57 protein-coding genes, 1 pseudogene and 2 riboswitches (2 of these 60 only partly in view) are annotated in these 54,370 nt (G+C 65.1%); of the genes and pseudogenes, 24 read left to right on the forward strand and 34 right to left on the reverse strand.

Translation table 11 applies throughout. The annotated features are described in order from the left end of the window. From P8T11_RS09475 to P8T11_RS09495, 5 genes are all read left to right on the forward strand, one after another. Positions 1-742, forward strand: the 3' portion of a protein-coding gene (locus P8T11_RS09475; RefSeq protein WP_268082177.1) for an amidohydrolase family protein. 95 nt of this gene lie to the left of the window's left edge; the window shows 742 of its 837 coding nt (coding positions 96-837); its start codon lies beyond the left edge, outside the window; it ends in the stop codon at positions 740-742. After that, positions 739-1,728, forward strand: a complete 990-nt coding sequence (locus P8T11_RS09480) for a tripartite tricarboxylate transporter substrate binding protein (protein ID WP_268082176.1) — start codon at positions 739-741, stop codon at positions 1,726-1,728. Before P8T11_RS09475 ends, P8T11_RS09480 begins: the two co-directional genes overlap by 4 nt. A 185-nt stretch (positions 1,729-1,913) precedes the next feature. Next, the gene (locus P8T11_RS09485) at positions 1,914-2,294 is read left to right on the forward strand and encodes an RNA-binding S4 domain-containing protein (RefSeq protein WP_268082175.1); all 381 of its coding nucleotides are present in this window, start codon (positions 1,914-1,916) and stop codon (positions 2,292-2,294) included. 5 nt (positions 2,295-2,299) lie between these two features. Next, positions 2,300-2,662 (forward strand): translation initiation factor Sui1, encoded by a 363-nt coding sequence (locus P8T11_RS09490; protein WP_268082174.1) that lies wholly within the window; start codon positions 2,300-2,302, stop codon positions 2,660-2,662. 16 nt (positions 2,663-2,678) lie between these two features. Continuing rightward, positions 2,679-3,032: a DOPA 4,5-dioxygenase family protein gene (locus P8T11_RS09495; RefSeq protein ID WP_268082173.1), complete on the forward strand. Its 354-nt coding sequence runs from the start codon at positions 2,679-2,681 to the stop codon at positions 3,030-3,032. 4 nt (positions 3,033-3,036) lie between these two features. Here the strand turns inward: P8T11_RS09495 and ppk2 are convergent, their stop codons facing one another. Further along, positions 3,037-4,338, reverse strand: coding sequence for a polyphosphate kinase 2 (gene ppk2 / locus P8T11_RS09500; protein WP_268082172.1), 1,302 nt, complete (start codon positions 4,336-4,338; stop codon positions 3,037-3,039). Between the two features lie 187 nt (positions 4,339-4,525). Here ppk2 and P8T11_RS09505 point away from each other — a divergent pair, with 187 nt between their 5' ends. Continuing rightward, positions 4,526-4,972 carry a hypothetical protein gene (locus P8T11_RS09505; protein ID WP_268082171.1) on the forward strand — a complete coding sequence of 149 codons (447 nt, stop codon included), beginning with the start codon at positions 4,526-4,528 and terminating at the stop codon, positions 4,970-4,972. 121 nt (positions 4,973-5,093) lie between these two features. Then, on the forward strand, positions 5,094-5,909 hold the full coding sequence (locus P8T11_RS09510) for a hypothetical protein (RefSeq protein ID WP_268082170.1): 816 nt from the start codon (positions 5,094-5,096) through the stop codon (positions 5,907-5,909). A 31-nt stretch (positions 5,910-5,940) separates the two neighbouring features. Here P8T11_RS09510 and P8T11_RS09515 read toward each other — a convergent pair whose 3' ends face one another. The 9 genes from P8T11_RS09515 to P8T11_RS09555 form a co-directional block, all read right to left on the reverse strand. Beyond that, positions 5,941-6,366, reverse strand: coding sequence for a CopD family protein (locus P8T11_RS09515; protein WP_268082169.1), 426 nt, complete (start codon positions 6,364-6,366; stop codon positions 5,941-5,943). Next, complete coding sequence (locus tag P8T11_RS09520) at positions 6,363-7,226, reverse strand: DUF2242 domain-containing protein (RefSeq protein ID WP_268082168.1); 864 nt, start codon at positions 7,224-7,226, stop codon at positions 6,363-6,365. The genes P8T11_RS09515 and P8T11_RS09520 overlap by 4 nt, the downstream gene beginning before the upstream one ends. Before the next feature lie 104 nt (positions 7,227-7,330). Next, positions 7,331-8,308 carry an ABC transporter ATP-binding protein gene (locus tag P8T11_RS09525; RefSeq protein WP_268082167.1) on the reverse strand — a complete coding sequence of 326 codons (978 nt, stop codon included), beginning with the start codon at positions 8,306-8,308 and terminating at the stop codon, positions 7,331-7,333. Beyond that, the gene (locus tag P8T11_RS09530) at positions 8,305-9,360 is read right to left on the reverse strand and encodes an ABC transporter ATP-binding protein (protein WP_268082166.1); all 1,056 of its coding nucleotides are present in this window, start codon (positions 9,358-9,360) and stop codon (positions 8,305-8,307) included. Before P8T11_RS09530 ends, P8T11_RS09525 begins: the two co-directional genes overlap by 4 nt. Next, on the reverse strand, positions 9,357-10,253 hold the full coding sequence (locus tag P8T11_RS09535; protein WP_268082165.1) for an ABC transporter permease: 897 nt from the start codon (positions 10,251-10,253) through the stop codon (positions 9,357-9,359). The genes P8T11_RS09530 and P8T11_RS09535 overlap by 4 nt, the downstream gene beginning before the upstream one ends. Before the next feature lies 1 nt (position 10,254). Continuing rightward, the gene (locus P8T11_RS09540; RefSeq protein ID WP_268082164.1) at positions 10,255-11,208 is read right to left on the reverse strand and encodes an ABC transporter permease; all 954 of its coding nucleotides are present in this window, start codon (positions 11,206-11,208) and stop codon (positions 10,255-10,257) included. A gap of 58 nt (positions 11,209-11,266) precedes the next feature. After that, entirely contained in the window at positions 11,267-12,934 is a 1,668-nt protein-coding gene (locus tag P8T11_RS09545; protein WP_268082163.1) for an ABC transporter substrate-binding protein, read from the reverse strand. A 375-nt stretch (positions 12,935-13,309) separates the two neighbouring features. Then, positions 13,310-14,599: a Zn-dependent hydrolase gene (locus P8T11_RS09550; RefSeq protein ID WP_268082162.1), complete on the reverse strand. Its 1,290-nt coding sequence runs from the start codon at positions 14,597-14,599 to the stop codon at positions 13,310-13,312. Positions 14,600-14,700: 101 nt separating this feature from the next. After that, positions 14,701-16,056 carry a spinster family MFS transporter gene (locus P8T11_RS09555; protein ID WP_268082161.1) on the reverse strand — a complete coding sequence of 452 codons (1,356 nt, stop codon included), beginning with the start codon at positions 16,054-16,056 and terminating at the stop codon, positions 14,701-14,703. A 105-nt stretch (positions 16,057-16,161) separates the two neighbouring features. On the opposite strand from P8T11_RS09555, the gene P8T11_RS09560 reads away from it, so the two are divergent. From P8T11_RS09560 to P8T11_RS09570, 3 genes are all read left to right on the forward strand, one after another. Continuing rightward, positions 16,162-17,196 carry an AraC family transcriptional regulator gene (locus P8T11_RS09560; RefSeq protein ID WP_268082160.1) on the forward strand — a complete coding sequence of 345 codons (1,035 nt, stop codon included), beginning with the start codon at positions 16,162-16,164 and terminating at the stop codon, positions 17,194-17,196. 484 nt (positions 17,197-17,680) lie between these two features. Continuing rightward, complete coding sequence (locus tag P8T11_RS09565) at positions 17,681-18,778, forward strand: NAD/NADP-dependent octopine/nopaline dehydrogenase family protein (protein ID WP_268082159.1); 1,098 nt, start codon at positions 17,681-17,683, stop codon at positions 18,776-18,778. A gap of 2 nt (positions 18,779-18,780) precedes the next feature. Beyond that, the gene (locus tag P8T11_RS09570; RefSeq protein ID WP_268082158.1) at positions 18,781-19,761 is read left to right on the forward strand and encodes a 3-hydroxybutyryl-CoA dehydrogenase; all 981 of its coding nucleotides are present in this window, start codon (positions 18,781-18,783) and stop codon (positions 19,759-19,761) included. Between the two features lie 29 nt (positions 19,762-19,790). Here P8T11_RS09570 and ampC read toward each other — a convergent pair whose 3' ends face one another. Beyond that, positions 19,791-21,038, reverse strand: a complete 1,248-nt coding sequence (gene ampC, locus P8T11_RS09575; protein ID WP_431521706.1) for a class C beta-lactamase — start codon at positions 21,036-21,038, stop codon at positions 19,791-19,793. 161 nt (positions 21,039-21,199) lie between these two features. Continuing rightward, a riboswitch (glycine riboswitch) is annotated at positions 21,200-21,290 on the forward strand. Next, a riboswitch (glycine riboswitch) is annotated at positions 21,291-21,391 on the forward strand. A 39-nt stretch (positions 21,392-21,430) separates the two neighbouring features. Between ampC and P8T11_RS09580 the strand changes: the two genes are divergently transcribed. Beyond that, a complete protein-coding gene (locus tag P8T11_RS09580) occupies positions 21,431-22,678 on the forward strand; it encodes a D-amino acid dehydrogenase (protein WP_268082156.1) in 1,248 nt (415 codons plus the stop codon). Here the strand turns inward: P8T11_RS09580 and P8T11_RS09585 are convergent. The 4 genes from P8T11_RS09585 to P8T11_RS09600 all read right to left on the reverse strand — a co-directional run bounded on the left by P8T11_RS09585 (position 22,635) and on the right by P8T11_RS09600 (position 27,127). After that, complete coding sequence (locus P8T11_RS09585; RefSeq protein ID WP_268082155.1) at positions 22,635-23,189, reverse strand: M23 family metallopeptidase; 555 nt, start codon at positions 23,187-23,189, stop codon at positions 22,635-22,637. The genes P8T11_RS09580 and P8T11_RS09585 overlap by 44 nt on opposite strands. A 41-nt stretch (positions 23,190-23,230) precedes the next feature. Next, a complete protein-coding gene (locus tag P8T11_RS09590; RefSeq protein WP_268082154.1) occupies positions 23,231-24,490 on the reverse strand; it encodes a lactonase family protein in 1,260 nt (419 codons plus the stop codon). Between the two features lie 31 nt (positions 24,491-24,521). Continuing rightward, a complete protein-coding gene (locus P8T11_RS09595; protein ID WP_268082153.1) occupies positions 24,522-26,060 on the reverse strand; it encodes an FAD-dependent oxidoreductase in 1,539 nt (512 codons plus the stop codon). A gap of 92 nt (positions 26,061-26,152) precedes the next feature. After that, the gene (locus tag P8T11_RS09600; RefSeq protein WP_268082152.1) at positions 26,153-27,127 is read right to left on the reverse strand and encodes a GlxA family transcriptional regulator; all 975 of its coding nucleotides are present in this window, start codon (positions 27,125-27,127) and stop codon (positions 26,153-26,155) included. Between the two features lie 168 nt (positions 27,128-27,295). Here P8T11_RS09600 and P8T11_RS09605 point away from each other — a divergent pair, with 168 nt between their 5' ends. Further along, positions 27,296-27,655, forward strand: a complete 360-nt coding sequence (locus tag P8T11_RS09605) for a DUF1428 domain-containing protein (RefSeq protein WP_268082151.1) — start codon at positions 27,296-27,298, stop codon at positions 27,653-27,655. Between the two features lie 126 nt (positions 27,656-27,781). Continuing rightward, positions 27,782-28,279, forward strand: a complete 498-nt coding sequence (locus P8T11_RS09610; RefSeq protein ID WP_268082150.1) for a VOC family protein — start codon at positions 27,782-27,784, stop codon at positions 28,277-28,279. Positions 28,280-28,367: 88 nt separating this feature from the next. Here the strand turns inward: P8T11_RS09610 and P8T11_RS09615 are convergent, their stop codons facing one another. Together P8T11_RS09615 and P8T11_RS09620 are read right to left on the reverse strand one after the other, a co-directional pair. Beyond that, on the reverse strand, positions 28,368-28,880 hold the full coding sequence (locus P8T11_RS09615; RefSeq protein ID WP_268082149.1) for a DUF1993 domain-containing protein: 513 nt from the start codon (positions 28,878-28,880) through the stop codon (positions 28,368-28,370). Positions 28,881-29,025: 145 nt separating this feature from the next. Beyond that, on the reverse strand, positions 29,026-30,117 hold the full coding sequence (locus P8T11_RS09620) for an extracellular catalytic domain type 1 short-chain-length polyhydroxyalkanoate depolymerase (RefSeq protein ID WP_268082148.1): 1,092 nt from the start codon (positions 30,115-30,117) through the stop codon (positions 29,026-29,028). 374 nt (positions 30,118-30,491) lie between these two features. Here P8T11_RS09620 and trhA point away from each other — a divergent pair, with 374 nt between their 5' ends. Next, positions 30,492-31,136, forward strand: a complete 645-nt coding sequence (gene trhA, locus P8T11_RS09625; RefSeq protein WP_268082147.1) for a PAQR family membrane homeostasis protein TrhA — start codon at positions 30,492-30,494, stop codon at positions 31,134-31,136. A 27-nt stretch (positions 31,137-31,163) separates the two neighbouring features. Here the strand turns inward: trhA and P8T11_RS09630 are convergent, their stop codons facing one another. Next, a complete protein-coding gene (locus tag P8T11_RS09630) occupies positions 31,164-31,931 on the reverse strand; it encodes an AraC family transcriptional regulator (RefSeq protein WP_268082146.1) in 768 nt (255 codons plus the stop codon). A 106-nt stretch (positions 31,932-32,037) separates the two neighbouring features. Here P8T11_RS09630 and P8T11_RS09635 point away from each other — a divergent pair, with 106 nt between their 5' ends. The 3 genes from P8T11_RS09635 (at position 32,038) to P8T11_RS09645 (ending at position 34,653) form a co-directional block, all read left to right on the forward strand. Then, a complete protein-coding gene (locus P8T11_RS09635; RefSeq protein WP_268082145.1) occupies positions 32,038-32,877 on the forward strand; it encodes a sulfite exporter TauE/SafE family protein in 840 nt (279 codons plus the stop codon). Between the two features lie 481 nt (positions 32,878-33,358). Beyond that, complete coding sequence (locus P8T11_RS09640) at positions 33,359-33,751, forward strand: DUF4168 domain-containing protein (protein ID WP_268082144.1); 393 nt, start codon at positions 33,359-33,361, stop codon at positions 33,749-33,751. Positions 33,752-33,954: 203 nt separating this feature from the next. Next, a complete protein-coding gene (locus P8T11_RS09645; RefSeq protein WP_268082143.1) occupies positions 33,955-34,653 on the forward strand; it encodes a glutathione S-transferase family protein in 699 nt (232 codons plus the stop codon). Positions 34,654-34,733: 80 nt separating this feature from the next. On the opposite strand, the gene P8T11_RS09650 is transcribed toward P8T11_RS09645, so the two are convergent. The 6 genes from P8T11_RS09650 to P8T11_RS09675 form a co-directional block, all read right to left on the reverse strand. Further along, complete coding sequence (locus tag P8T11_RS09650; protein WP_050445042.1) at positions 34,734-35,495, reverse strand: ABC transporter permease; 762 nt, start codon at positions 35,493-35,495, stop codon at positions 34,734-34,736. Next, the gene (locus tag P8T11_RS09655) at positions 35,492-36,415 is read right to left on the reverse strand and encodes an ABC transporter ATP-binding protein (protein ID WP_268082142.1); all 924 of its coding nucleotides are present in this window, start codon (positions 36,413-36,415) and stop codon (positions 35,492-35,494) included. The genes P8T11_RS09650 and P8T11_RS09655 overlap by 4 nt, the downstream gene beginning before the upstream one ends. A 95-nt stretch (positions 36,416-36,510) precedes the next feature. Further along, positions 36,511-37,467, reverse strand: a complete 957-nt coding sequence (locus tag P8T11_RS09660; protein ID WP_268082399.1) for a dihydrodipicolinate synthase family protein — start codon at positions 37,465-37,467, stop codon at positions 36,511-36,513. A gap of 27 nt (positions 37,468-37,494) precedes the next feature. Next, complete coding sequence (locus P8T11_RS09665; RefSeq protein WP_268082141.1) at positions 37,495-38,667, reverse strand: L-rhamnonate dehydratase; 1,173 nt, start codon at positions 38,665-38,667, stop codon at positions 37,495-37,497. Between the two features lie 13 nt (positions 38,668-38,680). Then, complete coding sequence (locus tag P8T11_RS09670; RefSeq protein WP_268082140.1) at positions 38,681-39,706, reverse strand: 4-hydroxythreonine-4-phosphate dehydrogenase PdxA; 1,026 nt, start codon at positions 39,704-39,706, stop codon at positions 38,681-38,683. Positions 39,707-39,712: 6 nt separating this feature from the next. Beyond that, positions 39,713-40,705, reverse strand: coding sequence for a Bug family tripartite tricarboxylate transporter substrate binding protein (locus P8T11_RS09675; protein ID WP_268082139.1), 993 nt, complete (start codon positions 40,703-40,705; stop codon positions 39,713-39,715). Between the two features lie 121 nt (positions 40,706-40,826). On the opposite strand from P8T11_RS09675, the gene P8T11_RS09680 reads away from it, so the two are divergent. Further along, positions 40,827-41,762 (forward strand): LysR family transcriptional regulator, encoded by a 936-nt coding sequence (locus tag P8T11_RS09680; protein ID WP_268082138.1) that lies wholly within the window; start codon positions 40,827-40,829, stop codon positions 41,760-41,762. Between the two features lie 101 nt (positions 41,763-41,863). After that, positions 41,864-42,205, forward strand: a complete 342-nt coding sequence (locus P8T11_RS09685) for a zinc ribbon domain-containing protein YjdM (RefSeq protein WP_268082137.1) — start codon at positions 41,864-41,866, stop codon at positions 42,203-42,205. Between the two features lie 63 nt (positions 42,206-42,268). Here P8T11_RS09685 and P8T11_RS09690 read toward each other — a convergent pair whose 3' ends face one another. From P8T11_RS09690 to P8T11_RS09735, 10 genes and pseudogenes are all read right to left on the reverse strand, one after another. Further along, complete coding sequence (locus tag P8T11_RS09690; protein ID WP_100856481.1) at positions 42,269-42,505, reverse strand: hypothetical protein; 237 nt, start codon at positions 42,503-42,505, stop codon at positions 42,269-42,271. A 15-nt stretch (positions 42,506-42,520) separates the two neighbouring features. Then, entirely contained in the window at positions 42,521-42,757 is a 237-nt protein-coding gene (locus P8T11_RS09695; RefSeq protein WP_268082136.1) for a FixH family protein, read from the reverse strand. A gap of 18 nt (positions 42,758-42,775) precedes the next feature. Next, on the reverse strand, positions 42,776-44,266 hold the full coding sequence (gene ccoG / locus P8T11_RS09700; protein ID WP_268082135.1) for a cytochrome c oxidase accessory protein CcoG: 1,491 nt from the start codon (positions 44,264-44,266) through the stop codon (positions 42,776-42,778). Between the two features lie 216 nt (positions 44,267-44,482). Continuing rightward, positions 44,483-45,409: pseudogene (gene ccoP, locus P8T11_RS09705) on the reverse strand (cytochrome-c oxidase, cbb3-type subunit III); the annotation flags it as partial. Continuing rightward, positions 45,406-45,582 carry a cbb3-type cytochrome oxidase subunit 3 gene (locus P8T11_RS09710; RefSeq protein WP_268082133.1) on the reverse strand — a complete coding sequence of 59 codons (177 nt, stop codon included), beginning with the start codon at positions 45,580-45,582 and terminating at the stop codon, positions 45,406-45,408. The gene P8T11_RS09710 and the pseudogene ccoP, both read right to left, overlap by 4 nt. Before the next feature lie 2 nt (positions 45,583-45,584). Further along, on the reverse strand, positions 45,585-46,346 hold the full coding sequence (ccoO, locus tag P8T11_RS09715; protein WP_268082132.1) for a cytochrome-c oxidase, cbb3-type subunit II: 762 nt from the start codon (positions 46,344-46,346) through the stop codon (positions 45,585-45,587). Between the two features lie 10 nt (positions 46,347-46,356). Then, a complete protein-coding gene (ccoN, locus tag P8T11_RS09720) occupies positions 46,357-47,853 on the reverse strand; it encodes a cytochrome-c oxidase, cbb3-type subunit I (RefSeq protein WP_268082131.1) in 1,497 nt (498 codons plus the stop codon). A gap of 137 nt (positions 47,854-47,990) precedes the next feature. After that, positions 47,991-48,164, reverse strand: a complete 174-nt coding sequence (ccoS, locus tag P8T11_RS09725) for a cbb3-type cytochrome oxidase assembly protein CcoS (RefSeq protein WP_268082130.1) — start codon at positions 48,162-48,164, stop codon at positions 47,991-47,993. Then, positions 48,161-49,150, reverse strand: coding sequence for a hypothetical protein (locus P8T11_RS09730; RefSeq protein ID WP_268082129.1), 990 nt, complete (start codon positions 49,148-49,150; stop codon positions 48,161-48,163). The genes ccoS and P8T11_RS09730 overlap by 4 nt, the downstream gene beginning before the upstream one ends. A gap of 100 nt (positions 49,151-49,250) precedes the next feature. Further along, complete coding sequence (locus P8T11_RS09735) at positions 49,251-50,519, reverse strand: adenosylmethionine--8-amino-7-oxononanoate transaminase (RefSeq protein WP_268082128.1); 1,269 nt, start codon at positions 50,517-50,519, stop codon at positions 49,251-49,253. A gap of 147 nt (positions 50,520-50,666) precedes the next feature. Here P8T11_RS09735 and P8T11_RS09740 point away from each other — a divergent pair, with 147 nt between their 5' ends. The 5 genes in view from P8T11_RS09740 to P8T11_RS09760 are tightly spaced (at most 53 nt apart) and all read left to right on the forward strand, a layout consistent with a single transcriptional unit that may run on beyond the window. Then, a complete protein-coding gene (locus P8T11_RS09740) occupies positions 50,667-51,854 on the forward strand; it encodes an aminotransferase class I/II-fold pyridoxal phosphate-dependent enzyme (protein WP_268082127.1) in 1,188 nt (395 codons plus the stop codon). Further along, a complete protein-coding gene (locus P8T11_RS09745) occupies positions 51,851-52,516 on the forward strand; it encodes an alpha/beta fold hydrolase (RefSeq protein ID WP_268082126.1) in 666 nt (221 codons plus the stop codon). Before P8T11_RS09740 ends, P8T11_RS09745 begins: the two co-directional genes overlap by 4 nt. After that, positions 52,516-53,952, forward strand: coding sequence for a dethiobiotin synthase (bioD, locus tag P8T11_RS09750; RefSeq protein ID WP_268082125.1), 1,437 nt, complete (start codon positions 52,516-52,518; stop codon positions 53,950-53,952). The genes P8T11_RS09745 and bioD overlap by 1 nt, the downstream gene beginning before the upstream one ends. A gap of 53 nt (positions 53,953-54,005) precedes the next feature. Further along, positions 54,006-54,254 carry a type II toxin-antitoxin system ParD family antitoxin gene (locus P8T11_RS09755; RefSeq protein ID WP_268082124.1) on the forward strand — a complete coding sequence of 83 codons (249 nt, stop codon included), beginning with the start codon at positions 54,006-54,008 and terminating at the stop codon, positions 54,252-54,254. Then, positions 54,254-54,370, forward strand: the 5' end (the start) of a protein-coding gene (locus P8T11_RS09760) for a type II toxin-antitoxin system RelE/ParE family toxin (RefSeq protein ID WP_268082123.1). The gene runs 213 nt beyond the window's last position; only the first 117 of its 330 coding nucleotides appear in the window; it begins with the start codon at positions 54,254-54,256; its stop codon lies beyond the right edge, outside the window. The genes P8T11_RS09755 and P8T11_RS09760 overlap by 1 nt, the downstream gene beginning before the upstream one ends.

A 54,370-nucleotide genomic window follows, 5' to 3' on the forward strand; every position in this document is an offset into this window, starting at 1 on the left:
CTATGACGCGCCGCTGGCCGAGTACCTGGCCCTGCTGGACGCGCAGGGCTTGAGCCATGGCGTGTTGGTGCAACCCAGCTTCCTGGGCACTGACAACAGCTACATGGTGCAAGCGCTGCGCGCGGCGCCCGAGCGCTTGCGCGGGGTGGCCGTGGTGGCGCCGGACATCACGGATGCGCAGCTACAAGCGCTGGCCGACGCCGGCGTGGTGGGTATCCGCTTGAATCTGATTGGCCTGCCCGCCCCCGCGCTGCATGACTCGCCCTGGCAGGCCTTGCTGGCCCGTGTCAATGCGCTGGGCTGGCACGTAGAAGTCCACCTACAGGCCGCGCGCCTGCATGAAGTCTTGCCTGCATTGCTGGCGGCGGGTTGCCGCGTAGTGGTTGACCATTTCGGCCGCCCCGATCCGGCGCTTGGCGTGTCCGACCCCGGCTTTGCCTACCTGCTGCAACACGCCGACAACGGCCAGGTCTGGGTGAAGCTGTCCGCGCCCTACCGCAACTGGGCGGGTGCTGACTGCGCCGCGTCTGGTCGGCAGGCCACGCAGCTTTTGCTTCAGGCCTACACGGCCGAACGTCTGATGTGGGGCAGTGACTGGCCACACACCGAACATCGCGACGTGGCTTCCTACCCCGCGGCAACGCAATGGCTGGACGCCTGGATCGACGACCCAACGCAACGGCGCGGCGTGCTTGCGGATACGCCGTTGCAATTATTCCAATTCCAAGGAGACAAACCATGAACGCATTCTTCAAACGACTGGCCCGCCGTGGCAGCGTGCTGATGGCGGCAGGCCTGCTGGCGGGCGCTGCCGGCACCGCATCGGCGGCCTATCCCGAACGCCCTGTCACGCTGGTGGTGACGTACCCGCCTGGCGGCACCGTGGATGTGGTCGCCCGCCTGATCGGCCCGAAGCTGGCCGCCGAACTGGGCCAGCCCGTGGTGATTGAAAACCGGGGCGGCGCGGGCGGCATGATCGGCGGCGCGGTCGTGGCCAAGGCACAGCCCGACGGCTACACCTTGATGCTGGACGCCTCCAACCACGCGCAGAATCCCGCGCTGCATTCCAAGATGCAGTTCGACACGCTGACCGCCTTCGCGCCCGTTTCCTTGCTGCTGCGCGTGCCCAACGTGCTGGTCGTGACACCGTCGTATGAAGTGAAATCGGTGGCAGACCTGATCCGGCTGGGTCAGGCCGACGCCAAGGAACCGGTGTACTACGCATCGGCCGGCCCCGGCTCGGCGCAGCACCTGGCCGGCGAGCTGTTCAACCTGCTTGCCAAGACGCATCTGCAGCACGTGGCCTACAAGGGCGGCGGTCCGGCCATGATCGACGTCATGTCGGGCCAGGTGCCCGTCATGTTCGCCAGCATGGGTTCGTCGTGGCAGCACGTGAAGAACGGCAAGCTGCGCGCGGTGGCTGTCGGCGGCTCGGAGCGTTCCAAGGCCGCCCCCGATCTGCCCACCATCGCCGAGTCGGGCGTGCCGGGCTACGAAACCTATGAATGGAATGCCGTGTTCGCGCCGGCCGGCACGCCGCCCGCCATCGTGGATCAGGTGTCGCAAGCGCTGGCCAAAGTGTTGAAGGATCCCGCCATTGCCGCGCAGTTGGCCGGCATCGGGGCGGAACCCATCGGTTCGACCCCGGCCGAGCTGGACACCTTCCGTCGCGCCGAAATCGCCAAGTGGCAGCGCGTCGTCAAGGAAGCGAATCTGAAGCTGGATTAAGACCTGCCTGGCCAGCCGGCACATTGCCGGGCTGGCCGGGTTGGCGGAAAGCCGGACTTGCGGCGTCTTTCGGGGCGCCGTTTTTTTTGGAGTGCGCCCTACGCCAACGGAGGGCTGTTTTTCTTCGATGCGCGCTCGGGGCTATCATTGCGGCTTGGGCAAAACACATCGCAAAGCGCTTCAAAATGGACAAGATTCGACTCGACAAATGGCTGTGGGCCGCGCGCTTTTACAAGACGCGCAGCCTGGCCGTGCAAGAAATCGGCAAGGGTCGGGTCTTTGTCAACGACCAGGCCGCCAAACCGTCGCGCGAAGTCTCGGCCGGCGACCGCGTCACCATCCGCAAGGAAGACCCTGCGCTTCAAGTGCGGGTCGTTGCGGTCAGCGGCGTGCGTGGCCCCGCGCCGGTTGCGCGCCTGTTGTACGAAGAAACGCCCGACAGCATTGCCGCGCGCGAACGCGCGGCGGAAATGCGGCGCCTGGCGCCGGAACCCGCGTTGGGCATTGAAACCGGCCGCCCCACCAAGCGCGACCGCCGGCTGATCGACCAGATGCGAGGCAAGTAGGCATCATGAAACGCAGCTCAAGCGGTGGCCTGGTCTATTCCACTGAAACCGGCCGCATGTGCCCGACATGCCGCCAGGCGCTCGCGCAATGCCTATGCAAAGCCGCCGCTCGCGCCGTGCCTGCCGGCGACGGCGTGGCGCGCGTATCCCGCGAAACCAAGGGGCGTGGCGGCAAAAGCGTAACCGTCGTGCGCGGGCTGGCGTTGAACCCGATAGCGCTTGCTGCCCTGGGCAAGCAACTGCGCACGGCATGCGGCTCGGGCGGCACCACCAAGGATGGCGTGATCGAGGTACAAGGCGATCACTGCGAACGCATCATCAACGCCCTGACAAGCAGCGGCCATCGCGCCAAGCGCGCGGGCGGCTGAACCTGACGAGACTCTCATGAATGATCTGGCAATAAGCAGCGTGGCCAGCTGGCACGCGCATGTGTACTTCGACGCGGCCAGCCGCGACGCCGCGTTTGCATTGCGTGAACAGGTGCTTGCGCAGTGGGACGGCAAGATGGAAATGGGGCGCTTCCATGAGCGCCCCGTCGGCCCGCATCCGCTATGGAGCTACCAGATTGCGTTCGCGCCCGAGCACTTCGCCGGCATCGCCACCTGGCTCACCTTGAATCACGGCGCGCTGGACGTGTTCATGCATCCGAACACGGGCGATTCACTGCGCGACCACCGCGATTGCGCGGTGTGGATCGGGCACAGCCATGTGCTGAACCTGCACGCGCTGGGCGGCTGACTCTTTACAGCGCACGACCCACGATCAGCGGGTCCAGCGCCAAGCCGGGTTCACCGCCTTTACCTTCATAAGGCAGGCGGTTCAGCACATAGCGCATGGCGTTCAGGCGTGCGCGCTTCTTGCAGTCCGACTTCACCACGATCCACGGCGCGTCGGCGGTATCCGTGTGCGCGAACATTGCTTCTTTGGCGCGCGTGTAGTCGTCCCATTTATCCAAGGACGCCAGGTCCACCGGGCTCAGCTTCCACTGTTTCAACGGGTGCACCTTGCGCTGCAAGAAGCGGCGACGCTGCTCTTCACGGCTGACCGAAAACCAGAACTTCACCAGGTGGATGCCGCTGGATACCAGGTGGCGTTCGAAGTCTGGTACCTGACGCAGGAAGTCCAGGTATTCCTGCTGCGAGCAAAAACCCATCACGCGCTCAACCCCGGCCCGGTTGTACCAGGACCGGTCAAACATCACGATCTCGCCGGCGGTCGGCAGATGCTGGACATAGCGCTGGAAGTACCACTGGCCCTTCTCGGTGTCCGAGGGCTTTTCCAACGCCACCACGCGCGCGCCACGCGGATTCAAGTGTTCCATCATGCGCTTGATGGTGCCGCCCTTGCCCGCCGCGTCGCGCCCTTCAAACAGAATCACCACGCGCTGCCCGGTCGCCTTGACCCAGGCTTGCAGCTTCAGCAGCTCCACCTGCAACTGGTACTTCTGCTTTTCGTAATTGCGACGCAGCATGCGGTGACGATAGGGGTAGATGCCTTCGCGCCAGTCCATCGCCAGTTCTTCGTCGGGATTGCGCCGCGTGCCGGGCGCCTGCGTGTTGGCCTCCAACAGCGCGCGATGCACGGCGCGCGCGTCGTCGGCCGACAGTTCTTCGATGACGGAACGCAGGGCCTCGTGGGCTTGCGCTTCGGCGCCTACGGTATAGCGGCGGGCAATATCCGCCAGTACCGACACCGTTTCCTGCCGCGCGGCGTCTTCCCGGGCCACTACCTGGGCGGCTGCCTGGGCGGTTGCTTGGGTCGCTACCTGGGTGGCTACTCGGGTCTTTGCCTGGGCCGTTGCCTGAGCCGTTGCCCGGGTTGTTGCCTGAGGCACCGCCGAGCTCGCTGGCTGAGCCACTGCGCGCTTAGCTCGCGCCACCCTTGCCTTTCCGGCCTTGTCGGCGGACAGCGCCGAACCCGCGGCCGTCGCGCTTCTGGTTGCGGCGCTGCGTTTGGCCACGCTTGGCGACGCGCTGCGGCGCTTGCGCGGCGCCGTCGCAACATTGTCATTGTCCGGGGTGGCTTGCGGTGTCTTCTCTGTCATCGATCCTGTCCTTGCTGCGCTTGTCGTCTGCCCCGCCGGCCGGCCCAGGGCGAGCGGCCCGTCAGGGGCAAGGCGCAACCCTACCTGCTTGCATGCGGCGTGGAATTGACGAGAATCAAAGGTTGTAACATTTTTTACAACACCGGGCGCCGCTACACTGCCCAATCCTCATCGCTCCCTGCTTCTCATGTGGTCACGCATCAAGCGCTTTCTGTCCGGCCCGCCCCCGCCTGAAGATCCTTTCCGGCAAAGCGTGAGCTTCGACGACGCCGGATTCACCCGGCACTGCGAGCTGGCACGCGCGATAGGCTTGCAAGCGTTCTGGCCTTGGGCGGACGTGCACGAGTTCGGCTTTTCGTTCCAGCGCGCGCTCTATCCCGACCCCTGGCATGGCGACTACATGGAAAGCCTGTGGTACCTGTGGGTGCGCTGCGAAGACGGCGACATGATGCGGGTGTTCATTGATGAACCACTGCTGGACGCCGACCACTTGCCGCCCGCTTTGCTGCGCAACCTGCCCGGGCTGGACATAGGCGTGCTGCACGCCGGGCTGGCGACCGCTCGCCGCGGCTTGCGCCATTTTGAAGGCGAGGGCGAGTGGGCCGCCTGGCGCCGCGATGGCGCCGCGCCATAGCCCCTAGTCATCGCGCGGCACCTGGAGGCCGGGCACGGCACTTGCTGAGACGCTGGCCCCGTTGACGCGGTCAAACCCGCTTACTACAGTCAAGACCGATGACCCCATTTTTTGGTGCGCCATGAACTCCCAGGAAAACACGCTGTCACCATGGAAGCGCTTGCGCGCGCACCGTGGCGGGCGCGTCGCGTTAAGTGCAGGGCTGATCGTGCTGGCGGCCATTGCGGCCACGCAAGCGTGGGACCACCTGGGCGAACGCGCTCAGGAAAAGGTCGCTACCGCGGAAATCCGCAAAGTCGCCGATACGCTCAGCCAGATGGTGGCGGGCGCCGAGGGCGAGCCGGACTCGCTGCCATCCATCGACCCCACCCCCAAGGCCAAGGGCTTCTATGGCGAACTGGAACGGGCCGTCAAGACCGTGGCCAGTGAACGGGTGGCGCAGCACAAGGCCTATCTGACCGAACTGAAAGACATCGGCATGCCCCGGCTGCTGGATGCGCACCGGCTGGCGCTGGACACGGGCCTGATCGAGAGCCGGATGATTCTTGAGCAGGCCGAGCGACTGGTACCCAAGTACCGCGACCAAAGCATGCAAGTGCTGCAAGACATGCCGGAGCTGATACGGTCGCTGGCCATCCGCGAACCCGAGAAGCAGAAAATGATGAGCACCCTGACCGCAACCCTGGCGCGCCGCAGCGATAGCCTGGGGCAGGTCTGGGTGCTGGAAACGCGCATCCTGCACGAGTTCGGCCAGATGATTTCATTGCTGGATGACAACCGTCAGTTTTGGTACGCCGACCACGACGAGCTGATGTTTGAACGCGATGGCGACTTGAAGCGCTTTAACCAACACATGGTGGCGATCAACAAGATGGCGTTTGAACAGGAACGGTTGGGCAAGCAGCAGTTGGCGAACCTGTTCGCGGTGCTGCCTTGAGCGTCCGGGCTGAGGATCCGCGCAGCCCCGATCAGAACGGCTTGACCACCACCAGCGTCACGATGACCGCGCACGCGATCACGGTGAATGGCGCGTAAAGGTCCACCAGCGGCGGGCGCTTGAGCGAGCCCTTGACCATCCGGCGCAACGACGCGCTTTGCATGCCCAACAAGGCCGACAGCGCCAGCGCGCAGCCCACCTTAACCCAGATCCAGCTCATGGCGAACCAGCCGAACGTCATGGCCAGGTGCAGGCCGATCAACCACGACACCACCATGGCTGGCGTCGTGACCCACAGCGTCCAGCGCCGCAGCGCGCCCAGCATCTTGCGCTCTTTCGGCGCTTCGTCGTCGTTCTGCGGTTGCGACGACAACAGGAACAGAGAGGCGAACAGCGAACCGACGATCCACGTGACCACCGCCGCCACGTGAGCCATCTTCAAGAGTTGATACGTCATGGCGCGGGCTTGTCCGCGCCTGCTTCGGCCGCCGGCTCGGTCTTCTCGCTGATCGCGGCCGGGCCCGAGGGGCCGTTCGCCGTAGCCGGGTTCAGCGTGTCGGCCGGCGCGTCCGGCGAGACCACGGGGTCAGCCGGCGGTTCGGCGGGCTTGGAGGCCGCTGGCGGCGTGGACGTGGTGCTGGACATGGCGGGCTGAGCAGCGCTGGCTGGGCCGGGCGAAGCCGCTTGTGGCGCCACCTGGGGCACGGCCTGCGGCACAAGCTTGGGCGCAGCTTGGGGCGTAAGTTGGGGAGAAACCCGGGGCGAAACATGCGGCGCCGCGGCCGCCTCGGCATCTGGCAGGAAGCGTTGCAAAAGCTGGAAAAATCCTTCGTAGAACTTCGGCCGCGACACCGTCTGGCTGGCCGTCTTCACCAGCGAATCGTCGCTGGAACCGAACGGCATCGACACTTGGCCCAGCACGCTGACGCCCACGCTGGCCGAGCTGCTGGTGCGCTTGATGGAATAGCGGTCTTGCACCGCATTGGCGAACACCGTGGCGCGCTGGTTGGCGCTGCCGTCCGACGCGCAATCAATATTGAAATTGATCTGCGTGTGCAAGCCGTCTTCGCCCTGGAAATTCTTGTGGCCGGACACCCGCGCCGGGTCGAAGCGATCGATGTTGTAGCCCTGGCTCAGCAAAGCACGGCGGCCCGCATCGCAGGCCGTGGTACTGGCGGTGGGGAAGGTGCGCGAGTACACGTCGTTCTGCGTGAAGTCTTCGCGTTCGTAGGCAGGCTTGGGGGAGGTACATCCCGCCAGGATCGCCGTCAGGCAGACAAACAGGGCAACAGGCAGACGACGGGTAACGCAGGGCATGAGGGGTCCAGCTTTTGGCGTAAAGCGGGCATTATCGACCAGAAAGAAACGGCTGGCGAATGGCTGGCGGCCGGTTCCCCCCAGCCAGTGATGCGTTGAAACAGTTAATTCACCCGGATACACCTCACCTCGTGTCCCGCCGCCACGGGCACGATGTCGGGCACCGCCGCCTGGCAGCGCGGCTCTGCAAAACCGCAACGCGGCGCGAATGCGCAGCCGGGCGGCAAGGCGGCCAGGTCGGGCGGCGACCCCGGTATGGTCTCCAGCCGCTGACCCTTTTGCATGGCGCCATGCGCGCGGCCCTTCAGCAGCGCCAGCGTGTAGGGATGACGCGGCGCGCGCAGCAGGTCCGCCACGCTGCCCTGCTCCACGATGCGCCCGCCATACATCACCGCCACCCGGTCGGCAATTTCCGCGGCGGCGCCGATGTCATGGGTCACAAACACGATGGCCAGCCCCAGTTCGCGTTGCAGCTCGCGCAGCAACAGCAGAATCTGGATCTGCACCGTGGCGTCCAGGGCGGTGGTGGGTTCGTCCGCCAGCAGCACCTTGGGGTTGCAGGACAGGGCCAGCGCAATCATGGCGCGCTGGCGCATGCCGCCGGACATTTCATGCGGATAGGCTTGCAGCCGCCGCTCGGGGCTGGGAATACGCACGCGCTCGAACAGCGACAAGGCGCGCGCACGCGCCTCGGCGGCGCTCTTGCCGGTGTGCCGGCGCACCATCTCTTCAATCTGGCGGCCCACGGTGTAGACCGGGTCCAGCGCCAGCAACGGCTCCTGGAACACCATCGACACCACCGGGCCGCGCATGGCGGCTAGCTCGCGGGCGTTCATCGCCAGCACGTCGCGACCATCCACGCTCATTTCTCCGCTGATGCGCGTGCGGCGCGGCGGGTGCAGCCGCATCAGGGCGCGCAGTGTCACGCTCTTGCCGGAACCAGATTCGCCGATCAGCGCCACGGCTTCTCCGCGCCCCACTTCCAGGTTCACGCCATTCAAGGCATGCACGGTCTTGGCGCCCGCCTGAAAGGCGACTTCCAGATTGCGGATGCGGACCAAGGGGGTTGTCGGCGCGGTCATGTCAGCGCTCCGGAAGCGGCATAGCCGGAATCGGGTTGATGGATCAGGCACCGCACGGCATGGCCGCCCTGCTGCGTCACGACAGGCGCCTCGGCCGCACAGGCGGCGCGCGCAAACGCGCAGCGGGTATGGAAGCGGCAACCCGAAGGCGGGTCGATCGGGTTGGGCGGGTCGCCCGACAAGGGCGCCGATTCCGTGCGCTGCCCGGGTTCCATCGACGGCATGGAACGCAGCAGCGCTTGCGTGTAGGGATGGCGCGGCGCGTCGAACACCTGATCCACCGGCCCCAGTTCCACGACTTCGCCCAGGTACATCACCATGACGCGGTCCGAGATGTAGCGCACCACGTTCAAGTCGTGGCTGATGAACATATAGGTCAGCCCGAAATCGTCCTTCAGGTCCAGCAGCAGGTTCAGCACCTGCGCCTCGACCGACTTGTCCAGCGCGGACACCGCTTCGTCCAGAATCACCAGCCTGGGGTGCAAGGCCAGCGCGCGCGCGATGTTCACGCGCTGGCGCTGGCCGCCCGACAGTTCATGCGGGTAGCGGCCGGCAAAGCGCTGCGCGTCCAGGCCCACGCGGCCCAACAGCCCGCGCGCCACCGACACGGCGTCGCGCTTGGGGCTGCCGTGCACCAGCGGGCCGAAGGCCACGGAATCTTCGATCGTCATGCGCGGGTTCAACGACGAATAGCTGTCCTGGAACACCATCTGCGTCTGGCGGCGGAATTCGCGCAGCGCCAACGCGCGCGAGCCTACCGCCATGCCATCGAACACCAGTTCGCCTCGGTCCTGTTTGATCAGTTGCATGACCAGCCGCGCGGTGGTGGACTTGCCGCAACCGGATTCCCCCACCACGCCCAGCGTCTCGCCCTTCTTCACGTCGAAGTCCACGCCGTCCACCGCGCGCACCGCGTTGCCGCCCCGGCCACGCGACAGCGGATCGCGCTTGAGCGGAAAATGCTTGACCAGGCCGCGCACGCTCAACAAGGACTGGGCCGGGCCGCCCACGTCTTCATGCGCCACGCGCACTGCATCGATGACCGCATTCATTCCTTGACCTCCATGGCCGAGCGCAGTCCGTCGGACAGCAGGTTGAAGGACATCGACGTGATGAAAATCATCACGCCCGGCAGCGCCGCGACCCAAGGCTGGGTGTAGATGGCGGTGCGCAAGGTGTTCAGCATCAAGCCCCATTCCGGCTCGGGCGGACGCACGCCCAACCCCAGGAACGACAGGCCAGAGGCCAGGATCATGGACACCGAGATCAGGCTGGTGGAATACACGAAGATGGGACCCAGCACGTTGGACAGCACATGGGCACGCACGATGGTCAGCGGCGATGCGCCCGAGGCCCGCGCCGCGTCCACGTAGTCGCTGCGCCGCACCTGCGTGGTGACGCTTTCGGCCACGCGCACGATCTGCGGAATGAAGACGATGGTGAGCGACAGCAGCGCGTTGAAGATGCCCGCGCCCAAGGTGCCCGACAGCGCAATGGCCAGCAGCACCGACGGAAACGCATAGAACACGTCCACCACCCGCATGATCAGCGTGCTGGTCCAGCCGCCCGCGTAGCCCGCCAGGATGCCGATGGCGCTGCCCACCACGAACGCCGCGATCACCGGCACGATGCCCATGAACAGCGACAGCCGCGCGCCCAGCATCAAGCGCGACAACATGTCGCGGCCCAGCTCGTCCGCGCCCAGCGGATAGCCTTCGGTGCCGATGGGCCGCAGGCGCTTGAGCATGGACGCATGGAACGGATCCGCCGGCGTGATCCATGGCGACAGGATGGCGATGATGATCAGCGCCAGGACCACGCCGCCGGCGGCCAGCGCCACCGGGTCGCGGCGCAAGCGGCGCAGCACGTTCGACCAATAGCCCGGCGATCGCGCCACGGGCGCCACGACCGGCGTGGCGGTCAGGCTGGCAACGGAATCCGACATGTCAGCTCCTTTCAATGCGAGGGTCGAACAGGCCTTGCAGGATGTCGACGGCCAGGTTCAAGACCACGAAGAACAAGGCCAGCACCAGGATCGTGCCCTGCAGCAGGGGCAGGTCGCGCTGGAAGATGGCGGCGTTGAGCAGGAAGCCCGTGCCCGGCCACGAGAACACCGTTTCGATCAGGATGGAACCACCCAGCAGATAGCCCAATTGCAGGCCCATCACCGCCAAGGCCGTGGGCGCGCAATTCTTGACGACGTGCAGGAACACGCCCAGGTCGGTCAGGCCGCGCGCGCGCAAGCCCACCACGAATTCCTGCGACAGTGTCTCGGCCACCAGAGCGCGCACCGTGCGCGCGATGATGCCCATCGGTATCACCGACATCGTCACGGCGGGCAGGATCATGTGGCGGATGTGCGCCCAGTCCGCCGCCCATTCGCCCGACCCGCCCGGCCCCGCGCCCGTGGGCGGCAGCCACATCAGCTGCGTCGAGAAGATGATGACCAGCACCATGCCCAGCCAGTAATGCGGCACGCTGACGCCGAAGACCGACACGAAGGAGGCAATACGGTCCAGCGGCGAATTGCGAAAGTACCCGCCGACAAAGCCCAGGAATGCACCCACGACAAAGCCCAGCAGCGTGGCCAGACAGGCCAGCCGCAAGGTGTTTCCCACGGCCTTGAAGACTTCGGCCGACACGGGGCGGCCGGTGGCGATGGATGTGCCCAGGTCCCCATGCAACGCGCGCCACAGCCAGCCGGCGAATTGCTCGACCAAGGGGCGGTCAAAGCCGTAGAGCTGCATCAATTGCCGTTGCAGGTCGGCGGACGCATCGGGAGGAAGAATGGACACCAGCGGATCGCCGGGCGCCAGATGGATCAGCAGGAAACAGAGCAGCGCGACCCCCACCATGATGGGCAAGGCGTACACGATGCGCCGCAGGATGTAAGACAGCATAGGCGTCACCGGCTAGGGCGCCGAAGGCCGCACGGCGCGGCCTTCGGCGCGTTCAGGATCAATCCATCGACATGGTGGCGATATCGATGAACCAGCTCTTGGGCTGCACCACGCCCTTGACCTTCGGCGAAATCGCGCGCGGGCCGACGTCATGCGCAATCCAGACAAACGGCGCCTCTTCCACCACGCGCGCATGCAGCTTGGCAAGGGCGGCGTCGCGTTCGGCGGGGGTAAAGGTGGTGCGCGCATCCTTGATCAAGCCGTCGATTTCGGCGTTGCCGAAATAGCCCCAGTTGTTGGAGGCCGGCGGAAAGGTCTTGGTGCTGGCAAAGCGCACGATGGCGAAGAACGGGTCCATGGCCGCGAAGCTGACGTTGATGGCGTCGCTGCCGTTGGCCGACGGGTCCTTGGCGCCCTTGCGCCAGTTGGTGAACAGCGTGTTCCACTCCACCACGTCAAAGCTCACGTCGAAGTAGCAGTCCTTCAGGTTCTGCTGCACGAACTCGTTCATGGGCAGGGGTTGCATCTGGCCGGAGCCCGATGCCGAGGTCTGTACCTTCACCTTGATCGGCTTGGCCTGGGAATAACCCGCTTCGGTCATCAGCTTGCGCGCGGCGTCCGGGTCGTACTTGATGTCGAACTTGGGGTTGCCCCACCACGGATGGCCCGGGGGCACCGTGCCCTTGGGTTCGCCCATCATGCCGCCCAGCAACTGCTTGAGCTCGCCCCGGTTCACGCACAGGTTGGCGGCCTTGCGTACGCGCACATCCAGCCACGGCGAGCCTTCCTTGAACGACAACTGCCACGGCCACACGTGCGGCTGTTCATTGGAGTAGATGATGAAGCCACGGCTCTTGATGGCGTCAAAGGCATCCGGCGCCGGCGCTTCAATCCAGTCCACCTGGCCGGACATCAACGCGGCCGTGCGCGAGTTGGCTTCGGGCAGCGGCAGCATCACCACGCGGTCGATCTTCGGGCGACGCTTTTCGTCCCAGTACTGGTCGTACTTCACCACTTCGAGCCGTTCACGCGGCACGAACTTGTCCATCTTGAAGGGGCCGGTGCCCGAGGCATCGGCGGCAAAGGCGGCCCAGGCCTTTTGCGAACGCTCGGCCGGATCCGTGACGGACGCCGGCACCTCGGCCAGCTTCTTCTTCCACTGCGCGGGCGACGCCATGTACAGATTGGTCAGGTTGATCGGCAGGAAGGAATCCGGCTCGGACGTCGTCAGTTCCACCGTCAGGTCATCGATCTTTTTCGCGGACCTAAGAGTCGGCATGCGCGAGGCAGTCACGCCAACCTGGCTGGCGTCGAACTGCGGCGCGCTCTTGTCCAAGACCTTGCCCACGTTCCACACCACGGCGTCGGCGTTGAAGTCGGACCCGTCATGGAACTTCACGCCGGGGCGCAGCTTGAACACCCACTTGGTCTTGTCCGCCGCGTCCACGTCCCACGACACGGCAAGGTCGGGAATCAACACGCTGGGGCCGTCCTTCTTGGACAGGTCCCATTGCGTCAGGCCGTCGTACATCGGAATGCCGGTGAAGCGGTTTCCCTCAAAGCCTTGGTCGGGCTGGCCCAGCGTGCGGGGGATGTCGCCGGCGGTCATGCCGATGCGCAACACCTTTTCGGCATGGGCCGCGCCAGGGGCGATCACTGCAACGCCAGCCGCCGTCAGCGCAAGCGCGGCGGCATAGGACTTGAGGCGGAAACTCCGTGTCTGCATGTGGTTCTCCAATGTCTTGCAAAATGCCTTCCCCGCGAGGGTGCGGCGCGCGTGAACAGGGTTAGTACACAGATTTTGTATAAGCAATATCCGTGCCATTTTTTGAACCGGGAAGCAGAGTCAGGGATAGTCCCAGGCCGGGTTGGGAACCGCCGGGCGCGGTGCCGGGCGGGTCCGGCGCGCGAACGTGTCCGAGCGCGCGCGAAGGATCAATGCAGAGGGATTACCAGCGGATGCGGCAAGAGGCGTTAAGTAGAAGGCAGACCGGTGGCAAGCACCAAGCCGGCGCGAAGTGCGCCTCCTTTGCGCCGCCTTTGCGCCGCCTTGGTGCAGCATGCACATGTCCGCGCATCAACGCGTCAGTGCTTCAGTGCTTCAACCGGCAACGCCCGCTTGCGCCAGCATGGCGCGCAGCAGGACGTTGCATCCAGCCTCTAGATGATCGGGGCGCGCGTCTTCGATTTCGTTGTGGCTGATGCCGTCCTTGCACGGCACGAAGATCATGGCCGCGGGCGCGACGCGGGCGACGTAGACGGCGTCGTGACCCGCCCCGCTGACCACGTTCATCGCCGACAAGGACAGGTCGCGCGCGCCTTCGCGCACCGACTGCACCAAGGCGGGCTCGAACGGTTGCGGCGCAAAGTACACCACCTGCTCGATCTGCGCCGTGACACCTCGGCTATCGGCAGCCGCGTCCACCGCCGCGCGCAAGGCCGCGTCCATGGCCGAGAGCGTGGCGTCGTCGGCCGCGCGCAGGTCCACGGTCAGGCGCACGCGGCCGGGAATCACATTGCGCGAATTGGGGAACACATCCATCCAGCCCACCGTGGCACGCGCATCGGGCGCATGCGCCAGGGCAATCTGGTTCACCGCCAACACCAGCTCGGACGCCGCCAGCAAGGCATCGCGGCGCAGCGGCATCGGCGTGGGGCCGGCATGCGCCTCGACGCCCGTCAGCACCACGTCGTACCAGCGTTGGCCCAAGGCGGCAGTCACCACACCAATCACCGTGTCGGCGGCTTCCAGCACGGGGCCTTGCTCGATGTGCGCCTCGAAGTAGGCGCCTACGTCATAGGCAGTGGCGCCGTCCTGCCGCGTTGGCGGCACGGCAACCTGGCCCGCATAGCCAATGGCCTCCAGGGCCTGGCTGACGCTGACGCCCTCGCGGTCCTGCTGCGCCAGCGCATGCTGCAAGGTGAAGGCCCCGGCATACACGCCCGAGCCCATCATCACCGGCACAAAGCGCGAGCCCTCTTCGTTGGTCCACACGGCCAGTTCCAGCGGCGCCTCGGTCTGCACGCCATGGTCATTCAGCGTGCGCAACACCTCCAGCCCGGCCAGCACGCCGTAGTTGCCATCGAACTTGCCGCCCGTGGGCTGGGTGTCGATGTGGCTGCCGGTCATGACGGCGGGCAAGTCGTTGTTGCGGCCCGGGCGGCGGGCGAAGATATTGCCGATGGCGTCCACGCGGACATCACAGCCGGCTTCTTGTACCCAGCGCACGAACAGGTCGCGCCCCTGGCGATCCAGATCGGTCAAGGCCAGGCGGCACACGCCGCCTTTTTCCGTACCGCCAATCTGTGCCAGATCCATCAATGACTGCCATAGGCGCGCGCCATCCACGCGCAGGTCGGCCAGCGTTTCGGTAGCGGGGGCAAGGCTCATAGGGACTCCTGTTGACATGGGGCCGCGCACGCTCGCGGCTCGGGTTCTGGTTCGGACTCGCCCGATTCTGCTCTGTGTACCAGCGCCCTGCCAAGACCCATTTACAAGACGTTGCCCTGGCCGTGTTCGCGCGTGAGGCTCTGACGGTAGCTGGCGCAGCCCGCCGCCAGCAGCAGCACGCACAGCGCGGTCGCCCCCGCAATCAGCAGCGACAGCGACTGCCCCACCGCGCCGGGGGTGCCGAACAGCCGGTCGGTCAGCAAGGCCACTGCCGTCGTGCCCACACCCAGGCCGATCAAATTGGAGATCAACAGGAACAGCGCCGAGACCTGCGCACGAATCTGGTTGGGCGGCAGGATCTGCATCGCGGCGGTGGACGTCGGCATCGGAAACGAAGCGAAGAACATGGCGGGCAGCAGCAGCCCGACCGACAGCCACACGCTGTCCACCTGCGTGAACGCCACCGCCGGCAGCGCCATGCCCACCGCGCCGATCACGCCCGCGCGCAACGGCGCATCGCGATAGCCCCGCTTGGCCAGTCCGTCCATCAACCAGCCGCCGCAGAAGACGCCGGCCGTGTTGGCCACCAGCACCACCACGCCCAGCATGTAGCCGGTATCCACGGGCGACATGCCGAACCGGCGCATGTAGAACGCGGGCGTCCAGCTCAGCAGCGCGAACAGCACCATGGCGTAGAAAGAAAAGCCCAGGTAGTGGCAGAAGAACGTGCGGCGGTGCCGGCCCAGAAACTGGAACGTGTCGCGGATGCTGGGCTTGTGCGCCTGGCCGTCGGCGGCGCGGCGCAAGCCCAGCCGCTGCGGGTCGCGCACGGTCAGCAAAATCAGCAGCGCCACCAGCAAGCCGGGTAGCCCCACGATAAAAAACGTGACCTGCCAGGGCCGCATCGCGCCCACCCAGGGCACCACCACGCTGTCCACGCTTTTCAGCAGGTTGATGACATAGCCGCCGATCAGGAAGGCCATGCCGCCGCCAATGAACGAACCAATCGAATAGACACCGACCGCGCGGCCGAGCTTGTCGCGCGGGAACATGTCGCTAAGCATGGAATAGGTGGCGGGCGACAAGGCGGCCTCGCCCACGCCCACGCCGATGCGCGCCAGGAACATGTGCGCAAAGTTGCGCGACAGGCCGCAGGCAGCCGTCGCCAGGCTCCAGAACGCCACGCCGATCGCGATGATCTTCGGGCGGGAATAGCGGTCGGCCAGCAAGGCGATGGGGATGCCCATGACGGCATAGAACAAGGAAAACGCCAGGCCGTGCAGCAGGCTGAACTGCGTGTCTGACAGTTGCAGATCGTGCTTGATCGGTTCGATCATCAGCGCCAGGATCTGCCGGTCGACGAAGGAAAATATGTACGCTAGCATGCATATCACCACGACGTACCACTCGTAGGCGTAGCGTCTTTTGGCCAGTGGCGGCAGCGTGGCGTCAGTCATGTTTTTTCCCTTGTCTTGTCCTTGTTCTGTCCATCGTTTGTAGGCCTTTGCGCCGCCGGACTCTATACGCCGCGCGCAACGGCTGTTCCCACCGCGCAGGAAAGCATGTTCAACGACACCTATCCGCTGAACCGCCATTGCTTGCTGAACTCGGGCAACGCCGCCGAGGTCAAGGATCAGGTCAGCCAACACTTGTGGTCGCACCGCATGTGCGTCGCCCAGGGAAAACCCTTGCAATCGCGGCTGTACGGCGTGTTCTTTGGCAACGCCGCGCTGTTTGATCTGCACTACGGCGCCGAAGTCGAGATCGACGCGGGCGACATCGCCAGCTACTACCTCATCCGCATCACGTTGCAAGGCTCGGGCCTGGTCACGCTGGGCAAGCGCAGCGCGGCCATGCAGGCGGGCAGCCTGACGATTTCATCGCCATCCGAACCCAGCATCATCAGCATCGGCCGCGACTGCCGCAACCTGATCCTGCGCGTGGAACGGCAGGCGCTTGAACATCAGTTGCAACGCCTGCTGGACCGGCCCATCAAGCACGCGCTGGTCTTCGACCTGGCGGTCGGCCCCGATTCTCCAGGCCTGGCCGCCGTGCGCGAAACGCTGGACTATCTTTGCCGCCTGTACCAGCACCCCGCCATCGACGGCGTCACGCAGACGCTGGCGGCGGGCTTTTCCGACTACCTGCTGGCCTTGCTGCTGACGCAACTGCCGCACAACTATTCCGACGCGCTGCGCGCCGACCATCGCCAGCCCTTGCCGCAGCATGTGCGCCGCGCGCGCGACTACATCGAGTCCCATGTCGATGAAGCGATTTCATTGGCTGATTTGGCGGCGCATTGTGGCGTGTCCGTGCGCACGCTACAAAACGGCTTCACGCAGTTTCTCAAGCAAAGCCCCAGCGACTACGTGCGCAACCAGCGCCTGACGCTGGTGCACGCCGCGCTGGAGCAAGCCCGCGCGGGCGACAGCGTGACCGACATCCTGCTACGCCACGGCGTAACCAGCTTCGGGCATTTCGCCACGCATTACCGCAAGCGCTACGGATGTTTGCCCTCGGACACCCTGCGCCAAAATCGTAGGATGGGTGAAGCGCGAGAAGTTATCCAAAAGAAATGGAATGGAGATCGCGCGTAACCCATCGCGCGAAGGTGGTGTTGTGGCTGCGGGCGTTAAGAACTCCGCCGCTGCTTGATGGGTTGCGCGCGTTGCGCAGCGTTGTTCTTTTTTAGGGAGTCTCGCGCTTCACCCATCCTACTGGGTTGCGCGCGTTGCGCGGCATTCGCGCGTAACTCATCGCTGCCTGCCCACGGACACCTTGCGCCAAAATCGTAGGATGGGTGAAGCGCGAGAAGTTATCCAAAAGAAATGGAATGGAGATCGCGCGTAACCCATCGCGCGAAGGTGGTGTTGTGGCTGCGGGCGTTAAGAACTCCGCCGCTGCTTGATGGGTTGCGCGCGTTGTGCAGCGTTGTTCTTTTTTAGGGATTCTCGCGCTTCACCCATCCTACGGTTGCGCGCGCCGCATTCCCTTGCCGGATCTGAACGACGCTTGCGCGTTTGGCGCAGCCCGCGCCCCGCGCCACCTCTAGGATCAAACCTTCATCGAAGGAGCTTGATCATGCGAATCAGCGTCATAGGCGGCGGACACGGCTGCTACGCGGCAGCAGCCGAACTAGCCGAAAAAGGACACGAGGTGCGCTGGTGGCGCCGCGACAGCGCCGCGTTCCAGGGCTTGCGCGAAGTGGGCGCGCTGACGGTCACCGACTATCGCGGCACGCGCCACGTGCCGCTGGGTTCAGGCCCCGGCCACCTGACGCTGGCCGACGCCTTGCAAGACGCCGTAGCCGACGCGCAAGTGCTGGTCATTCCCCTGCCCTGCACCACCCACGACGCGCTGGCGCCCGCCTTGGCGCCGCTGCTGCAAGACGGCCAGGTGGTGTTCCTGCCGCCCGGCACCTTCGGCAGCTACCTCTTCGCGCGCGCGCAGAAAGACGCTGGCAACCCCGCTCGCGTTGCCTACGCGGAAACCGGCACCCTGCCCTATCTGGCGCGCAAGCACGGCAACACAGTCGTGATCAGCGGCTACGCCACGCGCCTGCCCACCGGCGTGTTCCCCAGCCGCCTGACCGACAACGCGCTGGCGCTGCTGGGCCAGGCCTACCCCAGCATCGAACCCATTGAAGACGGACTGGCCGGCGCGCTGATGAACGCCGGCCCCATCATTCACCCACCGCTCATCCTGATGAATGCAGGCCCCTTGGAGCATTTCGACAAGTGGGACATCCATAACGAAGGCACGCAGCCGTCCATCCGCCGCGTGACCGACACGCTGGACGCCGAACGCGTGGCCATCCGTGTAGCCCTGGGCTACGCCGCGCCGCACTTTCCGCTGGCCGATCACTACGCTAGCGAAGGCGACGAATGGATGTACGGCCGCGGCGCGCACGGCAAGCTGACCGACAGCGGCGACTGGCGCGAAACCATCGACCTGCACACGCACCGCTACATGCAGGAAGACACGCGGCTGGGCCTGTCTTTCCTGGTGTCCGCCGGCCGCTGGGCCGGCGTGCCGACGCCGGTGGCGCAGGGCCTGCTGAATATCGCCAGCGCCATTACCGGCCGCGATCTCTACGCCGAAGGCCGCACGCTGGAACGCCTGGGGCTGGACCGTTTGTCGCGCGCTGGCATGGCGGAATTGCTGGAACAGGGGTGCTGAGCATGGAAGACAGAATCTGCGTGATCGGCGCCGGCCGCATGGGCGAAGGCATCACCCTGTCGTACATTCATGCGGGACGCGACGTGACGCTTATCGACATCAAGCCCAGAACGCCCGCCGAACAAGCCGAGCACCACGCGCGCGTGCGGGCCAACCTGCGCCGCGAACTGGGCACACTAAGCCGCCTGGGTTTACTGGACGCCGCACAGGCCGACACCGCCATGCAGCGCGCGCGTGTGTGCGGGCGCGACGACGCCATTGCGGATCTTCAACGCGCGCGCGTCGTCTTCGAAGCCGTGCCCGAACGCCTGGACGCCAAGCGCGACGCCTTTGCCTGGCTGGGGCAGGTCTGCTCGGCCAACGCCATCATTGCGTCAACCACCTCAACATTTCTGGTGACCGAGCTGGCGGAGCTGGTGCAATACCCGGAACGCTTTCTGAACGCGCACTGGCTCAACCCGGCGTATCTGATTCCGCTGGTTGAGGTCAGCCGGGGGCCGCGTACAAACGATGCCGCCTTGCAAGCCTTGCTGGACGTGCTGCGCCAGGCCGGCAAGGTGCCCGTGCAGTGCGCACCGTCGGCGGGCTACATCGTGCCGCGTATTCAGGCACTGGCGATGAACGAGGCCGCCCGCATGGTCGAGGAAGGCGTGGCCAGCGCTGAAGACATCGACACCGCCGTGCGCCTGGGATTCGGATTGCGCTTTTCGGTGCTGGGCTTGCTGGAATTCATTGACTGGGGCGGCGGCGACATCCTGTACTACGCGTCGCGCTACCTTGAAGGCGAGATCGGCCCGCGCTTCGCATCGCCGGACGTCATCGCCCGCAACATGGAGCAAGGCCGCAACGGGCTACGCGATGGCAAAGGCTTCTACGACTACACCGGCGTGGACGTGGACGCCTACAAAATGGAGCGCCTGGGGCAGTTGTGCAAGCGGCTGGAAGTGATGGGGCTATTGCCGCGCGCGGGTGGCGCGCGCTAGCCAAACCCTCAGTGCACGCCCGCTTCAACTCAGTGTGCGTCCGCTTCAAGAATGCGATACGCCAGACGCACGCGGGCCTCGTTCGGAATATTCCGATTCGCCAGGATCACCACGCCGACCTTCCTGGCCGGCACGAACGCCACGTAGGCGCCGAAGCCGTTGGTGGAACCGGTCTTGTTGATCCACACATCGGCGCGCGGCGCCTGCGGCGGGGTCAAAGCCTTGGCCGGGTGGCTCTGGCTGTTCAACGTGCCCGCGTTGGCGGCCAACAGCGCGTCCAGCGTGACTGGGTACGCCAGTTGTTCCCACGCCAGGTCCTGCGTCATCGGACCCACGTCGTAGTAGCCCACGTGCGTATCCGCCAGCGCCTTGGCCATCACGGCGTCACCAATGACGCGCTTGGCAATCTTTGCTTCCCGCGCGGCCTTGGCGCTGAATTCGCGCGGGGCAGACGCCACACCCATGTTGGCGTCCACAAAACGGATCAGGTCGCTGGCGCTGGTCTTCACGCCGTAGGCTTCGTCGGCCAACACGCCTGGGTTCACGCGCACCGGCGCGTTCTGCTTGTTGTAGCCCTGCGCGTAGTCACCCATCCTGGCGGCCGGCACGTGGATATACGTGTTGGCCAAGCCCAGCTTGGGCAACAGCGTCTGCTCCATGGCTTGCGCATACGACTCACCCAGGCTCTTGGCCGCCACCACGCCCAGCATGCCGATGCTGGGGTTGGCGTAGGTGCGGTACGTGCCCGGCGTGTAGCGCGGCGTCCACGCGGCCAGGTAGGCCAGGAGCTGGGCGTCGTTCGTCACCGCGTCCGGCACTTGCAAGGGAAAGCCGCCGCCCGTGTGGGTGCCCAGGTGGATCAGGTTCAGTTTGCCGAATACCGTTCCTTGCAAGGCCGGCAAGAAGCGCGCCGGGCTGTCGGAGAGCGACAGCTTGCCCAGCGCCTGGGCATAGGTTGCCAAGGTGGCGGTAAAGGTCTTGCTGATGGAGCCCAGCTCGAACAGCGTGTCGCGGCTGACGGGCGTGTGCGTTTGCAACGACGCCACGCCATAGTTCCGGAATTCATGGTGCCCATCGCGTGTGACGGCAATGGCCAGCCCGGCCACGTCGTACTCCTGCATCAGCGCGTGCACGGCGTCGTCGATATCGGCGCCGGCCGGCACCGGCTCGTCGCGTACGGGCTGGCCCGCGGTGGCGGATTGATCGGGCTGCGCAGGCGACGAACCCGCCTGCACGCCGGACACGGCCACCAACGAGAACATGGCGCCGCCGGCCATGATGGCCAGGGCTTGCAAGACAGCGCGTCGCGCGGCGTGAAACGTCATTTCTATCGTCCTCTTGGTTCCCGCCGGCCGAACAACGTGCGCGGCGAACGCGACATAGTACTAACCCTGAATCAATTACGACAGGAACTTGGCTATTCTCTACCCCGTCGATTCAAGACCGCGTAGAAGAGACTGGCCCTTGCGGCCGGCGCCGACGGAGCAACCGCCCCGGAAACTCTCAGGCAACAGGACTGCGCGCGTATAGACAATCTGGAGAGAGGCGCCGTGCGCGCCCACCGAAGGGGAACCCCGCCGCAACCGTCGGCCGGGTGAAGCTCTCAGGTATCAAAGACAGATGGGGTGCCGCATCCGTATTGGTTGCGGCCACACCGTCTGGAGCCACCATGCCCCGCATCGCCATCATTGGCGCCGGTATCACCGGCGTCACGTCCGCCTATGCCTTGTGCAAACTCGGATACCAGGTCACCGTCTACGACCGCCAGCGCTATCCCGCCATGGAAACGTCCTACGCCAACGGCGGCCAACTGTCCGCCAGCAACGCCGAGGTCTGGAACAGCACCGCCACGATCTTCAAAGGACTGCGCTGGATGTTGCGCAAGAATGCGCCGCTGTTGCTGAACCCCCGGTTCAGTTGGCACAAATATTCGTGGCTGGCGCAGTTCATGGCGCAGATTCCCAACTACCGCGACAACACCATCGCCACCACCCGCCTGGCCATCCAGGCCCGCCAGCACTTGTTCGACATGGCCGAGGCCGAAGGCATCGACTTCGACCTGGAACGCCGGGGCATCCTGCACATCTACCATGACGCCAACAGCTTCAAGGCAGCGCACCGCGCCAACGCGCTCCTGCAAGCTGGCGGCCTGGACCGCTACGCGGTGACCGCCGACGAAGCCCGCGCCATCGAACCCACCCTGCAAACCGGATGCCACGGCGGCTTCTACACGCCATCGGACGCCACCGGCGACATCCACAAGTTCACCCGAGGCCTGGCCCACGCCTGCGAACGCCGTGGCGTGACCTTCGTGCAAGACGCCGACATCGCCACCATCCGCCCGCACAACGGCGCTTACGCGCTGGACGTGCGACACAACGGCGGCACCGAACGCAAACCGCACGAGGCCGACGCCATCGTGGTGTGCGCGGGATCCGCCAGCCGACAATTCGCCAAGCTGCTGGGCGACAGGCTGAACATCTACCCGGTCAAGGGCTATTCGATCAGCGTGCACCTGGACGACGCCGACAGCCGCGCCGCCGCGCCCCACGTAAGCTTGCTGGACGAAGCGGCAAAGATCGTCACCAGCCGCCTGGGCGACCGCTTCCGCGTGGCGGGCACGGCCGAGTTCAACGGCTTCAACCTGGACATCCGCGCCGAGCGCGTGCAACCCCTGATCGACTGGACCCGCAAGCATTTTCCCAACGTGATGACGTCGCGCGTGGTGCCTTGGTGCGGTCTGCGCCCAATGACGCCCAACATGCTGCCGCGCGTAGGGCCGGGCAAGCGCCCGGGTGTGTTCTACAACACCGGACATGGGCACTTGGGCTGGACCTTATCGGCGGCGACAGCGCAGGTGCTGGCGGAGAGCGTCAGGGCGGCGCTTTCTTCGTCACCAACAGCACATACGGGTTGATAGCCCCGCCGTCATAAATTCCATAATGCAAATGCGGCGGCGTTCCTTGGGCATTCCCCGTATTGCCGACGTAACCCAGCACGTCGCCCGGCACCACCAATTGCCCGCGTTCAATGTCGGCGTAGCCGTCCAGATGCGCGTAGTAATGCCGTTGGCGGCCGGGGCCCAGCACCCACACCACCTGGCCGCCCAGGTTGTTCGTGCCAACTTGCAGCACCACGCCTTCGGTGGTGGAAAGCACGGGTGTGCCACGCGGGGCGAAAATGTCGATGCCTTCGTGGCGCCGGCCGCCAGACCGGGCCGCGCCCCACGTGTCAGTGAGGCGTCCGGAGGAAACGCCCTGCACCGGCACGGGCAATGACGTAGGGGCTTCTTGCCAGGCGAGCCGCGCCATATGCCATGGCGCGCGCGCCGCGTCGGGCAATCGCGGCCACGCCCAGACCGCCAGCGCGGCCAACAAGGAAAGTACGACGATGCGCCTGATGAAGCGCAGGACAGGGTTGAAGTTCATGAACGGTTCGACGCCGAGCGGGCGGAGGGGTTCCCCCCGTGTCAGGCGAACACCAGGCACACCGGCGTGGGCACCTGAGCCACTACGTCGGGGTTCTCCAGGCGCCCCGTTGCGGCATCGATACGCAAGCGCAGAATCGAATCGCCCTTCTGGTTCAGCGCGTACAACGCACCGCCATCCGGTGCCATGGTCAGCGCGCGCGGAAAGCGCAATCCTTCCGTCCAGACTTGCAGCGGCGCGAGCGCGCCGTCCGCACCGATGCCAAAGACCCCGATGCTGTCGGCTTGCGGGTGATCGTTCTGCACGCGGCGGGTAGACACATACAGAAAGCGGCCGGACGGATGAATAAGCAGTGACGCCGCGTTGCCCGTACCGGTAAAGCCGGCGGGCGTGGCCGGGACGGTATGGCGGGGTTCCAGGACGCGGCCCGCAATGACGTCATACCCGTAGCACGCCACGCTGGCATCGAGCTCGTTGACGACATACAACAGCGCGCCGTCGGGATGCAGCGCCAGATGGCGCGGCCCGCTACCCGGGGGCAGTTCGGTGCGGCCGGAGAGCGACAAGTTACCGTCTTCAAGCGTGAACGCATTGATGCGGTCGCTGCCCAGGTCGGTAGCCAACACGCGCTGGCCGGTGGGGTCGAACAGCACCATGTGCGGGTGGGCGGACTGCTGTTCGGGACGCGGGCCGGAGCCGGTTTCCTTGACGATGCCCGACACCGCGCCCAGCGATCCGTCGCGGTTGATGGGCAGCACGTTGTAGGTGCCGCCCAGGTATTGCGCGGTGACCAGATGCTTGCCGTCGGGCGATACCGCCAGGTGCGCCGGCGCGGTGCTGGATAGGGACAGCGGCTGCCGGTTCAACAATCGCAGGCTACCGTCGCCTTCAATGGCGTAGGCCTCGGCCGTGCCCCTGGGCAGCCCTTGCCAGTGTTCGATCTCGTTGATGGCATACAGAAAGCGCCGCGTGGGATGCACGGCCAGATAGGACGGGTTGTCGCTTTCCATTACCTGGACCAGCCGCCAGCCTTGCGCGCGCATCGCAAACACGTGGATGCCCGCGGACGGTGGCCCGCCTGCCGTGCCGCCCGGCGCGTCGCGCGTGTAGGTGCCCACGTAGGCAAAGGCAGTGGAATCGGCGGCGGATGTCAGGGAGACGGGGGACGTCGTGGAGGTGGAGGATGTGGCAGATGCCGACGCACCCATCGCGGACAGCCACGGCCCTGCGGCGCTTGCGGCCGACAAGCCGCCGGCAAGCTGGATGAAGGATCGGCGCGGCGCGCTGGAAAGCGTGTTCATGGCAGGTTCCGGCAAGGCGTAGCGTGCGTCATCACGGGCGCACCGACATCGCGTGGTGGAAGACATTGTTCGGATCGTAGCGGCGCTTGACCTGTTGCAGGAAAGGATAAAGCTCGTCTGCGCCGTAATACAACTGTGGCCAAAAGGCATGCGCGAGCATGTCGCGGTCCGGGTAGTTGATGTAGCACCCTTGATAGCGGTCGCCGGGATACGGCGTGCCCGCAAACCCCGACGAGGAGGACGGGGCCGCCGGGTCCGCCGGGTCCGTATACACGTCGCGGTAAAAATCCGTCATCCAGCGCAAATGGACGGCGTCCTGGTCGGTGTGGGTCCAGTAGGTTTGGTATTGCAGCTTCATGACCGATTCACGCTGATGCACGGCGGTGTCGCGCAGGCGTTCAGGCCGGTTGATGGCGCCGCCATAGGAGTCCACCTGCAACAGCGACTGGCGCAGGTCGGCGCCTGGCATGTCGCGAGTCAGATGCGCGTAGATGCGCGCGGATTCATGCGCGCTGAAGTTGCGCTTCATGTAGGCGGACTTGTATTTGCCGCGCTGGTTGGGCCCCGAGCCATTGAGCGTTTGCGTGGCCGCCAGCCAGTCGTAGCGGATAACCGTGTGCGGCTCGCTACAAAGCAAGTCGCCGCCCATGCGCGGGCGCGGCAGGCCCGGCGTGGTGGCGCGCGCGGCAACCGGCGCGCACGCACGGAAGCGGTTCAGAAAATCTTGCAGCACCGTCAGGTCTCGGCAGGTGCCGTCGGGGTTGCAGAACTGGACGATCATCACGATCTGCCCCGCCGCCTGATGCGTGAGCTTCAGCAACGAGAACATGCCCCAGGTGTCGGCGGCCCTGCCCCGCGTTTCCCAATAGCTGCCATAGATGTCCAGCAGTTGCGCAAAGCGCCGGGGCGTCATGCCGGCCCAGTCGAATGCAACGGTGGCGATGGCCACTTCGCGCAGGGCCTGGGGCAGCGCGGCAAAACCATAGCTGGTGATCACGCCGAAGTTGCCGCCGCCCGCGCCTCGGCAGGCACGGAACAGGTCGGCGTCGCGCGTGGCTTCGACGGTGCGCGGCACGACGTTGCCGCCTGCGTCCACGGTCAGGATGTCGACCGCGCTCAGCCAGTCGCACGCCAGCCCTTGCAGGCGCGACAGCAGGCCGTAGCCGCCGCCCGTGATGTGGCCGCCCGCCGCCACCGAATAGCAGGACCCGCCAGGCAAGGACACGCCGTGACGCTTGTAGAGGTCCAGGTCGCCGTTCCAGTTCTGCGAACCGGCCGCAATGCGCAGCAGCCCGTCGGATGACGGCGGCACGCGGTCCAGCAGGCTCAAGTCCAGGATGGCGCCGCCCGGATTGTTCGAGACGAAGTCCTCGTAGCAATGGCCGCCGCTGCGTATCGTGGGGCGCTTGCCCTGCGCCACGATGCGAGCCAGGGCGTGGGCCGCGTCTTCGGGCGTTTCACAGAGTTCGATGCGCGCGGCGGCATCGCCAGGCTGAGCGGGCCACCGCAGGTTGAAGCCCTTTTTCAGGGTCTTGTAGCGGGGATCGTCGTGGGTCACGCTGATGCTCATGTCGGCTTGCCTCCCGGGCCTGGGAGTCAGGCCGCGACGCATCAAGGATAGGCCGAGAGCGCCCCGAACATCTGTAAGAGGAGTCCGATTTTCTACTGATACCGTTCGCGATATCCCACCGGCGACATGCCGCAATATTTATTGAAGATGTCGCGAAACGCCTTGGTGTCGTTGTAGCCCACTTCGTACATGACTTCGGCCACGCTCTTGCGCGAGCTTTCCAGCCGTTTCTTGGCCGCTTCCACGCGCACTCGCTGCAGGTATTCCACGATGCTGTTGCCCGTGGCCTGCCGAAAGCGCCGTTCCAGCGTGCGGCGTCCCATGGCATGACGGCCGGCCAGATCTTCCACGGTGATTTTTTCCGTGTAGCGGCCTTCGATGTAGGTCTGCACGGCGCGCACCACCTCGTCGGCGTGGGCCTTCTGGCCCATGAATACCGCGAACGGCAATTGGCTCTGGCGGCTCCAGTCCAGTTGGAAATACTTGGCGCACCAGATGGCGGTGTCGCGGTCGGTGTATTTTTCGATCAGGTGCAGCACCAGATGCGCCGCTGAAAATGCGCCGCCGCTGGTGTAGACGCCGTTCTCGGCCATGACGACGCGGTCGCTGATCCAGCGGACATTCGGAAACAGGCTGGCGTACAGGTTCTGCGCCACCCAATGCACCACCGCCTGCTGTCCGTCCAGCACGCCGCCCGCGGCCAACAGCGCGGCGCCCATGCACAGGCTGGCCACTTCGCCGCCGTTGCGATGATGGGTCGACAACCAATCGACCAGCTCGCGGTTGGACTGGACCACGTCGGACACCGTGCCCAGCAATGGCGGTGCAATGCAGATGTCGATGTGCGGCGCGTCGGCCAACACCAGATCGGCCTGTACCTTGATGCGCCCTTCATCCAGGCTGACCTCGCGCGTAAGCGCCAGGGTGCGCACGTGGAATTGGGGTTCGCGCCCTTGCGCGGCCAGGTAGTTATTGGCCACCAGGAAGCCGTGGCGCGCGGTTTCCAGGGACGCAATGTTGGTGCCCGTGGGCAGAAGAAACGCGACGTTTTTCATGACGCTAAGCATACGCCCGAGCGTTGACGCAATCCACCCGCAAGAATGTCGCAATCCCCTATCTGAAAGCGCTGCCGATCCCGATAAAGTGGCGTTTACGGCCTGGGAGGCCGGACGGCGGCAGGCGTGGCCAGCGGGCACGCCCCGCCGATACAACAACAGCGACCAAAGGAGTGTGCGATGGAAGAATACGTAGATGGTTTCTTGCTGCCGGTGCCCAAGGCCAACCTGGCCGACTACAAGAAGATGGCGGAACAGGCCAAAGTGGTCTGGCTGGATCATGGCGCGCTGGATTACCGCGAATGCGTGGCTGATGAACTGGGCGGTGAAAACATGCGCTCGTTTGCCGAAGCCGCGGGCGTGAAGGACGGAGAAACAGCGGTCTTCGCCTGGATTCTGTATGCCAGCAAGGCCGACCGCGACCGCATCAACCCGCTGGTCATGGCCGACCCCCGCCTGGCAAATATGAGCGGTTGCGAAAACGTGTTCGATTTCAAGCGGATGTGCTGGGGCGGATTCACCACCTTGGTAAGCAAATAAAAAAGTGACGCGGCGTGTCGATCTTGGCACCGCCCGTTCGTCGTATAGGCAGGGACCAAACGGTAAAGCCTCTTGTGACGCCGCTCCGTCCCCCACCCACCACTCAACCGTTTTCGGAGACGCATCATGGCAACGCCCGCCACCACGCCCATTCCCGCCGGCATGCACACGCTGACCGCGCACATCATCTGCGAAGGCGCTGCCGACGCCATCGCCTTCTACAAAAAGGCCTTCAACGCCGAGGAGCTTGCGCGCTTGCCCGGCCCCAACGGCAAGATCATGCACGCGGCTGTGCGCATCGGCGATTCCGTGCTGATGCTGATGGATGATTTCGCCGAATGGGGCAGCCTGGGCCCGAAGGCGCTCAAAGGCACGCCCGTCACGCTGCATTTGTACGTAAAGGACGTAGACGCCGCGATGAAGCAAGCTGTGGACGCCGGCGCCACCCTGGCGATGCCCGCCGAAGATATGTTCTGGGGCGACCGCTACGGTCAGGTGTTGGACCCGTTTGGCCATCGCTGGTCGATCGCCACGCACCAGTTCGACTACACGCCCGAAGAAATCCAGCAGAACATGGCCAAGATGGGCGAGATGTCGGGTTGCGGCGACGCCAGCAAGAAGTAAGCACACGGCCAGGCTTAGGGCACGCAGGTCTGCACGGCCTGCGTTTGACCAGAGTTCGCCCTGCGTTTGCCCTGCCCCTGCGCGCTACTTATTGCGGGTACGGCCCCAGGAAATCCAGCTTGGCGAGCTTCACGCCCGCATTGCGCAGAATCGCGTAGGCGGTCGTCACGTGGAAGTAGAAGTTCGGCAGCGCAAAGCTCAGCAGATATGTGTCGCCCTTGAACTCGGGCTTGAAGTCGCCGAAGTTGATGACGATCTGCCGGTCCTCGGCGCCGTCGAACTGCTCGGGCGTCACGCTTTGCAGATAGGCGATCGTGTCCTGGATGCGTTGCTGCAATTGCGCAAACGTGGTTTCTTCATCGGGAAACTTGGGCGCCTGCCCCTGCGACAAACGCTGCACGGCGAACTTGGCCGCATCGCTGGCGCGTTGGATCTGGCCCGACAAGGGGTACATGTCAGGCGCCAGGCGCGCGTTGACCAGGTCAGCGGGGTCGGTGCCCGCTGCTTCGGCATGGGCAAGGCCCTTTTCCAGCAGGCTGGCCAGCACGGTCAAGCCGCGGATGAACACGGGCACGGATGCCTGATAAACAGAAAGCGTCATGGCAGGAAGTTCCAAAGGGGTTCGTCTGCTTGGCGCGCGCAGAAGGCGGCAAACGCCAGGGATGCGGCGATCTTACAGCCGCCGGATGCCATTTTCCTGGCGCCCGGCCTCGACATATCCATTCCCGAAACCGGAACAATCCTGTCTAGGATTTTGGCCGGCCCGCGCCGGTGCGGCGCAAGCCCTGGAAGAACCGCCACACCAACGCCGACGCATCCGGCCCGACCCGGGCGTGATACTTCACCGAGGCGTCGCCCCCACTCCAGGCATGCTCCAGCCGCGTGATCTCACATAGGCGCAGCACGGCTTTGCGACCGCGCAGCAAGTCCACGCGTCGGTAGGCCTTGTCAGTGCCCAGGCCTAGCACGCGCTCAACCGGCACGTCTTCGGGGCGCAGGTCGTTCAGTGCGCGGAACTGCTCGAACAATTGTTTGGCGTTGCGCGGCGCCACCGCCGGGTCGAGTTGGCCTTGAAGAATCAGCGCGGGCATGCCCAGTTGAAACACGGCCGGGTTCGACACGCTTGCCAGCATCGGCAGCAAGGGCTTGACCGAGCCGCGCCGCATGGTGCTGATGCCGCCCGTGGCACTGTGGGCGTCGCCCACCACCGGCCCGGAGTGCATCGCCACCGCCGCGATCAATGACGGATGGCGCAAGGCCACCAAGGCCGCCATGCCCGCGCCCGCAGACAGGCCCGCCACATAGACACGCTCGGGGTCCAGCCCGTACCGCGCCACTTCCGACTGGATCAGCGCCGCGATCAAATCGGCCTCGGCGCCGCCATGGGCGTCATCGGGCTGGAACCAGCGCCAACAGCGCTGCACCTGGCGCGTCATGGACTGCTGCGGATACAGCACCATGAAGCCACCAGCGTCCGCCCATTGGTTCATCCGGGTGCCCCGCGCGAACGCCAGCGCGGTCTGGCGACAGCCATGCAACATCACCACCAAGGGCATGCCCGTGGGCGGCGCGGAAACCGGGGTATAGCGCGCGAAGCTCAGTTGCCGCCCCTGACCATCGGAAAACTGCCGGGAGCCTTCCCAGCGCCCGCTACCCAGCGATGGCGCCACGGGCTGCCGTGGAGCAGCCGTGGCCGGCCCTGTCTTGGCCGCCGCCTTGCGCGCCGACGTGGCCCGCTTGCGGGCTGGCTTGGGCGTCGCCATGCGCATCGCCGTGCGTTGCAGCTTGCTCAGCTTCTTTGCCGCTTTGAAAAACAGATTGGTAAAACTGCGCGCCATTGGTAGGCCTCGGCCAGTAAACCTGCTAGAACCTCCCGGCCGGGCCGGGGCCGCCCGTCAGCCATTGCAAACGGGACACCAACGCGACGGCGATGGTCAGAACGGTAAGAGTATCTGTTGCGCTGACGCCGATGCGCCAACGCGGGTGCGAGCCCAGGAAAAAGAACAAAGGTCCGCCTCTACGGGCGGTTGGACAGCCGCATGAAATGTATCACAGGGTAACCGTGGAATAGGTCGGATCCGATCGATCCCGTGCGCCGGACTTGCACAATATCAAGCGCGACCCGCATCCCCCGCGCCCACCACCCCGCCAACCATTGAGCCCGCCGCCCAAAGCGCTTATGGTTGTAGCCTTGCATCAATAAGACGTATTCATGTTTCCCAACGACCGCCCCCAAACCTTCGGCGAAGAAATCGCCAACACCATCAGCCACGGCGTCGGCGCCGTGGGCGCTTTGGCCGCCGCGCCCATCCTGATTGTGGCGGCAGTCCGTCAGGGCGATGCCGCCTTCATCGCGGCGGCGGCGGTTTTCGCGGCGTCGATGTGTTTGCTGTATCTGGCGTCCACCATCTATCACGCCTTGCCGCTGTGCCGGGCCAAGCAGATATTCAACGTGCTGGACCATTCGGCCATTTACCTGCTGATTGCCGGCACCTATACGCCGTTTGCCTTGGGCGCGCTGCGAGGCCCCTGGGGCTGGACCTTGTTCGGGCTGGTGTGGGCGATGGCGTTGCTGGGTGTGGGACTGAAGGCCAGCAAGCGGTTGAACCGCCCTGCCCTGTCCACCGGTTTGTACCTGGCGATGGGGTGGCTGGTGATCATCGCGGTCAAGCCGCTGATCGAAAGCGTGCCCTCGGGCGGGCTTGCCTGGTTGGTGGCGGGCGGGCTGGCGTACACAGGCGGCGTGGTGTTCTTCGTGTTTGACAACCGCTGGCGCTACAGCCATTTCATCTGGCATCTGTTTGTGCTGGCGGGCACGGTCTGCCACTTTTTTGCGGTGCTCTGGTACGCGGCCTGAGCTTTACGCAACCCCGCCACGAGAGGCCTATCGATGCCGCAGGTAGTCGGTAGGCGCGCGCCCCAGCACGCGGCGGAACATCGTTGAGAAAGCGGCGGGGCTTTGGTAGCCGAAGTCCAGCGCAATCGCGGTAACCGAGCCGCCAGCCGCCAGGCGGGCCAGCGCCAAGACCACGCAAGCACGTTGGCGCCATTGCGCAAACGCCATTCCCGTCTGCTGACGGAAATATCGGCTGAACGTGCGCGGGCTCATGTGCAGCCGGTCAGCCCAGGTTTGCGGCGGCATGCGCGCATCCGGCGTGGCGATGAAAGCGCGGCATAGCGGCGCCAGCTTCTTGTCGCGCGGCAGCGGAATGTGCAGCGGCAACACGGGCGCGCTATCGACCTCGTGCAGCAGTAAAGCCGCCAACGCGCCGTCGCGGCCAGCGGGGTCATAGGCCGCGGGCATGTCTACCGCGTCCAGCAGCAACTGCCGCAACAGCGGCGACACCTCGATTACTTCGCACACCTGTTGATCGGCGCGCGCCGCGCCCGGTTCGATATACGCGCTACGCGTGCTGACGTCCCACATGCGTACCTGATGGGTCACGCCAGCGGGAATCCACACTGCACGCTGCGGCGGCACCACCCAATTTCCGTCGCGCGTGACCACATGCATGACGCCGGTCGCGCCATACAGCAGTTGAGCGCGCCGATGCGCATGCGCGGGCAGCACATGGCCGGGCGGGTAGTCGTTGCCGATGGCGACCACCGCGCGGTCCAACGCGTCGTAGCGGTCGATATGGGTGTTGCGCATGCAAGAGAAGTGATTTGGCCGAAACTCGAACATTATTGTCCAAAGCGCGATAACCAGCCACCGCCCTCCGCCGTATCGTCCTGGCTTGTTCTACAGGATGAATGCCATGCTCTATCTATTACTGGCGCTGTTCGGCGGACTCAGCGGTGTCACGACCGTGTTGTTCGGCTTTGGTGGCGGCTTCGTCGTGGTGCCGGTGCTGTATGGCGTACTGACCGCCATGCATGGTGCAAACTCCGGCGCAACCCCGGGCGCCATCGACCTCATCGGCCAGTCCGCGATGCATATCGCCGTCGCTACGTCCACCTGCGTGATGGTGGTGAACGCCATCGCCGCGACGCGCAAGCATCAGCGCGCGGGCACACTCTTGCGGGCGTACATCTGGCCGCTGGCGGCTTATATCGCCGTGGGCGCGCTGCTGGGCGCGTGGGCCGCCACGCGCGTCAGCGGCGAGCTGGTGCGTTGGGCCTTCATCGCCTACCTGGCCGTGACCATCCTGGACTGCCTGCTGCGCCAGGGCTTCCTGGCACAAGCCGACGCCCACGCGCCCGCGCCCTTGGGCCGAGGCGTTGTGGTGGGTGGCGGCGTGGTGATCGGCGCCATCGCTACGTTTCTGGGCGTGGGCGGCAGCGTGATGACGGTGCCGCTGCTGCGCCGTCGCGGCCTGCCGATGGCCCAGGCGGCGGCGATGGCAAACCCGTTGACCTTGCCGGTGGCCATCGTGGGCACCGTGGCCTACATGGCGGCGGCGCGCAGCCTGCCTGCCCCGCTTGCGCCGTGGATCATCGGCTATGTCGACCTGCTGGCTTTCGCGGTGCTGGCGCTGGGCTCGTTGGCGGGCATCCGGCTGGCAGCCCCACTGATTCCCCGCATTCCCGACCGCCTGCACGCACGCATCTACATCGCGCTGCTGGCGCTGGTGATGGTGAGCATGCTGCTGATCTGACTGGCCGTCGCAACGAACTACAACGGCAACTACGTAGGATGGGTGCAGCGCGCGGTGTCCGCGGCTAGATCGCCGGGGCACCATCGCGCGTAACCCATCTGGCAGCGGTCAGATTTATATCCATCGGCGGCTGATGGGTTGCGCGCGTTTGGCGCTTGGATTTTTCTGAACGTCTCCTCGCGCTACACCCATCCTACGACCGTCCCGTCAATACTGGGTTGCTGTCGCCTGGCCATCACATCATGCGCAGGGCACATTCGTGGGCCGCAACTTTCCATGCGCGCACACCTGCCGACACATCGCGACCAGCAGCCACTACGAAACCACGCAAAACGTTTCCGCCGCCGCCGCAGGGGCTTCCTTCCTACAGGGCCGCGCCCGCTCGTGGCCTGCCGACACAGGAAAACACATCGCGAAACTTGCGCCTGGGCACGTGGGGTCTTCATCATGGTTGGACACTTAACCGGAACACGGAGGTTTCATGCAGCGTTCCACTTACGCATTCCTATCCGCCGCCATCCTGACGACGGCGCTGTCCGGTGCTCCCGCGATGGCGCAGAACGCCAGCCAGCCGGCCGCTCAGCCGCAGATGGCGCCCGCCATCACCCAACCCACCGACCAGCAACTGCAGCGCTTTGCGTCGGCATCGCAGAAGGTGTCGGGCGTGGTTGACGAATACCGTCCCAAGGTCGACGCCGCGAAGACCAACGACGACAAGCAGAAGGTCGTGCAGGAAGCCGACGCGAAGATGGTGCAGCTGGTGCGCGCCGACGGCCTGACGGTTGAAGAATTCAACGGCATCGGCCAGGCCGTGCAGAAGGATCCGCAGTTGAAGCAAAAGGTGATGAACCTGAGCCAGGGCAAGTCGAAGTAGGACATACAGGCATGACCGGCCGGACCGGGGATTGTCCGGCCCGCGCCACGCGTTCTTTGAGCGCGTGGCGCTTTTCATTTGCGCGTTGCGATTTGCGCTTCCGATCCGCGCTGCCCACTCGCGCCACGTTTTCCGCGCCACCGGAAAGCAGTATCCTGGCTGCCGGTTCTGCTATCGACCCCATCTGGAAGGAGCACGGCATCTTGACCCCGGATCTCACCCTGTATGACCTGGCTGGCGCCGACGAGACGCTGCGCTTCAGCCCGCATTGCTGGAAAACGCACATGGCGCTGGCCCACAAGGGGCTGTCGGCCAAGACCGTGCCGTGGCGCTTCACCGAAAAAGAAGCCATCGAATTTTCAGGCCAGAAGCTGGTGCCCGTGCTGGTGCATGACGAGCACATGGTCAACGATTCGTGGCGTATTGCCTGCTATCTGGAAGACACCTTCCCCGAGCGGCCACCGCTGTTCAATGGCGAGGGCGGCCGCGCGCTCGGCTTATTCGCGAACTCCTGGGCGGACGCCACCTTGGTGCCAACGCTGGCGCGCTTGCTGCTGCCCACCATCCACGAGCTGATCCACGAGAAGGACAAGGACTATTTCCGCGCCTCGCGCGAAAAGCGCTTTGGCAGGCTTGAAGATCTGCCGGCCGGTTACGCCGAACAGATCGACCTATTGCGAACAGCGCTTCAGCCTTTGCGCCACACGCTGGGCAAGCAGCCTTTTTTGTCGGGCGCACTGCACGGCTATGCCGACTATGCCGTCTTCGGCATGTTCATGTGGGCACGCTGCACCAGCCCGCTTGAACTGTTGGCCGAAGACGACCCCGTATACGCGTGGCGTGAACGGCTGCTGGACGCCTTTGGCGGCCTGGCGCGCAAGGCGCCGACCGCGGTCCGCTAAGAGGGGCCACCAAGCGGGCTTGCCAAGGCGGCTTGCCAATACGGCCCGCTAATAGGGACCGCTAAGAGGTCCCCCGCTGATCAGGTCTTCAGGCGGTAACCCGTCTTGAAGATCCAGCGCACGCCGATCAGGCATGCCAGCAGGAACACCAGCGTCATGCCCACGCTGACGCCCAGGCTGACGTCCGATACGCCATAGAACGCCCAGCGAAAGCCGCTGACCAGGTAGACCACCGGGTTGAACAAGGTGGCGGTCTGCCAGAACGGCGGCAGCATCTTGATGGAATAGAAGGTGCCGCCCAGGAAGGTCAGCGGCGTGACGATCATCAGCGGAATGATCTGCAGCTTCTCGAAGCCGTCAGCCCACACACCGATGATGAAGCCGAACAGGCTGAAGGTCACGGCGGTCAGTACCAGGAAGCCCAGCATCCAGAAGGGGTGGGCAACCTCGAACGACACAAACAGCCGCGCCGTGGCCAGCATGATCAGCCCCAGGATGATGGATTTGCTGGCCGCCGCCCCCACATAGCCCATGACTATTTCCACGTACGAGATAGGCGCGGAATGGATCTCATAGATGGTGCCGGAAAACCTGGGCATGTAGATGCCGAACGAGGCGTTGGCGATGCTTTGGGTCAACAGCGACAGCATGATCATGCCGGGCACGATGAAAGCCCCGTAGCTGACTCCGTCGATCTCGACCATGTGCGAGCCGATGGCCGAGCCGAACACCACGAAATACAGCGACGTGGAAATCACGGGCGACAACACGCTTTGCATCAGCGTGCGCCAGGCGCGGGCCATTTCAAACAGGTAGATAGCGCGTATGGCGTAGAAGTTCATGATTGACCGTGTACCAGGCTGACGAAGATGTCCTCAAGCGAGCTTTCCGATGAACTCAAGTCGGTGAATTCGATCTGGAGCCGGCCCAGGTCCTGCAGCAACTGCGAAATCTGGCCGCCGCCCTGGTTGTCATAGGTATAGACCAGCGTGTAGCCGTCGGCGGACAGGTCCAGTTGATAGGCGTCCAGCGCGGTGGGAATACCCGGCAGCGGCGCCTTCAGGGTCAGGCTCAGTTGGCGCTTGCCCAGCTTGGCCATCAGCGCGTTCTTTTCTTCCACCAGGATGATCTCACCCTGGCGGATCACGCCGATGCGGTCGGCCATTTCCTGCGCTTCTTCGATGTAGTGAGTGGTCAGGATGATGGTGACGCCGCTTTCACGCAACCGCCGCACCATTTCCCACATGCCGCGCCGCAATTCCACGTCCACGCCCGCCGTGGGCTCGTCCAGGAACAGAATGGCCGGCTCATGCGACAGCGCCTTGGCGATCATCACGCGGCGCTTCATGCCGCCCGACAAGGCCATGATGCGGCTGTCCTTCTTGTCCCACAGCGACAAATCGCGCAGCACTTTTTCTATGTAGGCCGGGTTGGCCGGCTTGCCGAACAGGCCCCGGCTGAACGTAACCGTGTTCCACACGCTTTCGAATGCGTCGGTGGAAATTTCCTGGGGCACGAGTCCGATCTTGGAACGCGCCGCGCGAAAGTCCGACACGATGTCATGGCCATCGGCCAGCACGCGGCCGTCGGACGGGTTGACGATGCCGCAGATGATGCTGATCAGCGTCGTCTTGCCCGCGCCGTTCGGCCCGAGCAAGGCGAAGATTTCACCGCGCTGAATATCCAGGTTGACGCCCTTGAGCGCCTGGAATCCCGAGGCGTATCGCTTGGATAAACCTTGAATTGAAATAACCGGCTGCACACAAGCCCCCAACGTGATCGATAGCCGGGGATTTTACTCGTTACACCAGGGCCGCTTGGTCGGCCTGGTGGAACGCTGTGTTTGACATCTGGAAACTACCGCCCCCAGCGCAGCACCAGGGGGTCCAGCCGGCGGGCGGTTTCCAGCAGGCCCTGGCGCACCTCGTCGCGCATGGGCGGGAACGGATGCCGGGGCGCGTCGCAATCAATCACCCCGCCCGCCTTCATCAAGGCCTTGGCCGTCAGAATGCCACCCTGGCGGTTTTCATAGTTGATCAGCGGCAGCCAGCGTTCATACAGGCGGTAGGCCTCGTCGCGCTGGCCCGCGCGATGCGCCTCGATGATGGGGCGGATACCGTCGGCAAAGCCGCCGCCCGTCATCGACCCCGTGGCGCCGGCATCCAGGTCCGGCAGCAGCGTGATGGCCTCTTCGCCATCCCAGGGGCCTTCGATGGCCGCCCCGCCCAGCGCAATCAGGTCACGCAGCTTCGAGGCCGCGCCCGCGGTCTCGATCTTGAAATACGAAACCTGTTCGATCTCGCGCGCCATCTTCGCCAGCAGCGCGGCCGACAGCGGCGTGCCCGCCACCGGGGCGTCCTGGATCATGATGGGAATATCCACCGCGTCCGACACCTGCTGGAAGAAGGCTTCAATCTGCGCTTCGGGCACCCGGATGGTGGCGCCGTGATACGGCGGCATGATCATCAGCATGGCGGCGCCCTGGTCTTGCGCGCGCCGGCTGCGCGCCGCGCAGACGCGCGAGCCGAAGTGCGTAGTGGTGACGATGACCGGCACGCGGCCGCTTACGTGTTCAAGAATGGTCCGCGTCAGCACCTCGCGCTCGTCGTCCGACAGCACGAACTGCTCCGAGAAATTGGCCAGGATGCACAGGCCATCCACGCCAGAATCGATCATGAAGTCCACCGCGCGCTTCTGGCTGGGCAGGTCCAGCTCGCCCGATTCGGTGAACGTGGTGGGCACCACCGGGAAGATGCCGCGATAGCGCGGCGCCTGGGGTGCCGGGGTCGGGGTTTTGCTTGGAGTCAAAGGCATGGGCATGGGTTTGGTCATGACGGCGGCTTACTCGATGATGTTGAAATCGTTCAGATATTCGGTCTTCAGCGTCAGCCCCAGCCCGGGCTTGTTGTCGTCCAGGTCGATAAATCCTTCCTTGGCCACCGGCTCGCCGTCGAAAATGTAGTAGAACAACTCGTTGCCGACTTCCACATCAAACATCGGAAAGTACTCGCTCATGGGCGAGGCCAGCGTGCTCATCGTCAGGTGGTAGTTGTGCATCTGGCCGGCATGCGGAATGACCGGCACGCTGTAGGCTTCGCACAGCGCGTTGATCTTGTGCGCCGCCGTGATGCCGCCCACGCGGTTGGTGTCGTACTGCACCACCGACACTGCCTTCCTGTCCAGCAGTTGCTTGAACCCATACAGCGAAAATTCGTGCTCGCCGCCCGAGATCGGAATCGAGGTCAGTTGGTTCAGCTCGGCGTAGCCGTCGATGTCATCCGCAATCACAGGCTCTTCCAGCCAGCGCGGCTCAAACTTTTCAAGCTTGGGCAGGATGCGCTTGGCGTATTCCAGGTTCCAGCCCATATAGCATTCCAGCATCAGGTCCGTGTCGTAGCCGATGACTTCGCGGATGGCCTCCACCGATTTCAGGTTCTCGACCACGCCCTTTTGCAAATGCGCGGGCCCATAGCCAAAGCGCATCTTGAACGCGGTGAAGCCCTGGTCCAGATAGGTTTGCGCCTCGTCCTGCATGGCTTTCAGGTCGGTGCGGTACAGCTTGGAGTAATAGACGGGAATCTTCTCCTTGGTGCGCCCGCCCAGGAGCTTGAAGACGGGCTTGCCCACCGACTTGCCCAGGATGTCCCAGATAGCCAGGTCCACGCCGGAAATCGCCGCCATCGTCACGCCCTTGCGGCCCCACGCATGCGTGGCGCGGTACATGCGCTGCCACAGGTATTCGTAGTCCCAGGGGTCCTGTCCCACCACCAGGGGCGACAGGTACTGGTCGATGATGGTCTTGGCCACGCGCGGGGCCAGCGCCACATTGCCCAGCCCGACGATGCCGTCGTCCGTTTCCACTTCCACCACCGTCCAGCCATGAAAGCGGAACGTGCTCATGGTTTCCTCGCGTGAATAGAGCAGGTCCATGGCGTTGGAGCAGAAGTTGCCTTGCGGCGGCACGGTCTTGCCGGTCCATTCAAAAACGCGGGCGCGGACGGATTTGATCTTCATGGTGTGATCCTGTTCAAACAAAAGAGGTTCGGTGCGATGCGCCCATGCGGCAGGCGATCAGGAACGCCTGCCAGGTGGCGTCCACATTGGCGCGGCCCTGGCCCGCGATGTCGTAGGCAGTGCCGTGCGCGGGCGTGGTGATGGGAATGGGCAGGCCGCCCTGCACCGTGACGCCGCGCGAAAAGCCCAGCAGCTTGATCGCGATCTGCCCCTGGTCGTGATACATGGTGACAATCGCCTGGAACTGGCCGGCCTGCGCTTTCAAGAAAATCGTGTCGGCGGGAAACGGCCCCTGCACCGGCAGCCCTTCCTCGTTCATCTGGCGCACGGCGGGCTCGATGATGTCGACTTCTTCGCGCCCGCATGTGCCGCCGTCACCGCCGTGCGGGTTGAAGGCCGCCACCGCCACGCGCGGCGCGGCGATGCCATTGGCCTGCAATGACCGATAGATCAGGCGCGTGGCGGCCTTGATGCCGTCAACGCTAAGCGCGGCGGCGGCGTCCTTGAGCGGAATGTGTGACGACACGCGCGAGGTCCATAGATCGCCCAGCGTATTGAATTCACAGAAGTAGCCGGTCACGCCCAGGTACTGAGCAAAGTGATGCAGCTCGTCGTCGTGCCGCAAGCCGCCCTGCTTCATGGCGTACTTGTTCAAGGGCGCAAAGCAGATGGCGTCGATATGCCCGTTGCGCGCCGCGTCCATGCAAGCGTTCAGTACTTGCAGCACCGACGCGCCGCCGGGCGCCTCGGCCTGCCCCACGGTCACCTGGTCGGCCCGCACGGTGTCCATGGCCAGCCATGCGGGCTGGTGGGTATCGGCGCGGCTTCGCACCGCGGCCATGCTGTCCACGGCTTGCGTCGGCACCTGCACGCCCGCCACGCGCTGGCCTTCGCGCCACAACCAGGCATCGCCCACCAGCACGATGTTGGCGCGCTCGCACGCTTCGGGTCGGGCCAGCAGGCGGGCGATCAGCTCGGCGCCGATGCCGGCCGGGTCGCCCAGGGTCAGGGCAATAACGGGTTTTTGCTGCGTGTCCATGTCAGGTCATTCCACGGAAATGTTGTTCTTCTTGATGATGCTGGCGTAGCGCTGGTTCTCGGCGGTATGAAACTGCGCGAACTGCGCCTGGCTCATCGGGGTGATGTCCGCGCCGATCGCCAGCAGCCGGGCCTGCGTTTCAGGCAGGGCCAGGATCTGGTTCACGTCATCGTGGATGCGCTTCTGGATGGCGGCGGGCGTGCTGGCCGGCATGTAGATGCCGTACCAGGCGCTCATCTCCACGCCGGGCACACCGGCCTCGGCCATGGTGGGCACATCGGGAAGCTGGGGATTGCGGCGGGCGCTCAGCACCGCCAGCGCCCGCACTTTGCCGCTCTTGATATGCGGGATGACGGACGACGCCGTTTCAAACGCCATCTGCACCTGTCCGCCCATCAGGTCCACCATGGCGGGGCCGCTGCCGCGATACGGAATGTGCGTCATCTGCACGCCCGTGGCGTCCTTGAACAATTCGGCGGCAATGTGCTGCGTGCTGCCCGAGCCGCTGCTGGCGAAATTGAATTCGCCCGGACGTTGCTTGATCAGCGCAATAAGCGCCTGCACGGACTCGGCGGGCACCTGGTTGTTGACCACCAGGATGTTCGGCACCGCCCCCACGAACACCACCGGCGTCAGGTCACGGTCATTGTCGTAACCCAGCTTCAGCAGATGCGGGGCGATGGCGTGGGCGGTCGAGACCCCCATCACCATGGTATGGCTGTCGGCCGACTTCGCCGCCTGGTCCGCCGCCAGCGTGTTGGAGGCGCCCGGCTTGTTTTCCACCACCACGGTCTGTTTCAGCATCGGGCCCAGGCGGTCAGCCACGGCGCGTGCCATGGCGTCGGTGCCGCCGCCGGGCGCGGAGCCCACCAACAGGCGCAGGGGTTTGTTCGGCCAGTCGGCGTTTTGCGCCTGGGCGGGTGCCAGGCTTGTCAGGCACAGCGCGGCGGCGGCCAGGGCGGCGAAGGCGCGAATGGCGCGGCTCTTACGGATCTTCATGGTTTGTCTCCTTGATATTTCTTCGCCGCTTACGGCTTTTGTTGTGAAGCCATCTTAGAAACATCGCCTGTTTCCGTAAAATGAAACTTTTGCACCAATCGTTCACTACAGGCGATCAATCATGGACCGCACTTTGAATGTTCCCGCCCTGCTTTCGCGGCTGCGCATGCGCCAGATCGTGCTGTTGCTGGCCATCGACGAACGCGGCACGCTGCGGGCCGCGGCGTCGCAACTGAACATGACCCAATCGGCCGCCAGCAAAATGCTGCACGAACTGGAACTGGCGCTGGGGCAGCCGCTGTTTGAACGGGTGGGACGCGGGCTGGCGCTGACGCCGGCCGGCGCCTGCGTGATGGGGTATTTCCGGGGCATGCGCGGCACCATGTCGTCGCTGGCGCGCGAGCTAGACGAACTGCGGCTGGGCAGCGCCGGCAAGCTGTTCATCGGCAGCATCATGGCGGCGTCGCCCGGGCACCTGACCGATGCGCTGCTGCGCTTGAAGCAGACCTATCCGCTGCTCGCCGTAGAGATAGCCACCGGCACCAGCGACCTGCTGATCACCCGCTTGAACGAGGGCAAGCTGGATGTGGTGATCGGCCGAATGCTGACCCTGTCGGATCGCAACTACGTGTTCCGGCCGATCGGCGACGAGGCGCTGTCCGTGATCGCGGCGGTGGACCATCCGCTGGCCGCGCCGCAGTCCGTGCATAAGCGCCTGGACTTTGAGGCGATGCTCGCGTATCCCTGGATTCTGCAACCGCACGGCAGCCCGATGCGCGACGTGATCGAACAGGAATTCCGGTCGCACAACGTAGCGACCCCGCCCGGGCTGATCGAATCGGCGTCCATCCTGACGACCACCAACCTGGCGATGAAGTCGCACATGCTGGGCGTGATTCCGGAATCGGTTGCCAGCCGGTACGCGGCGCATGGCCTGTTGGCGATATTGCCCTACCAGATTCGCCAAACGCTGACCGCCTTCGGCAGCATCGTGCCGCGCGACCGTCCCTTGAGCGCGGCCGGGCAGCACTTTATCGACTTGCTGCACGACAATTGACGATGATGCTTGCGCGTTAGCGGAAAATTAGCGGAATTTACCAACGCCGAGACGTACAATCGCCGATTGCGCAACCCGCGCGTTTTACCCGAGGTTTCCCCGTGAGTGCATTGCCCGCCTGCCCGTCCTGCCAATCCGAATACACCTACGAAGACGGCGGCCTCTACATCTGCCCGGAATGCGCGCATGAGTGGTCGGCCCAAGATACCGCCGCTGTCGTCGAAGAAGCCCGCGTCTACCGCGATTCAGCCGGCAACGTGCTTCAAGACGGCGACACCATCACCGTCATCAAGGACCTGAAGCTCAAGGGCTCAAGCGGCGTGGTGAAGATGGGCACGAAGGTCAAGGGCATCCGCCTGGTCGACAGCGACCACGACATCGATTGCAAGATCGACGGCTTTGGCCAGATGAGCCTCAAGTCGGAATTCGTGAAAAAGATCTGACCCCACGCGCCCACCCGGGCGGCACCGCGCCGCGCGGGTGGGCGGCCATTCAAGGCTGCGAATTCAAAGATCTTCGTCTTCCGCCGCTTTGGGCATCAGGTACGCCGTGAGCGTGCTGGACATGCCCGCCATCACCCACAGCACGAAGAACGACACCGTGTAAAAGCCCACGCGCCCGGTGGGCACGTGCCCGAAGATCGCCACATCCAGCGGGTCGATCAGCGCGAAGATCAGCGCGCTGCCTATCCCGGCCGCCAGGAACGACGGCCACAGAATCCACATCAATGAACGCAGGCCCATCTGTGCTCTCCCTGCTTAAGGCTTGGCTTGCGCGGCGCCCGCGCCCTCGCTCGCCGGGGGTGCAACCTGTTCGATGACCAGGCCGCGCTTGACCACGCCGTCCTGGATAGGCTCGTGGATGAAGTTGCTGTAGGCGAAGTAGATCGTGACAAAGCATCCGATCATGGCCGCGAACGGGCCGGCCATCAGAATCCACGGCCAGGGTTCCTGGTACCAGGGTTTCGGGATCGGGGCGTGTTGGGCAAGTGTCATGAGCAGTCCTTGGCGGGCTTAATCGGGTACGTAGAAACTGGCGGCTTCGTCGGTCTGGATGGACCGGTTTTCGCCGTCGTGGCCGCGCGCGCGCAGCGTGATGGGATGGGCGCCAGGTTCCACGCCCGCGGGCGCCCGGATCACCATGGGCACCAGCTTGTTGGCCGCCGCTTCCACGTCGACCGTGTCCGAGCCTGCGCGGCCGGCCATCACTTGCAGGCCGGGCATGCCGTCGGCCGACAGGCGCAGCCGCATTGCCGTGTCCGACGTGTTGATGATTTGCAGGCGGTAGACGTTTTCAATCTGGCCACCCGCCACTTCGCGCCCCAGCGCGCCCCGGTCGCGGATGACGTCCACCCGCAAGGGGTTGCGCATCGCCAGCGAGGCAACAAACGCCACGGCAAGGATCAGGATCAGCGTGCCGTAGATCAGCACGCGCGGGCGCAACAGATGCGAACGCGCGCTTTGGGCGCTCAGGCCGTCTTGCATGGCGCGGTCCGACGTGTACCGAATCAACCCGGGTTCGTACTGCATCTTGTCCATGACCTGTTCGCAGGCGTCGATACAGGCGCCGCAGCCGATGCACATGTATTGCAGGCCGTCGCGGATGTCGATGCCGGTGGGGCAGACCTGCACGCACAGGCTGCAATCCACGCAGTCACCCATGCCGGCCGCCTTGTGGTCGACCTTGCGCGAGCGCCCGCCACGCGGGTCGCCACGGCGCTTGTCATAGGTCACGACGAAGGTGTCGGGGTCCACCATGACGCTCTGGAAGCGGGCGTACGGGCACATGTACTTGCACACGGATTCGCGCATGAAGCCCGCGTTGCCCCAGGTGGCAAAGCCGTAGAACAGCATCCAGAACCATTGCCACGGGCCCAGTTGCAGCGTGTACAGTTCATGGCCCAGTTCGCGGATGGGCGCGAAATAGCCGATGAAGGTGGACCCCGTCCACCAGGCCAGCGCAATCCACAAAAAGTGCTTGGTAATTTTCAGGCGTGCCTTGCGCAGGCTCCACGGCGACTCGTCCAGGCGAATGCGCGCAATGCGGTCGCCTTCGACCTTGCGCTCGATCCACATGAAGATTTCGGTGTAAACGGTTTGCGGACAGGCGTAGCCGCAGAACAGCCGGCCCGCCACGGCGGTGAACAGGAACAGCGCCAGCGCCGAGATCACCAGCAGCACGGCCAGGTACACCACGTCTTGCGGCCACAGCACCAACCCGAACAGGTAGAACTTGCGCGCGCCCAGGTCGAACAGCACGGCCTGGCGGCCATTCCATTGCAGCCAGGGCAAGCCGTAGAAGATGAGCTGGGTGATGAACACGAACGCAATGCGCCAGCGGGCGAAGATGCCGCTGACGGATCGCGGATAGATCTTGCTGCGCACGCCCGCCAGCGTCTGCTCCAGGGTTTCAGCCCCGGGGCGTGGCGGCCGGGTGTGCGGGCGCCAGGGCGGCGGGTCGCCGCCAGGCGGCGTGCCCACGCTTGCGGTTGACCCATCATCCATATGCTGCTCCGTACGGTGAATCCGATGATGTGGGGCCGGCCGTGCGCGGCCCGCCCCACCTAAGCGCCGCTGGCCGACTTACTTGACCAAGGGCGCGGTGCCGACTGCGACGGTGCCGACCGCCGCGGTATCGACCGCCGGGGTTCCTGCCGCCGGGGTATCGACCGCTTTGGTATCGACGGCCTTGGTATCAACCGCCTTGGCATCAACCGCCTGCGCTTCTCCCGCAGCGTCGGGCTTGTTCGACAAGCCCCACACCCAGGCCGTCAACACCTTGATCTGTTCAGGATTCAGGATGTGCTCGTGCGCGGGCATGCGGTTGTCGCGACCGTCCAGGATGGTCTTCACGATCGACGCTTCCGACGACCCGTACAGCCACACGTCGTCGGTCAGGTTGGGCGCGCCCATCAGTTGGTTGCCCTTGCCGTCCACGCCGTGGCAGGCCACACAGAAGTTGCCGAACTCGCGCTTGCCACGAAACACGCGAATGGGGTCCGCCGTCAGGCCCGACAAGGAACGCACGTACTGCGCGATGTCGCCCGCCGCCTTGGCGTCAATGGCAGACTTCCAGGGCGGCATTACGCCATGGCGGCCTTCCTTGATGGTCTTCATGATGACTTCCGGCGAACCGCCGTGCAGCCAGTCGCCATCGGTCAGGTTGGGAAAGCTGGGGCCGCCCTTGGCGTCCGAGCCATGGCATTGCGCGCAGTTGTTCAGGAACAGGCGCTGGCCGATTTCACGGGCGCCCATGTCTTGCGCAATCTGCGGCACGGTCATGGTTTCAAAACGCGCGTAGATGGGGCGCACGGCGTTGGCCATCTGGGCCTGGTGCCGCGCCACTTCTTCCGTGCTGCTGTAGCCCAGCTGGCCCTTGTACGAGCCCAGCCCCGGCATGAAGAACAGATAGCCCAGCGCGAACAGGCAGGCCAGCAGGTACATCCACGTCCACCACGTGGGAACGGGGTTGTTCAGTTCGGTCAGGTCGCCATCCCACACGTGGCCGGTGTCTTCCACCTGCCCGGCGGCAGGCTTGGCGCCCAGCCAGCGGCGCTGCGTGTACAGCAGCCACACGCACCAGAGCACGCCGCCCACGGCGACCACCGAAATGAATATCCCCCAGAAGCCATTGACGAAATCGCTCATGATCGATTCGCTCCATCTTGTTGTGCCTGGCCGAATTCATCGGGCAGGGCGAACGGCAACAGGGCCGCATCGCGGTTGGCGCCCTGGCGGCCGCGCGAGCAGGCCCACCAGACGATGCCGAAAAAGGTCGCCATCGAAATGGCGGTAACGATTGCGCTCAGGTAAGCCACCATGATCAGCCTCCCGTGGCCGGTTGTGTGACCGCCTGCTCGGCGGGTTGCACAGCGGACTGCGCGGCCGATTCAGCGGCCTTCCTGGCCTCTTCCGCCTTCCTGGCCTCTTCCGCCTGCTTGGCTTCGGCCGCCTGCTTGGCGCGGCGCACGCCCACGCCCAGGCTTTGCAGGTAATCCACCAGCGCGTCCTCTTCCGTCTTGCCTTCGATTTCCTTCGGCGCGGCGGCGATCTGTTCATCCGTGTACGGCACGCCCAGCGTGCGCAAGGCACGCATGCGCTCGGCCACGTTCTGGCCGGTGATCACCGTCTTTTGCAGCCAGGGATAGGCGGGCATGTTCGATTCCGGCACCACCTTGCGCGGGTCGCGCAAGTGGATGCGGTGCCAATCGTCGGAATAGCGTTCCCCCACGCGCGCCAGGTCGGGCCCGGTGCGCTTGGAACCCCACAGGAACGGGTGGTCGAAGACCGATTCCGCCGCCGTCGAATACGACCCATAGCGTTGCACTTCGGCGGCCAGCACGCGCACTTGTTGCGAATGGCAGCCCACGCAGCCTTCACGGATGTATACGTCGCGGCCCATCAGCCGCAGCGGGCTGTAGGGCTCGACGCCCGCCACGGGCTGGGTGGTGCTGTGCTGGAAGAACAGCGGAATGATCTGAACCAGGCCCGCGAAGGACACCACCAGGATGCTCGCGATGATCATCCAGCCGATGTTCTTCTCAAGCGTCTGGTGAGAAAAGAAGCCGGTTTTATTGTTGGCCATGATGTCCTCGTCAAGCAGTGGCCGGCACGACGGGCGCGACAGGCGCGGCGACCGACGGGCGAGCGGCATGGGGATCGTCTTCGGGAATGGCGGGGTTGACCGGCAGCGCACCGCGCACCGTCATCCACACGTTCCAGGCCATCACGAACACCCCCGACAGGAACAAGGTGCCACCCAGCAAGCGGATCAGGTAGTACGGCGCGCGCGTCTTCAGTTCTTCAACGAAGCTGTAGACCAGGGTACCGTCGCTTGCGGTGTCACGCCACATCAGGCCCTGCTGCACGCCGGCAATCCACATGGCGGCGATGTACAGCACCACGCCGATGGTGGCGATCCAGAAGTGCAGTTCGATGGCCTTCACGCTGTACATCTTTTCGCGGCCGTACAGACGCGGGATCAGGTAGTAAAGCGAGCCGAAGGAAATCATCGCCACCCAGCCCAACGCGCCGGAATGCACGTGGCCGATGGTCCAGTCCGTGTAGTGCGATAGCGAATTGACCGTGCGGATCGACATCATCGACCCTTCGAACGTGGACATGCCGTAGAACGACAGCGCGGTGACCATGAACTTCAGGATCGGGTCGGTGCGCAGCTTGTACCAGGCCCCTTGCAGCGTCATGATGCCGTTGATCATCCCGCCCCAGGACGGCGCCAGCAGAATCAGCGAAAACGTCATGCCCAGCGATTGCGTCCAGTCAGGCAGCGACGTGTACAGCAAGTGGTGCGGACCCGCCCACATGTAGGTGAAGGCCAGCGCCCAGAAGTGGACGATGGACAGGCGATACGAATAGATCGGGCGGCCGGCCTGCTTGGGCACGAAGTAATACATCATGCCCAGGAAGCTGGTGGTCAGGAAGAAACCCACGGCGTTGTGGCCATACCACCACTGCACCATGGCGTCCTGCACGCCGGCGTAAGCCGAGTACGACTTCCACATCGAGACCGGCATTTCAATGTTGTTGAAGATGTGCAGGATGGCGATGGTGAGGATGTACGAGCCAAAGAACCAGTTGGCCACGTAGATGTGCTTGGACCGGCGCTTGATGATGGTGCCGAAGAAAACGATGGCATAGGCCACCCAGACCAGCGTGATCAGGATGTCGATGGGCCATTCGAGTTCGGCGTATTCCTTGCTGCTGGTGAACCCCATCGGCAAGGTGATGGCGGCGGCAACGATAACGACTTGCCAGCCCCAGAACGTGAAGGCGGCAAGCTTGTCGCAGAACAGCCGCGTCTGACAGGTGCGCTGGACCACGTAGTACGACGTGGCGAACAACGCGCTGCCGCCGAAGGCGAAGATCACCGCGTTGGTGTGCAGCGGGCGCAGGCGGCCGTAGCTGAGCCATGCGGTGTCGAAATTCAACTGAGGCCAAATCAGCTGCGCGGCGATAAAAACGCCCACAGCCATGCCGACAATCGCCCAAACCACCGTCATGAGCGCGAACTGCCTCACGATCTTGTAGTTGAAGGTGTCGGCCTTGCTTGCGATTGCGGCGCAATCGTTCATCACCCTTCCCCCAAAGTAACAAATAGCTCCAGGCTTGAATGATGGGACCGGGTCTAGAAGTCGGCGTTGATATGGATCAAGCGCGCGTGGGGCAGCAAGGGAACGCGGCAACGCCGCAACGCATCAGCAAGGGTTTGTTATGAATTGAAGCCGCTGCCGCTGGCGCGGCCGCTGTCGTCGTCGCGCAGGATCGCCGTGCCGGCGCTGTCGGTATCGTCGTACTGGCCGTTGAACACGGCCCACCAGAGCGCTACGCCGATGGCCAGCACGAACAGCAGGGACAAGGGCAGCAGCAAGTAGAGAATGGTCATTGCGCTGCTTCCATCTTGGCCACGTCCAGCGCGCCCGCATTGGTTGCGCTGCCGGACCAGTCGCGGCGGCACAGGCGCCACGAGTTATAGGCAACCGCCAAGGACGACACCAGCATCGTGATGGCGGCCAGCCAAGGCTGCACCCAGCCCATCAACGCCAATGGCGTCATCAGCAGATGCCAGACCAGCGAGCCGTAGAGGTTCTGCCGCGCCTTGTGGCGCGCCTGCCGCAACAGCGCATCCAGCGCGGAGTCGGGCATCGTGGGGTGTGCCGCCAGCGCCGAGTGCGCGGACGCCATCGCCGTGGGCACCGCCATCGACATGGCGCAAGGGCAGCTCATGACCAGCAGCGCCACCATCACGGGCAGGCTGTGGGCGGGGTCGATATAGGCCCAGCCGATGGCGGCGGCCAGCGCCAACGCCACCTGCGCCAGCACGAAACGCGACGCCAGGCGATCGGCGCGAGCGCCCAGGTCCAGCCGCTGCGCCTCCACGCGCTGATGGCGCACCCCGCCCGCCGCGCCGCCAAAGGATTGGCGGGCGCACAGTTCCAGGTAGCGCGCGGTCAGCAGGAACGCCACGAACATCGTGACGGAATCAAAATAGACTTCGCCGCGCCCCGTCCAGGTGGCGTGCACGCTGGGAATGAACGCGGCGACGATGCCCAGCGCCACCGGCACGTCCATGCCGGCGCGGCCGTGGCGCAGGTTGTCGCCGGCATGGCGCCAAATGGGCCAGGCCGAATACAGCACCACGGGAATGGTCAGCGCGAAGCTGGCCCAGTTCATCAGCACGATGGCCCAGTCCAGCGTTTCCAGGGCGTCGGCGGGCATGCTGTCGTGACGCAGGTAGCCGGGCCAGGCAAACATCATCACCTGCATCATCGCCAGCCAGGCCAGCGACAAGCGCACCAAGGCATGGCGACGCTGCTGGCGGTCGGTATCCGACAGGCAGGACGGGACGGCGAAAATCGATTTTGCTCGCATGCGCCGATGGTAACGAGCGCCCCCGCCCAGCACCTTGATCTGGATCAAGCCGCTTTTTGTCGCGGCTTGCCTGGCGTGTCCAGCGTGTCCACAGATCGGATCAAGGGCGTTGCTGGCGCAGCACGTCCACCACCGCGCGAGTCAAGGCGGCCAGATCGTCGCCATCGATCGTCAGCGCCGGTGTCAGGTACACGACGTTGCCAAACGGACGCACCCATACGCCGGCGTCGACCAGCCGGCGCTTCAAGGCTTCGCGGTCGGTGATGCCGTCCAGCTCCACCACGCCAATTGCACCCAGTACGCGCACGTCGCGCACCCAGGGCAATTCACGGCATGGCTCCAGGCCGGTCGCCAAGGCCTGGGACAGCGCTTGCGCCTGCGCCAACCGGGGTTCGGACTCGAACAGATCCAGCGAGGCATTGGCCGCCGCGCACGCCAGTGCATTGCCCATGAACGTGGGGCCGTGCATCAGCGCGTGCGCCGGGTTGTCGGACCAGAAGGCGTCGAACACCCGGTTGCTGGCCACCGTGGCGGCCAGCGGCAGCGTGCCGCCCGTCAGCGCCTTGGACAAGGTGATGATGTCGGGCTTGATGCCGGCCTGCTCAAAGGCGAACATCGTGCCGGTGCGCCCGAAGCCGGTGAAGATTTCGTCAAAGATCAGCAAGAGGCCGTGGCGGTCCGCCAGGCGGCGCAAGCGGCGCAGCACTTCCGGGTCATGCAGCAACATGCCGCCCGCGCCCTGCACCAGCGGCTCGACCAGAATGCCCGCCAGTTGCGGCGCGCGCGCTTGCAGGAATTGATCCAGCGCGGCGTAGGCGGCGTCGTCGCGCGGCAGGTCCACGATGTCGTGCTCGGCCAGCATGCCCCGGTACAGGCTGTGCATGCCGTCGTCGGGGTCGCACACGGCCATGGTGCCGAACGTATCGCCGTGATAGCCGCCCCGAAACGCCACAAAGCGGCTGCGGCCGCGCTCGCCCTGGTTCAGCCAGAACTGCACCGCCATCTTCATGGCGACTTCTACCGCCACCGACCCGGAGTCGGTGTAGAAGACGCGGTCCAGCCCCGGCCCCAGCAAGCCGGCCAGGCGGCGCGCGAGCGTCAGCGCGGGCTCATGGGTCAGGCCCCCGAACATCACATGCGGCATGGCGTCCAGTTGCGCTCGCACGGCCTGGGCGATGTGCGGGTGGTTGTAACCGTGGCAAGCCGTCCACCAGGACGCCACGCCATCAATCAGGCTGCGCCCGTCCGCCAGTTCCAGCCGGCTGCCGTGGCTGCGCACGACGGGCAGCGGCGGCGTCACCGTTTTCATTTGGGCATAGGGAAGCCAGATATGGGGTTGGCCCTGGGCCACCCAGTCGGGCGTGTGCATGGTTAAGCTCCGAAAAAAACAAGCGCGGTCTCATGGCATTCCTGGCGTCCCGGACGCCGGAAAACGCCGTGCGCCTCCACTACAATGGCCCGCATTCTACGGCTTGGCGCGGGCGCTCCCCTTGCCCGGCCGCTGCCGGAACGATTGATGTCTAAGCTGGATTCCCTGTTTTCTTCCGAGTTGGCCGCCGCCGACACCCGCCGCGTGCGCCGCCGCCTGCGCACCGCCACGGCCGCGCCGCCCGGGCGCATTGTGCTCAATGGCGCGCCCGTGCTGAACTTTTCCAGCAATGATTACCTGGGCCTGTCCAAGCACCCGCTGCTGATCGAACGCGCCCGGGAATGGGCGGCCCGCCACGGCGCGGGCGCGCAAGCATCGCGGCTGGTATGCGGCAACCTGGACTTGCACGAACAGGTGGAGGCCAAGCTGGCTCGCCTGAAAGGCACCGAAGCCGCGCTGCTGCTGGCCTCGGGCTGGCAGGCCAACGCCGCCGTGCTGCCTGCCTTGCTGCGCGCCGCCGCCAGCCAAGGCGACATCGAGCTGTACGCCGACAAGCTCAATCACGCCAGCCTGCACCAGGGTTGCCAGGCGGCCGGGGTCAGGCAGATCCGCTTCCGGCATAACGACCTGGATCATCTGGACAGCCTGCTCGCGGCTCGCGCGCAGGCCGGCGCGGGCAAGCCCGTGGCCCGCTTCATCGTCACGGAAAGCGTGTTCAGCATGGACGGCGACCGAACCGACGTTGTCCGGCTGGCGGACCTGGCCGACCGCTACCAGGCCTTTGTCTATCTGGACGAAGCGCATGCCACCGGCGTGCTGGGTCCGGGCGGCATGGGCTTGGCAGGCTTGGCGCCGGGGCGTATCGACCTGGCGATGGGCACGTTCAGCAAAGCATTGGGCGGATTCGGCGCCTATGTGGCCGGGTCGCGCGCGCTGTGCGACTACTTGATCAACACCTGCTCTGGCTTCATCTACACGACGGCATTGCCGCCCGCCGTGCTGGGCGCCATGGACGCCGCGCTGGACCTGGTGCCCACGCTGGACGCCGAGCGCGCCTGGCTTGCCGCCAGCGGCGACCGGTTGCGCGCCGCGCTGCAAGGCATGGGCCTGGACACGGGCGATTCGTCCACGCAGATCGTGCCCGCCATCGTGGGCGACGAAGCGCGCGCGCTGGACATGGCGGGCACGCTGGAACGCCGTGGCCTGCTGGCCGTGGCCATCCGCCCGCCCACCGTGCCTGCCGGCACCAGCCGACTGCGCCTGACGCTCAGCGCCGCGCACCGCGACGCCGACGTCGCGCAACTGATCGATGGCATCAAGGCGGTGCTGGCATGAGCCCCACGCGCCCCACCCTGCTTTTCGTACACGGCTGGGCGTTCGACGCGTCTGTCTGGACGCCGCTGCGCGCCGAGCTTGGCGACTGGCCACACGCCGTTGCGGACGCCGGCTATTTCGGCGCCGCGCAATCGCCGGCAGCAGGCACCGGCCCCGTCATCGCCATCGGCCATTCAATGGGCGTCCTGCGCTTGTTGCGGGACCTGCCGGCCGACTGTGTGGGCCTGGTGTCGATCAACGGGTTCCCGCGCTTTGGCGCCGCGCCGGACTTTGACGCCGGGGTGCCGCGCCGCATGCTGGACCGCATGATGAAAAGGCTGTCGACCGACCCCGTCGCCGTTTTGCAAGACTTTCGCGAGCGCTGCGGCGACGCTTCCGCTTTCGATGCTCCACGCCTGGAACCGCTGGCCCGCGACCTCGAAGCCTTGCGCGACGAAGACCAGCGCGACGCCCTGGCGGCGCTGCCGGTTCCCTTGCTGATTTTGGCCGGACAGGACGACCCCATCGTTCCCGCCGCCATTACGCAAGCCGCGTTCGGCGGCCGCGCGGGTGATGAACGGCACGATCTGGAACACGGCGGCCATTTGTTGCCGGTGTCGGCCGCGCCCTGGTGCGCGCGCCACATCGCCGCGTTCATCGACCGCGTGGCGCGTGCCGCCTGATGCAAGCCACGCCACGTAACGCCTGGGTCGGCGCTCGCTTCGGCGCGGCTGCCCACCGCTATGAAGATCACGCGCCCATCCAGCGCATTACCGCCGAACGGCTGGCCAGCGATATCGCTTGCCTGCGCTTGCCCGCGCGTCCTCGCATTCTGGAGATCGGCTGCGGCACCGGCTTGCTGACCCGGGCCCTGGCGCGCCGGCTGGGCGAGGCGGACTGGACCATCACCGACATCTCGCCCGCCATGCTCGCCGCCGCCCAGCGCGGCCCGGCGCTACCCGGCACGGCGCGCTTCCAGTTGCTGGACGGCGAACACCCCCAGGCGCTGGATGGCGAGTACGACCTGATCTGCTCCAGCCTGGCAGTGCAGTGGTTCACCGACCTGAACGCCGGTCTGGGTCGGCTGGCCGCGCTGTTGGCGCCCGGCGGCCATCTGGCCGTGGCGACGCTGGCCGACGGCACCTTCGCCGAATGGCAGCAGGCGCATCAGGCGGCGGGCTTTGTCGCCGCCACGCCGCCCTACCCGCCGTGCCAGGTCATCCGTCCCGCCATGAGCAATCTGGCCGGTGGCGTGCGCGGCGAACGGCTGATACAACATCATCCTGATGGCCTGACTTTTTTGAAGGGCCTGAAAGGCATCGGCGCCACCACGCCCGCGCCCGGACGCCCGCCGCTATCCGCGGCGGCGCTGCGCCGCGTGCTGGCGGCGTTTGACGAACAAGGAGCCACGGTGACGTATCACCTGGCCTACGGTATGTGGAAAAAATCAACGCAACGCCCCGCCGGGGTTTTCGTGACCGGCACTGACACCGGCATCGGCAAGACGCTGGTGTCCGCCATCCTCGCGCGCGCCTGGAACGCCGACTACTGGAAACCGGTGCAGACCGGCGTATCCGAAGAACGGGGCGACACCGACACCGTGGCCGAACTGGCGCAACTGCCGCCCGAACGCCTGCTCCTGCCCGCCTACGTGCTGCAAGCGCCACTGTCGCCCTGGGCCGCCGCCACGCTGGAAGACACCGTCGTCGACGCGACCAGCATCGTGCCCCCCGCCACCACCGCGCCCTTGATCGTGGAAGGCGCGGGCGGCCTGTACGTGCCCATTGACGACACGCACATGATGATCGACCTGATCGCCCGCCTGGACATGCCCGTGGTGCTGGCGGCGCGCAGCGGCCTGGGCACCATCAACCACACTTTGCTCAGCCTGGAAGCGCTGAAGCGCCGTGGCATCCCGATTCTGGGCGTGGTCATGAGCGGCCCGCTGTCCCCCGGCAACAAGGAAGCCATCGAACGCTTCGGCGACGTCCGGGTGCTGGCCGAAATCCCGCCGCTGTCACACGTCGACGCGGCAACGGTCGCCAAGCTGGCGCAGGGCATTCCGCCTCTGGAGGAATGCCTGGCGGCGCTGGGCGAGGCGCCGACGGTGGCGGATTAGGGGTCAGGAAGTACGGTCTTGCCAAATTTTGCCAAGCCCCCTAATCTACGGCGATGGGCACCATGAACATTTCCCTCCCGGACGCGCTGAAATCCTTTGTTGACGAACAGGTCTCCGAAAGAGGCTACGGCACCAGCAGCGAGTATGTCCGCGAACTCATCCGCAAAGACCAGGACCGCCTTCAGTTGCGAAGCTTGATGCTTGCCGGCGCATCTTCCGCCCAAGCAGCGCCAGCCGACGCCGCCTATTTTTCTGACCTGCGTTCCCGAATCAGCAATGGCTCCAAGCCTGGCACAAAGTAGTGAAAGCCAAACCTGTGATTCCGCGTTTGCAAGCAAACGCGGATATCGACACAGCCATCGCCTACTACGTACTCGAGGCATCTGAGCAAGTCGCGTTCGGCTTCCTTGATGCCTTG

Origin of the sequence: Achromobacter spanius (assembly GCF_029637605.1) — a bacterium.
Lineage (GTDB): Bacteria > Pseudomonadota > Gammaproteobacteria > Burkholderiales > Burkholderiaceae_B > Achromobacter > Achromobacter spanius_E.

Excerpts from the sequence above, each read along its gene's own strand:
- ccoS (WP_268082130.1), bottom strand. The coding sequence starts at position 48,164 with ATGACCATTCTCTACTTGCTGCTGCCCTTGTCCCTGCTGTTCGTGCTG.
- P8T11_RS09540 (WP_268082164.1), bottom strand. The coding sequence starts at position 11,208 with ATGCTGTCTTACATCCTGCGGCGCATCGTGTACGCCTTGCCCATCATG.
- P8T11_RS09610 (WP_268082150.1), top strand. The coding sequence starts at position 27,782 with ATGGCAACGCCCGCCACCACGCCCATTCCCGCCGGCATGCACACGCTG.
- P8T11_RS09595 (WP_268082153.1), bottom strand. The coding sequence starts at position 26,060 with ATGAGCATCAGCGTGACCCACGACGATCCCCGCTACAAGACCCTGAAA.
- P8T11_RS09550 (WP_268082162.1), bottom strand. The coding sequence starts at position 14,599 with ATGAGCCTTGCCCCCGCTACCGAAACGCTGGCCGACCTGCGCGTGGAT.
- P8T11_RS09730 (WP_268082129.1), bottom strand. The coding sequence starts at position 49,150 with ATGCGAGCAAAATCGATTTTCGCCGTCCCGTCCTGCCTGTCGGATACC.
- ampC (WP_431521706.1), bottom strand. The coding sequence starts at position 21,038 with ATGGCCGGCGGCGCCATGTTCTCGTTGGTGGCCGTGTCCGGCGTGCAG.
- P8T11_RS09585 (WP_268082155.1), bottom strand. The coding sequence starts at position 23,189 with ATGAACTTCAACCCTGTCCTGCGCTTCATCAGGCGCATCGTCGTACTT.
- P8T11_RS09670 (WP_268082140.1), bottom strand. The coding sequence starts at position 39,706 with ATGGACACGCAGCAAAAACCCGTTATTGCCCTGACCCTGGGCGACCCG.
- P8T11_RS09480 (WP_268082176.1), top strand. The coding sequence starts at position 739 with ATGAACGCATTCTTCAAACGACTGGCCCGCCGTGGCAGCGTGCTGATG.
- P8T11_RS09580 (WP_268082156.1), top strand. The coding sequence starts at position 21,431 with ATGCCCCGCATCGCCATCATTGGCGCCGGTATCACCGGCGTCACGTCC.
- P8T11_RS09590 (WP_268082154.1), bottom strand. The coding sequence starts at position 24,490 with ATGAACACGCTTTCCAGCGCGCCGCGCCGATCCTTCATCCAGCTTGCC.
- P8T11_RS09560 (WP_268082160.1), top strand. The coding sequence starts at position 16,162 with ATGTTCAACGACACCTATCCGCTGAACCGCCATTGCTTGCTGAACTCG.
- P8T11_RS09525 (WP_268082167.1), bottom strand. The coding sequence starts at position 8,308 with ATGACCGCGCCGACAACCCCCTTGGTCCGCATCCGCAATCTGGAAGTC.
- P8T11_RS09710 (WP_268082133.1), bottom strand. The coding sequence starts at position 45,582 with ATGGTGGCTTACCTGAGCGCAATCGTTACCGCCATTTCGATGGCGACC.
- P8T11_RS09535 (WP_268082165.1), bottom strand. The coding sequence starts at position 10,253 with ATGTCGGATTCCGTTGCCAGCCTGACCGCCACGCCGGTCGTGGCGCCC.
- P8T11_RS09490 (WP_268082174.1), top strand. The coding sequence starts at position 2,300 with ATGAAACGCAGCTCAAGCGGTGGCCTGGTCTATTCCACTGAAACCGGC.
- P8T11_RS09495 (WP_268082173.1), top strand. The coding sequence starts at position 2,679 with ATGAATGATCTGGCAATAAGCAGCGTGGCCAGCTGGCACGCGCATGTG.
- P8T11_RS09630 (WP_268082146.1), bottom strand. The coding sequence starts at position 31,931 with ATGCGCAACACCCATATCGACCGCTACGACGCGTTGGACCGCGCGGTG.
- P8T11_RS09745 (WP_268082126.1), top strand. The coding sequence starts at position 51,851 with ATGAGCCCCACGCGCCCCACCCTGCTTTTCGTACACGGCTGGGCGTTC.
- P8T11_RS09545 (WP_268082163.1), bottom strand. The coding sequence starts at position 12,934 with ATGCAGACACGGAGTTTCCGCCTCAAGTCCTATGCCGCCGCGCTTGCG.
- bioD (WP_268082125.1), top strand. The coding sequence starts at position 52,516 with ATGCAAGCCACGCCACGTAACGCCTGGGTCGGCGCTCGCTTCGGCGCG.
- ppk2 (WP_268082172.1), bottom strand. The coding sequence starts at position 4,338 with ATGACAGAGAAGACACCGCAAGCCACCCCGGACAATGACAATGTTGCG.
- P8T11_RS09510 (WP_268082170.1), top strand. The coding sequence starts at position 5,094 with ATGAACTCCCAGGAAAACACGCTGTCACCATGGAAGCGCTTGCGCGCG.
- trhA (WP_268082147.1), top strand. The coding sequence starts at position 30,492 with ATGTTTCCCAACGACCGCCCCCAAACCTTCGGCGAAGAAATCGCCAAC.
- P8T11_RS09505 (WP_268082171.1), top strand. The coding sequence starts at position 4,526 with ATGTGGTCACGCATCAAGCGCTTTCTGTCCGGCCCGCCCCCGCCTGAA.
- P8T11_RS09650 (WP_050445042.1), bottom strand. The coding sequence starts at position 35,495 with ATGAACTTCTACGCCATACGCGCTATCTACCTGTTTGAAATGGCCCGC.
- ccoN (WP_268082131.1), bottom strand. The coding sequence starts at position 47,853 with ATGAACGATTGCGCCGCAATCGCAAGCAAGGCCGACACCTTCAACTAC.
- P8T11_RS09680 (WP_268082138.1), top strand. The coding sequence starts at position 40,827 with ATGGACCGCACTTTGAATGTTCCCGCCCTGCTTTCGCGGCTGCGCATG.
- P8T11_RS09640 (WP_268082144.1), top strand. The coding sequence starts at position 33,359 with ATGCAGCGTTCCACTTACGCATTCCTATCCGCCGCCATCCTGACGACG.
- P8T11_RS09690 (WP_100856481.1), bottom strand. The coding sequence starts at position 42,505 with ATGGGCCTGCGTTCATTGATGTGGATTCTGTGGCCGTCGTTCCTGGCG.
- P8T11_RS09485 (WP_268082175.1), top strand. The coding sequence starts at position 1,914 with ATGGACAAGATTCGACTCGACAAATGGCTGTGGGCCGCGCGCTTTTAC.
- P8T11_RS09605 (WP_268082151.1), top strand. The coding sequence starts at position 27,296 with ATGGAAGAATACGTAGATGGTTTCTTGCTGCCGGTGCCCAAGGCCAAC.
- P8T11_RS09695 (WP_268082136.1), bottom strand. The coding sequence starts at position 42,757 with ATGACACTTGCCCAACACGCCCCGATCCCGAAACCCTGGTACCAGGAA.
- P8T11_RS09565 (WP_268082159.1), top strand. The coding sequence starts at position 17,681 with ATGCGAATCAGCGTCATAGGCGGCGGACACGGCTGCTACGCGGCAGCA.
- P8T11_RS09755 (WP_268082124.1), top strand. The coding sequence starts at position 54,006 with ATGGGCACCATGAACATTTCCCTCCCGGACGCGCTGAAATCCTTTGTT.
- ccoG (WP_268082135.1), bottom strand. The coding sequence starts at position 44,266 with ATGGATGATGGGTCAACCGCAAGCGTGGGCACGCCGCCTGGCGGCGAC.
- P8T11_RS09735 (WP_268082128.1), bottom strand. The coding sequence starts at position 50,519 with ATGCACACGCCCGACTGGGTGGCCCAGGGCCAACCCCATATCTGGCTT.
- P8T11_RS09515 (WP_268082169.1), bottom strand. The coding sequence starts at position 6,366 with ATGACGTATCAACTCTTGAAGATGGCTCACGTGGCGGCGGTGGTCACG.
- P8T11_RS09520 (WP_268082168.1), bottom strand. The coding sequence starts at position 7,226 with ATGCCCTGCGTTACCCGTCGTCTGCCTGTTGCCCTGTTTGTCTGCCTG.
- P8T11_RS09665 (WP_268082141.1), bottom strand. The coding sequence starts at position 38,667 with ATGAAGATCAAATCCGTCCGCGCCCGCGTTTTTGAATGGACCGGCAAG.
- P8T11_RS09620 (WP_268082148.1), bottom strand. The coding sequence starts at position 30,117 with ATGGCGCGCAGTTTTACCAATCTGTTTTTCAAAGCGGCAAAGAAGCTG.
- P8T11_RS09660 (WP_268082399.1), bottom strand. The coding sequence starts at position 37,467 with ATGCCTTTGACTCCAAGCAAAACCCCGACCCCGGCACCCCAGGCGCCG.
- ccoO (WP_268082132.1), bottom strand. The coding sequence starts at position 46,346 with ATGGCCAACAATAAAACCGGCTTCTTTTCTCACCAGACGCTTGAGAAG.
- P8T11_RS09570 (WP_268082158.1), top strand. The coding sequence starts at position 18,781 with ATGGAAGACAGAATCTGCGTGATCGGCGCCGGCCGCATGGGCGAAGGC.
- P8T11_RS09740 (WP_268082127.1), top strand. The coding sequence starts at position 50,667 with ATGTCTAAGCTGGATTCCCTGTTTTCTTCCGAGTTGGCCGCCGCCGAC.
- P8T11_RS09600 (WP_268082152.1), bottom strand. The coding sequence starts at position 27,127 with ATGCTTAGCGTCATGAAAAACGTCGCGTTTCTTCTGCCCACGGGCACC.
- P8T11_RS09635 (WP_268082145.1), top strand. The coding sequence starts at position 32,038 with ATGCTCTATCTATTACTGGCGCTGTTCGGCGGACTCAGCGGTGTCACG.
- P8T11_RS09530 (WP_268082166.1), bottom strand. The coding sequence starts at position 9,360 with ATGAATGCGGTCATCGATGCAGTGCGCGTGGCGCATGAAGACGTGGGC.
- P8T11_RS09675 (WP_268082139.1), bottom strand. The coding sequence starts at position 40,705 with ATGAAGATCCGTAAGAGCCGCGCCATTCGCGCCTTCGCCGCCCTGGCC.
- P8T11_RS09615 (WP_268082149.1), bottom strand. The coding sequence starts at position 28,880 with ATGACGCTTTCTGTTTATCAGGCATCCGTGCCCGTGTTCATCCGCGGC.
- P8T11_RS09555 (WP_268082161.1), bottom strand. The coding sequence starts at position 16,056 with ATGACTGACGCCACGCTGCCGCCACTGGCCAAAAGACGCTACGCCTAC.